At 73.7% G+C, this 51,748-nt stretch carries 39 protein-coding genes and 1 riboswitch; of the genes, 25 read left to right on the top strand and 14 right to left on the bottom strand.

The window, feature by feature from the left end; genetic code table 11:
* Positions 1–275: 275 nt before the first annotated feature.
* Positions 276–1,601: an ATP-binding protein gene (locus AC0ZLC_RS26815; RefSeq protein WP_476754518.1), complete on the top strand. Its 1,326-nt coding sequence runs from the start codon at positions 276–278 to the stop codon at positions 1,599–1,601.
* Positions 1,602–1,606: 5 nt separating this feature from the next.
* Positions 1,607–2,380, top strand: coding sequence for a LuxR C-terminal-related transcriptional regulator (locus tag AC0ZLC_RS26810; protein WP_476754531.1), 774 nt, complete (start codon positions 1,607–1,609; stop codon positions 2,378–2,380).
* 10 nt (positions 2,381–2,390) lie between these two features.
* Here AC0ZLC_RS26810 and AC0ZLC_RS26805 read toward each other — a convergent pair whose 3' ends face one another.
* Both AC0ZLC_RS26805 and AC0ZLC_RS26800 read right to left on the bottom strand, forming a co-directional pair.
* Positions 2,391–3,017 carry a hypothetical protein gene (locus tag AC0ZLC_RS26805; RefSeq protein ID WP_476754517.1) on the bottom strand — a complete coding sequence of 209 codons (627 nt, stop codon included), beginning with the start codon at positions 3,015–3,017 and terminating at the stop codon, positions 2,391–2,393.
* A gap of 151 nt (positions 3,018–3,168) precedes the next feature.
* On the bottom strand, positions 3,169–4,245 hold the full coding sequence (locus AC0ZLC_RS26800; protein WP_476754516.1) for a C40 family peptidase: 1,077 nt from the start codon (positions 4,243–4,245) through the stop codon (positions 3,169–3,171).
* Positions 4,246–4,706: 461 nt separating this feature from the next.
* On the opposite strand from AC0ZLC_RS26800, the gene AC0ZLC_RS26795 reads away from it, so the two are divergent.
* On the top strand, positions 4,707–5,060 hold the full coding sequence (locus tag AC0ZLC_RS26795) for a hypothetical protein (protein ID WP_476754515.1): 354 nt from the start codon (positions 4,707–4,709) through the stop codon (positions 5,058–5,060).
* Between the two features lie 95 nt (positions 5,061–5,155).
* Here the strand turns inward: AC0ZLC_RS26795 and AC0ZLC_RS26790 are convergent, their stop codons facing one another.
* A complete protein-coding gene (locus AC0ZLC_RS26790) occupies positions 5,156–6,388 on the bottom strand; it encodes a C40 family peptidase (protein WP_476754514.1) in 1,233 nt (410 codons plus the stop codon).
* A gap of 38 nt (positions 6,389–6,426) precedes the next feature.
* A riboswitch (cyclic di-AMP (ydaO/yuaA leader) is annotated at positions 6,427–6,598 on the bottom strand.
* Between the two features lie 391 nt (positions 6,599–6,989).
* On the opposite strand from AC0ZLC_RS26790, the gene pcrA reads away from it, so the two are divergent.
* A complete protein-coding gene (gene pcrA, locus AC0ZLC_RS26785; RefSeq protein WP_476754513.1) occupies positions 6,990–9,497 on the top strand; it encodes a DNA helicase PcrA in 2,508 nt (835 codons plus the stop codon).
* Between the two features lie 175 nt (positions 9,498–9,672).
* Here the strand turns inward: pcrA and AC0ZLC_RS26780 are convergent, their stop codons facing one another.
* Together AC0ZLC_RS26780 and AC0ZLC_RS26775 are read right to left on the bottom strand one after the other, a co-directional pair.
* Positions 9,673–11,295 carry a M23 family metallopeptidase gene (locus AC0ZLC_RS26780; RefSeq protein WP_476754512.1) on the bottom strand — a complete coding sequence of 541 codons (1,623 nt, stop codon included), beginning with the start codon at positions 11,293–11,295 and terminating at the stop codon, positions 9,673–9,675.
* A 176-nt stretch (positions 11,296–11,471) separates the two neighbouring features.
* Complete coding sequence (locus AC0ZLC_RS26775) at positions 11,472–12,332, bottom strand: esterase/lipase family protein (RefSeq protein WP_476754511.1); 861 nt, start codon at positions 12,330–12,332, stop codon at positions 11,472–11,474.
* A gap of 367 nt (positions 12,333–12,699) precedes the next feature.
* Here AC0ZLC_RS26775 and AC0ZLC_RS26770 point away from each other — a divergent pair, with 367 nt between their 5' ends.
* Entirely contained in the window at positions 12,700–13,116 is a 417-nt protein-coding gene (locus AC0ZLC_RS26770; RefSeq protein WP_476754510.1) for a cobalamin B12-binding domain-containing protein, read from the top strand.
* Positions 13,117–13,290: 174 nt separating this feature from the next.
* On the opposite strand, the gene AC0ZLC_RS26765 is transcribed toward AC0ZLC_RS26770, so the two are convergent.
* Both AC0ZLC_RS26765 and AC0ZLC_RS26760 read right to left on the bottom strand, forming a co-directional pair.
* Positions 13,291–14,919, bottom strand: coding sequence for a DUF5691 domain-containing protein (locus tag AC0ZLC_RS26765; protein ID WP_476754509.1), 1,629 nt, complete (start codon positions 14,917–14,919; stop codon positions 13,291–13,293).
* Positions 14,920–14,971: 52 nt separating this feature from the next.
* Positions 14,972–16,324 (bottom strand): SWIM zinc finger family protein, encoded by a 1,353-nt coding sequence (locus tag AC0ZLC_RS26760; RefSeq protein WP_476754508.1) that lies wholly within the window; start codon positions 16,322–16,324, stop codon positions 14,972–14,974.
* A gap of 132 nt (positions 16,325–16,456) precedes the next feature.
* On the opposite strand from AC0ZLC_RS26760, the gene AC0ZLC_RS26755 reads away from it, so the two are divergent.
* The 6 genes from AC0ZLC_RS26755 to sucD all read left to right on the top strand — a co-directional run bounded on the left by AC0ZLC_RS26755 (position 16,457) and on the right by sucD (position 25,830).
* Positions 16,457–17,611, top strand: coding sequence for an ATP-binding protein (locus AC0ZLC_RS26755; RefSeq protein ID WP_476754507.1), 1,155 nt, complete (start codon positions 16,457–16,459; stop codon positions 17,609–17,611).
* A gap of 92 nt (positions 17,612–17,703) precedes the next feature.
* A complete protein-coding gene (locus AC0ZLC_RS26750) occupies positions 17,704–20,310 on the top strand; it encodes a DUF5682 family protein (RefSeq protein WP_476754530.1) in 2,607 nt (868 codons plus the stop codon).
* Entirely contained in the window at positions 20,310–21,515 is a 1,206-nt protein-coding gene (locus AC0ZLC_RS26745) for a VWA domain-containing protein (protein ID WP_476754506.1), read from the top strand. The genes AC0ZLC_RS26750 and AC0ZLC_RS26745 overlap by 1 nt, the downstream gene beginning before the upstream one ends.
* 170 nt (positions 21,516–21,685) lie before the next feature.
* Positions 21,686–23,053, top strand: a complete 1,368-nt coding sequence (locus AC0ZLC_RS26740) for a DNA polymerase III subunit gamma/tau domain-containing protein (protein ID WP_476754505.1) — start codon at positions 21,686–21,688, stop codon at positions 23,051–23,053.
* 692 nt (positions 23,054–23,745) lie between these two features.
* Positions 23,746–24,924: an ADP-forming succinate--CoA ligase subunit beta gene (sucC, locus tag AC0ZLC_RS26735; protein ID WP_121405576.1), complete on the top strand. Its 1,179-nt coding sequence runs from the start codon at positions 23,746–23,748 to the stop codon at positions 24,922–24,924.
* A 21-nt stretch (positions 24,925–24,945) separates the two neighbouring features.
* Positions 24,946–25,830, top strand: coding sequence for a succinate--CoA ligase subunit alpha (gene sucD, locus AC0ZLC_RS26730; RefSeq protein ID WP_355794457.1), 885 nt, complete (start codon positions 24,946–24,948; stop codon positions 25,828–25,830).
* Positions 25,831–25,870: 40 nt separating this feature from the next.
* Here sucD and AC0ZLC_RS26725 read toward each other — a convergent pair whose 3' ends face one another.
* A complete protein-coding gene (locus AC0ZLC_RS26725; RefSeq protein WP_476754504.1) occupies positions 25,871–27,112 on the bottom strand; it encodes a helix-turn-helix domain-containing protein in 1,242 nt (413 codons plus the stop codon).
* A gap of 105 nt (positions 27,113–27,217) precedes the next feature.
* Between AC0ZLC_RS26725 and AC0ZLC_RS26720 the strand changes: the two genes are divergently transcribed.
* Positions 27,218–29,629: a cell division protein PerM gene (locus AC0ZLC_RS26720; protein ID WP_476754503.1), complete on the top strand. Its 2,412-nt coding sequence runs from the start codon at positions 27,218–27,220 to the stop codon at positions 29,627–29,629.
* Positions 29,630–29,662: 33 nt separating this feature from the next.
* Here AC0ZLC_RS26720 and AC0ZLC_RS26715 read toward each other — a convergent pair whose 3' ends face one another.
* Positions 29,663–30,535 (bottom strand): hypothetical protein, encoded by an 873-nt coding sequence (locus AC0ZLC_RS26715; protein ID WP_476754502.1) that lies wholly within the window; start codon positions 30,533–30,535, stop codon positions 29,663–29,665.
* Positions 30,536–31,012: 477 nt separating this feature from the next.
* Here AC0ZLC_RS26715 and purN point away from each other — a divergent pair, with 477 nt between their 5' ends.
* Both purN and purH read left to right on the top strand, forming a co-directional pair.
* Positions 31,013–31,633 (top strand): phosphoribosylglycinamide formyltransferase, encoded by a 621-nt coding sequence (gene purN / locus AC0ZLC_RS26710; protein ID WP_476754501.1) that lies wholly within the window; start codon positions 31,013–31,015, stop codon positions 31,631–31,633.
* Positions 31,630–33,192, top strand: coding sequence for a bifunctional phosphoribosylaminoimidazolecarboxamide formyltransferase/IMP cyclohydrolase (gene purH / locus AC0ZLC_RS26705; protein WP_476754500.1), 1,563 nt, complete (start codon positions 31,630–31,632; stop codon positions 33,190–33,192). The genes purN and purH overlap by 4 nt, the downstream gene beginning before the upstream one ends.
* A 120-nt stretch (positions 33,193–33,312) precedes the next feature.
* Here the strand turns inward: purH and AC0ZLC_RS26700 are convergent, their stop codons facing one another.
* On the bottom strand, positions 33,313–33,897 hold the full coding sequence (locus AC0ZLC_RS26700; protein WP_476754499.1) for a hypothetical protein: 585 nt from the start codon (positions 33,895–33,897) through the stop codon (positions 33,313–33,315).
* A gap of 268 nt (positions 33,898–34,165) precedes the next feature.
* Between AC0ZLC_RS26700 and AC0ZLC_RS26695 the strand changes: the two genes are divergently transcribed.
* From AC0ZLC_RS26695 to AC0ZLC_RS26665, 7 genes are all read left to right on the top strand, one after another.
* Entirely contained in the window at positions 34,166–35,020 is an 855-nt protein-coding gene (locus tag AC0ZLC_RS26695; protein ID WP_355781071.1) for a bifunctional methylenetetrahydrofolate dehydrogenase/methenyltetrahydrofolate cyclohydrolase, read from the top strand.
* 232 nt (positions 35,021–35,252) lie between these two features.
* Positions 35,253–35,720 (top strand): DUF3017 domain-containing protein, encoded by a 468-nt coding sequence (locus tag AC0ZLC_RS26690; protein WP_476754529.1) that lies wholly within the window; start codon positions 35,253–35,255, stop codon positions 35,718–35,720.
* A 563-nt stretch (positions 35,721–36,283) separates the two neighbouring features.
* A complete protein-coding gene (locus tag AC0ZLC_RS26685; protein WP_476754498.1) occupies positions 36,284–37,480 on the top strand; it encodes a helix-turn-helix domain-containing protein in 1,197 nt (398 codons plus the stop codon).
* A gap of 441 nt (positions 37,481–37,921) precedes the next feature.
* Positions 37,922–38,911, top strand: coding sequence for a malate dehydrogenase (locus tag AC0ZLC_RS26680; RefSeq protein WP_476754497.1), 990 nt, complete (start codon positions 37,922–37,924; stop codon positions 38,909–38,911).
* Between the two features lie 359 nt (positions 38,912–39,270).
* Positions 39,271–40,875 carry a hypothetical protein gene (locus AC0ZLC_RS26675; protein ID WP_476754496.1) on the top strand — a complete coding sequence of 535 codons (1,605 nt, stop codon included), beginning with the start codon at positions 39,271–39,273 and terminating at the stop codon, positions 40,873–40,875.
* Positions 40,872–41,234, top strand: a complete 363-nt coding sequence (locus AC0ZLC_RS26670) for a hypothetical protein (RefSeq protein ID WP_476754495.1) — start codon at positions 40,872–40,874, stop codon at positions 41,232–41,234. Before AC0ZLC_RS26675 ends, AC0ZLC_RS26670 begins: the two co-directional genes overlap by 4 nt.
* Positions 41,235–41,308: 74 nt before the next feature.
* Positions 41,309–42,397 (top strand): hypothetical protein, encoded by a 1,089-nt coding sequence (locus AC0ZLC_RS26665; RefSeq protein ID WP_476754494.1) that lies wholly within the window; start codon positions 41,309–41,311, stop codon positions 42,395–42,397.
* Positions 42,398–42,424: 27 nt separating this feature from the next.
* Here AC0ZLC_RS26665 and AC0ZLC_RS26660 read toward each other — a convergent pair whose 3' ends face one another.
* Both AC0ZLC_RS26660 and AC0ZLC_RS26655 read right to left on the bottom strand, forming a co-directional pair.
* Complete coding sequence (locus AC0ZLC_RS26660; protein WP_476754493.1) at positions 42,425–43,336, bottom strand: bifunctional helix-turn-helix transcriptional regulator/GNAT family N-acetyltransferase; 912 nt, start codon at positions 43,334–43,336, stop codon at positions 42,425–42,427.
* A gap of 123 nt (positions 43,337–43,459) precedes the next feature.
* Positions 43,460–43,969 (bottom strand): carboxymuconolactone decarboxylase family protein, encoded by a 510-nt coding sequence (locus AC0ZLC_RS26655; protein WP_476754492.1) that lies wholly within the window; start codon positions 43,967–43,969, stop codon positions 43,460–43,462.
* Between the two features lie 47 nt (positions 43,970–44,016).
* Here AC0ZLC_RS26655 and pdxR point away from each other — a divergent pair, with 47 nt between their 5' ends.
* The gene (gene pdxR / locus AC0ZLC_RS26650; protein WP_476754491.1) at positions 44,017–45,447 is read left to right on the top strand and encodes a MocR-like pyridoxine biosynthesis transcription factor PdxR; all 1,431 of its coding nucleotides are present in this window, start codon (positions 44,017–44,019) and stop codon (positions 45,445–45,447) included.
* Between the two features lie 451 nt (positions 45,448–45,898).
* On the opposite strand, the gene AC0ZLC_RS26645 is transcribed toward pdxR, so the two are convergent.
* Both AC0ZLC_RS26645 and rocD read right to left on the bottom strand, forming a co-directional pair.
* Entirely contained in the window at positions 45,899–46,750 is an 852-nt protein-coding gene (locus tag AC0ZLC_RS26645; protein WP_476754528.1) for a DMT family protein, read from the bottom strand.
* 60 nt (positions 46,751–46,810) lie between these two features.
* The gene (rocD, locus tag AC0ZLC_RS26640; RefSeq protein WP_476754490.1) at positions 46,811–48,022 is read right to left on the bottom strand and encodes an ornithine--oxo-acid transaminase; all 1,212 of its coding nucleotides are present in this window, start codon (positions 48,020–48,022) and stop codon (positions 46,811–46,813) included.
* Between the two features lie 271 nt (positions 48,023–48,293).
* On the opposite strand from rocD, the gene AC0ZLC_RS26635 reads away from it, so the two are divergent.
* From AC0ZLC_RS26635 to AC0ZLC_RS26625, 3 genes are all read left to right on the top strand, one after another.
* Positions 48,294–49,739, top strand: coding sequence for a glycine hydroxymethyltransferase (locus AC0ZLC_RS26635; RefSeq protein ID WP_476754489.1), 1,446 nt, complete (start codon positions 48,294–48,296; stop codon positions 49,737–49,739).
* A 207-nt stretch (positions 49,740–49,946) separates the two neighbouring features.
* A complete protein-coding gene (gene trpS / locus AC0ZLC_RS26630) occupies positions 49,947–50,960 on the top strand; it encodes a tryptophan--tRNA ligase (protein WP_476754488.1) in 1,014 nt (337 codons plus the stop codon).
* Positions 50,961–51,125: 165 nt separating this feature from the next.
* On the top strand, positions 51,126–51,707 hold the full coding sequence (locus tag AC0ZLC_RS26625; RefSeq protein WP_476754487.1) for a 2'-5' RNA ligase family protein: 582 nt from the start codon (positions 51,126–51,128) through the stop codon (positions 51,705–51,707).
* Positions 51,708–51,748 lie beyond the last annotated feature (41 nt).

The following is a 51,748-nucleotide window of genomic DNA, read 5'->3' as shown; positions in this document are numbered from 1 at the left end:
CCTCGCCGGCTCCGTGCGCGCGCGGCTCGCCGCCGGCCGGCGGGCCCGCCGCGGCGGCCCGCGGACCGGAACCGGCCGGCCGGGCGCCCGGGCCGGGGTCCGGCTCCGCTGCCGCGTGCTGCTGATCTGTCATGAGTCCATGGTGACGGGCGAGGGGCCGTGAGGGGAGCCGGGATGACCCTGGCCCGACCCTGAGATCGTCCCTGACGAGGCCGGGGGGAACCGTTCGGACACCGGGCTCCCGAAGATCAGGGGAGTCTCGGGGGCCGACCCTGATGCTCCGGCCCGCCGCTCGTGTGAACATCGATGGCATGCCGGAAGCCGCAGCACTGCCCCTCGACGTTCCGTGGCCCCCGCGCAAGCTCTACCGCAGCAGCGACGGCCGCTGGCTCGGGGGCGTGGCGCGGGGGCTCGCCGGGCACCTCGGGCTGCCCGTCGTGTGGGTGCGGCTGGTGTTCGTCGGCCTGTTCATGGCGGACGGGCTGGGCGCGCTGCTGTATGCGGCGTTCTGGTTCTTCGTGCCGCTGGGAGTCGGCGGCGTCGACGCCGGGCGGCCGCCGTCCGTGACCACCGAGTCCGCGCCCGACGGCCGGCGCAGACTCGTGGCCCGCAAGCCCGACCGGGGCCAGATCGTCGCGCTGCTGCTCATGGTCGTCGTGGCCATGGTCTTCGTGGGCAATGTGAATCTCGGCGGGGGAGCCAAGGCCTATCTGTGGCCGACCGTGCTCGTCGGCGCGGGCGTCGCCCTGGTCTGGCGCCAGGCGGACAACGCGCGGCGGGCCCGCTGGATGGAGGTGGGCCGCCGCAGACGCACGCTCACCCTGCTGCGTTCCGCCGCCGGCGTCCTGCTGGTCACCGCGGGCGTGTCGGGCATCTTCGTGCTCCAGGGCTCCGCGGCCCATCTCGGCTCGGTCCTCCAGGCGGCGCTCGCGGTCCTGGTCGGCATAGCGCTCCTCGCCGGCCCCTACCTGGTCCGTATGACCCAGGACCTCTCCGAGGAGCGGCTGATGCGCATCCGCGCACAGGAGCGGGCGGAGGTCGCCGCCCACGTCCACGACTCGGTGCTGCACACCCTGACCCTGATCCAGCGCAACGCGGAGAGCGCGGGCGAGGTCCGGCGCCTGGCCCGCGCCCAGGAGCGCGACCTGCGCGTCTGGCTCTACAAACCGGAGGGCACCGGCAAGGACGAGGCGGAGGAGCCGGACACCCTCGCCGAGGCGGTCCGGCGCAATGCCGCGGAGGTCGAGGACAAGCACGGCGTTCCCATCGAGGTGGTCGTCGTCGGGGACTGCCCGCTCGACGACGGGCTCGGCGCACAGATGCAGGCCGCGCGGGAAGCGATGGTGAACGCCGCCAAGTACGGTGGCGAGGGCGGCGCGGTGCAGGTCTTCGCCGAAGTCGAGGGGCGGACGGTCTTCGTGTCCGTCCGGGACCGCGGTCCCGGCTTCGACCTCGACGCGATACCCGCCGACCGCATGGGCGTCAGAGAATCGATCATCGGCCGCATGGAGCGCAACGGCGGCACGGCGCGGTTGCGCGCGGTGCCGGACGGCGGCACGGAGGTCGAGCTGGAGATGGAGAGGGCGGAGAGTACGTCATGAGTGACGTGAGCGGGCCGGACGAGGCCAAGGGGTCCGCAGGGCCCGGAAGTTCAGCCGAAGCGGGCGCCTCGACGGCCGGCGAGTCCACGGGGGCGGCCGGAGCGGCCGCCACGGACGGGCGCCGGGCGCGGGTCGTCCTCGTCGACGACCACCGCATGTTCCGTACGGGGGTGCAGGCCGAGATCGGGGAGACCGAGCGGACCGGCGTGGAGGTGGTCGGCGAGGCCGCCGACGTCGACCAGGCGGTCACGGTGATCACGGCCACCCGACCCGAGGTGGTGCTCCTCGACGTCCACCTGCCGGGCGGCGGCGGCGTCGAAGTGCTGCGCCGCTGCGCTCCGTTGATGGCCGACCCCGAGCAGCCGGTGCGTTTCCTCGCGCTGTCCGTCTCGGACGCTGCCGAGGACGTGATCGGTGTCATCCGCGGCGGCGCCCGTGGCTATGTCACCAAGACGATCACCGGCAGTGACCTCGTCAACTCCATCTTCCGGGTCCAGGACGGCGACGCGGTCTTCTCGCCCCGCCTGGCCGGGTTCGTCCTCGACGCCTTCGCCTCGACCGACGCCCCGCCCGTCGACGAGGACCTCGACCGGCTCACCCAGCGGGAGCGCGAGGTTCTGCGCCTCATCGCCCGCGGCTATGCGTACAAGGAGATCGCCAAGCAGCTGTTCATCTCCGTCAAGACGGTCGAGTCCCACGTCTCGGCGGTGCTGAGAAAGCTCCAGTTGTCGAACCGCCACGAGCTGACCCGCTGGGCGACGGCGCGCCGGCTGGTGTGAGCCGTCGGGCTCAGCGGGCTGTTCCGGCCGCCGCCGGTCCGAGCATGCGCAGCGCCCACCGGTAGTGGCGTACGGCCTTCGCGATCCCGATCAGGCCGGTCAGCCACAGGATCAGACCGGTGCCCGTCCCGAGGGCGACGTCGCTGTGGGCGTTCGGCTCGGCCCCCGCGACCGCCGCGAGGGACGCCCACAGGCCGATCGCGCACATGCCGGCCGAGGAGAGCAGCCAGAAGAGGCTGAGGCCGGGTGAGCGCAGGCGGGCGTCCGTCGGCGGGTGGCTGTCCAGCACCAGCCAGGCGTCCAGGAGTTGCTGGATCTGGCGGTCGCGGCGCACGCCGACGGCGATCGCGACGACGGGCGGGGCGAGCGAGGCCAGGCCGAGGAGCGCGAAGATCGGCCCGAGGACGAAGCCGGTGGGATCGCCCTGCTCGAACTGCTGGATCGGGAGCACCAGCAGCGCCCACCCGATGATCGCCGCGAGCGACAGCAGCCAGAGCAGCAGCACCCGGTGCACCCCGAGGCTCCGCGCGCGCAGCTCCTCCAGGGCCCGTCCCCGGTCGGCAAGCAGCGCCGACCGGTCCGGCCAGGTCCGCGTGTGCCACGGCGGCGGAAGCGGTGGCAGCAGGGAGTGCGGCATCGGGACCTCTCGAGCGGCGACGGGCGTCGATGATGCGGGGCGACGACGGGCGGCGGTACGCGACTGTCGTCGACGCTACCGCGCGAACGTGCCCATGCCATCAGCGCGTACCCGCGTCCGGCCGGAATCCTTCACTTGCCGTACGGGGTCCTCACACCACCCGCGTAGCCCCCGCGAACGGCATCTGGTCGATCGGGGCCAGCCGCACCGGCGCCGACGGGTTCGGGGCGTGGATCATCCTGCCCTGCCCCACGTAGATGCCCACATGGCTGATTCCGGAGTAGAAGAAGACCAGGTCGCCCGGGCGGAGTTCGGCGCGGGAGACCCGTCGTCCCGTGCCGATCTGCGCGTACGTCGTACGCGGCAGTGCGACGCCCGCGGCGCGGTACGCGGCCTGCGTGAGCCCTGAGCAGTCGAAGGCGTCGGGGCCGGTGGCGCCCCACACATAGGGGCGGCCGATCTTCTGGTAGGCGTACGCGACCGCGGCCCCCGCGCGGGAGTCGGGCGCCGTGGCCGACGCGGCCTCCGCACCGCCGCCGGACGGCAGGACGCCCGGGGCCCGCGCGGACGAACGGGACGGGTGTCCGGTGCCGCCGGCCGCCCCGAACCGCGCCCGCTGCTCGTTCGTGAGCCGGGACAGCAGTTCCCGTGCCTTCCCGAGCTTCTCGTTGATCTTCTTCTTCTGGCGTTTCAGCTCCGCCTGCCGTGACGTGAGGGAGGCGAGCTGGAGGTGGGCGGTGCCGCGCAGCTGCCTGATCTCCCGCAGCTGCTTGCGTACGTCCTTTACGGCCGAGGCCTGCCGGCTCCCGGCGCGTTCGGCGAGCGCGGCCCCGTCCAGATACCGGTCGGGGTCGTCGGAGAGCGCGAGCTGCAGCGCGGGGTCGAGGCCACCGCTGCGGTACTGCGCGGTGGCGATGGAACCCAGCGTGTCGCGGGCCGAGTCGAGGCGGTCCGTCCGGCGTGCCGCCTCGTCCTGCAGCGTCTCCAGCCGCTGCTGCCCGCTGTCGGCCTTCTCCTTCGCCCCGTTGTACTTCTCGGTGGCCGCCTCCGCCTCCTGGTACAGCTTGTCGACCTTGGCCTTGACCTGCGCCGGGGTGAGCTGCGGTTCGGCGTACCCCGTGCCCTCGAACGCCGTTGCCGTCGCCGCGCCCGCGAGGGCGATGGTGGCGGCGGTGCGGGCCGTCCGGCCGCCGAACGAACGGTGTCCGGGCTTGCGGTGCGATGCCACGAGGGCACACGTCCTTTCGCGAAGACTCGGGCCGCACGACCGCCAAAGCGGGAGGCGGTGACGCGTCCGGCGGCGGCCCGCACAGGGGGACGGGGCGCCGCCGGACCTTTCGGCGGAAGTGGCCGGTGCCGCCCCTGGCCGGGCGGCGGTGGAGAGCCGGTCACCTGGGGGAGGACGCTAAACGTGGGCGGGCGGGGGCCGTGACGGCATGTGCGGAAGTGGCGGGAGTGGACCGCCGGGTGACCGTATGCGACCGCGATCCCGGGCCGCGGGTGTCGGCTCGACGCCGAGTACTGACCGATGCGGCGGTTGTCCGGGTGGCAGGGGAGGCCCCGGTGCTATGAGCCCACGCGGTCGCTCAGGTGACTCAGGTGACTCAGGTGGGCAGGGGGGCGGGGCCAGGCCGGTCGGGGGAGGCCGGTGCGGGGAGACGCCGGGGCGCCCGATTAGGCTCCGGCCCCATGGACGTACTCATCCATTTCTTCGTCGGCCTGCACATCATCGGGATCGCCGCGCTGCTCGGCGGCTTCCTCACCCAGCTGAAGGCGATGGGCCGGGGCACCGCCCGGTTCGTCCCAGCGATGCTGCACGGCGCGCTCACCATGCTGGTCACCGGTGTCGTACTGGTCGGCCTCAACCAGGCCGACGACAACCCGCTCGACAACATCAAGCTCGGCGTGAAGCTGGCCCTGCTGATCGTGATCCTCGGTCTCGTCTACGTGAAGCGCGACGAGGAGAAGGTCGAGAAGGGCGCCTTCGCCGCGGTCGGCCTGTTGACCACGGCGAACATCTTCATCGCGGTGCTCTGGACCTGAAGGTCCTGAGCCTTCTCGGACCACCGTCGGCCGGTGTCCGGCGTGACCCGGGGGATCACGCCGGACACCGCGTCACGCCTGACGCGGTCCCGCCCTCACGCCGGGCGTACCACGCTGTGGATCGACGACTCGCCGCCGTGGTGGAGCGGCTCCTCGCGGACGTAGGCGCCCGGCCTCCAGGCGTGGATCATCATCCCGTGGCCGGCGTAGAGCCCGACGTGGCCGCTGTCGTCGTCGAAGAACACCAGGTCACCGGGGGCGATCTCGGAGGGCGGGACGCTGGTGCCCGCGCCGGCCTGGTCCCGGGTGGTGCGGGGCAGAAAGACACCGGCGGCCATCCACGCGGCCCGCGTGAGACCCGAGCCGTCGTACGAGTCCGGGCCCATGGCGCCCCAGACGTACGGCTTGCCGATCTGCGCCCGGGCGTAGGCGAGCACCTTCCCGGCCGTGGTGGCGTAGGACGGACCGTCCGTGGTGAGTACCGTGCCGGCCGTGGTGGCGTAGGACGGACCGTCCGTGGTGAGTACCGTGCCGGCCGTGGTGGCGTAGGACGGGTCGTCCGTGGTGAGTACCGTGCCGGCCGTGGTGGCGTAGGACGGACCGTCCGTGGCGAGCACCGTACCGGGCGTAGGGGCGTACGAGGGGGCGTCCGCCGTGCTGCCCGGGCCGTCGGCCGGGGAGTCCGGGTCCTGCCGGGCGGGCGCCTCCGGGCGAGGCTTCTCCTGGGCGGTCTGCTGCTGGGCCGGCTCCTCGGTCCTGCGCTCCGCGGCTTCCCGCTGCCGCTCCTCGACCGCCGTGAGCCGCGCTTTCTCCGCCGCGGTGAGCTGCGCGAGCAGTCCGCGGGCGTCGGCGAGTTTCCGCTGCACCTGCGCCTTGGCCGACTTCAGCGTCCGCTGCGGCACGGCCGGTTTCTCCGGCCCCCCGGCGGCCTCGGACCCCTTGCGCACCGTCGCCGCCTGCTCGGCGGTGTGGCCGGCCGGCAGGACGGGGGCGGTGTCGGAGACGGCGGCCCCGGTGCGGGACAGGGTGACGGCGTACGGAACCGGTTCCGCGCGCGCGGTGGGGGGCCTCTCGGTGCGGCCGGCCACGTCGTCGCGGGGGGTGTCGTCCCGCGTGCGCTGCTTGGGGCTCTTCTCCCTGGCCGTGTTGTACCGCTGGGTGGCCGTCCCGGCCTGGTGATAGAGGTCGTCCACCTTCTTCTGGACTTCCTCGCGACTGGGCTTCGAATCGGCCGAGGGTGCGGCGTTCGCGGTCTGCGAGAGCAGGGCCACGGAGGTGAGGGCCGCCGTGGCGAGACCCGGGACCCGTGCGCCCGCTACGCGCGTCACTGCGGGACGCGTTGTGCGTTGCGACGCCAAGAGAGGCGACTCCTTCCATGATCCGCCTACCGGGTTAGCTGTCGGGTTCGGGCGGGTGGTTCGGAAGGGTTGCCCTACGGTCCTCGCCCGGACGGGCGGTCGGACCGATTCACCCCGAAGATCGGTGGGTCCCCGGTTCCGGCCGCCGCGTGGGCGCGCCGGATTCGGCGGAGGCCGCGCGGCCCGGCGTCGTTCGCCGGTTGGGTCGGGCGGCCTGACCGGCACGTTAGCCAACTCGTGTGGCTTCTGTGAAGGTTGATGGCCGATATGCCCGATACGTTTTTGTGACCTTCTTTTCGGGGGTCGCTTCGCACCTCCGGCCGACTCGGTGTCCGGACGGTCTCCGCGGTCCGCGTGACGTGGCGTGCGTCTCGTCCGTGCCGGTCACCCGAGGTGACGGTGCGGATCCGGAGGGCGAGGCGGGGTCGGGCGGCGGGCTCCAGGCAGGGGGAACGTGTCCGGCGGGCGGCCTCCCGCGTGGTGCCGGAGGCCGCCCGTCCGCTTCTGGGAGACCCGTGGAGTCCCGACGTGGCCACGGGCTGTCAGTGGGGCGGCCTAGACTCGGAAGGCGATGAGCAGCCTCTTTGACGACAGCTTCCTGGCGGACCTCAAGCCCTCCGGGGCCCACGGGGAAGAGCCCCCGCCGCCGCCCGAGGACGGGACGCCGGAGCAGCTTCCGGACGACCTGTTCGGCGGCCGTTTCGACGTGCCCCCGAGCCGGGACGCGTACTACCGCGACGGTGCGGCACGCCCCGCCGTGGACCCGGCGACGCTGCTGGACGGGCTGAACGAGAACCAGCGCGCGGCCGTGGCGCACGCCGGTTCCCCGCTGCTCATCGTGGCCGGCGCCGGGTCGGGCAAGACCCGCGTGCTCACGCACCGCATCGCGTATCTGCTGGGCGAGCGGCACGTGCACCCCGGCCAGATCCTCGCGATCACCTTCACGAACAAGGCCGCGGGCGAGATGAAGGAGCGCGTCGAGCAGCTCGTCGGCCCGCGCGCGAACGCGATGTGGGTGATGACCTTCCACAGCGCGTGCGTCCGCATCCTGCGCCGCGAGTCGAAGCGGCTCGGCTTCACGTCCTCGTTCTCGATCTACGACGCCGCGGACTCCAAGCGCCTCATGGCCCTGGTCTGCCGCGACCTGGACCTCGACCCGAAGCGCTACCCGCCCAAGTCGTTCAGCGCCAAGGTCTCGAACCTGAAGAACGAGCTGATCGACGAGGAGGACTTCGCCGCCCAGGCCGCCGGGGCCTCCCGGACGGAGTCGGGAGGAGGTTTCGAGGAGACCCTCGCTCAGGCCTACGCGCTCTACCAGTCGCGGCTGCGCGAGGCCAACGCGCTCGACTTCGACGACCTGATCATGACGACGGTCAATCTGCTGCGCGCCTTCCCGGACGTGGCCGAGCACTACCGCCGCCGCTTCCGCCATGTCCTCGTCGACGAGTACCAGGACACCAACCACGCGCAGTACGCCCTCGTCCGCGAGCTCGTCGGCACCGCCGAGCACCCCGTGGACGTGCCGCCGGGCGAGGACGACCTGCCGCCCGCCGAGCTGTGCGTCGTGGGTGACGCCGACCAGTCGATCTACGCCTTCCGCGGCGCGACGATCCGCAACATCCTCCAGTTCGAGGAGGACTACCCGGACGCGACGACGATCCTGCTGGAGCAGAACTACCGCTCCACCCAGACGATCCTGAGCGCCGCGAACGCGGTCATCGAGCGGAACGAGTCCCGCCGCCCCAAGAACCTGTGGACCAACGCGGGCGCGGGCGCGCGGATCACCGGCTACGTCGCCGACACCGAGCACGACGAGGCCCAGTTCGTCGCCGACGAGATAGACCGCCTCACGGACGCGGGCGAGGCCAAGGCGGGGGACATGGCCGTCTTCTACCGGACGAACGCCCAGTCCCGTGTGTTCGAAGAGGTCTTCATCCGCGTCGGCCTGCCGTACAAGGTCGTCGGCGGCGTCCGGTTCTACGAGCGCAAGGAGGTCCGCGACGTCCTCGCGTACCTGCGCGTGCTGTCGAACCCGGAGGACTCGGTCCCGCTGCGCCGCATCATGAACGTGCCCAAGCGCGGCATCGGAGACCGGGCGGAAGCCATGATCGACGCCCTCGCCCAGCGGGAGAAGATCAGCTTCCCGCAGGCACTGCGCCGTGTCGACGAGGCGTACGGCATGGCGGCCCGCTCGACGAACGCCGTCAAGCGGTTCAACACGCTGATGGAGGACCTGCGGACGGTCGTCGAGTCCGGCGCCGGCCCGGCGACGGTCCTGGAGGCCGTCCTCGAACGCACCGGTTATCTCGCCGAGTTGCAGGCCTCGACGGACCCGCAGGACGAGACCCGGATCGAGAACCTCCAGGAACTCGCCGCCGTGGCACTGGAATTCGAGCAGGAGGCCGGAGAGGGCGAGACCGCCGGCACCCTCGCCGAGTTCCTGGAGCGTGTCGCCCTCGTCGCCGACTCCGACCAGATCCCCGACGAGGAGGACGGCAACGGCGTCATCACCCTGATGACCCTGCACACCGCCAAGGGCCTTGAGTTCCCGGTCGTCTTCCTCACCGGCATGGAGGACGGCGTCTTCCCGCACATGCGCGCGCTCGGCCAGACCAAGGAACTGGAGGAGGAGCGGCGCCTCGCGTACGTCGGCATCACGCGCGCGCGGGAGCGGCTGTACCTGACACGTTCCTCCATGCGCAGTGCCTGGGGTCAGCCTTCGTACAACCCGCCGTCCCGCTTCCTGGAGGAGATCCCGGACGCGCATCTGGACTGGAAGCGCACGGGAGGCATGGGCCCGGTGGCCGCGGGCCCCGTCTCGGGTGTGGCGGCCTCGCTCTCCTCGTCGCGCTCGCGGTCCGCCGCCTCCGGCGCGTCCGGCTTCGCGACGCGCCGCGGCGTCGCCGAGAAGCCGGTGGTCTCCCTGGCCGTCGGCGACCGGGTCACCCACGACCAGTTCGGCCTGGGCACGGTCGTCGGAGTGAAGGGCACCGGCGCCAACGCCGAGGCCACGGTCGACTTCGGCGAACCGAAGCCGAAGCGGCTGCTGTTGCGCTACGCGCCTGTCGAGAAGCTGTAGGGAAACCCGGCGCGCCCGGCGTCCACGGGCCCGGCCCGGGCATCACCGCCCGGGCCCGCCGGACGGGGCGCCCGCGCCGGCCGGCACGGGATCGGTGCGGCGCAGAGGGGTGCCCGAAGGGTGCACTCAGCGGACGCGGGACGGTGGGGCTGGGGGGACGCGGAGCGGGTGGGACTCAGGTGGGGTCGATGTCGTGGCTGCGCAGCCACGACAGCGGGTCGATCGCCGAGCCGCCCGCCGGACGGACCTCGAAGTGCAGGTGCGGGCCGGTCGAGTTGCCGGAGTTCCCGGAGAACGCGATCGGGTCACCCGCCTTCACGACGGTCCCCGACGGGACCTTGTACGTGGAGAGGTGGCAGTACCAGGTCTCCGTACCGTCCTTGGCGGTCACGATCGCCATGTTCCCGTACGCGCTGTTCCACTGCGTCCGTACGGTGCCGTCGGTCGCGGCCATCACCGTCGTGCCGTAGGAGACCGGGAAGTCGATGCCCGTGTGCACGGACATCCAGTTGATGCCCGACTGCCCGTAGTAGGCGCTGAGCCCCTTCTGCGCGACCGGCAGCGAGAACTTGGGGCGCAGCCGCTCCTTGCGGGCCGCGTCCTCCGCCGCCTTCTTCCGCTTCGCCTCCTGCTCGGCCTTCAGGTCAATACGTTCCTGCGTCCGGCTCGCCCGGTCGGCGAAGTCGTCGGCGTCGGCGGAGAGGTTCGCGAGCTGGGTGTCCAGCTGGTTGTTCGCGGCGGACGGCTTCACGGACGTCTTCTCCGGAGCGGCGGCCGTCGTCTCGGTGTTGTCGTCCGCGCTCACGCTCACGACGGAGGCGGCGGCGATCCCCGCGACGCCCATCACGCACGCCGAGGGCACGGCCACCGTCAGCAGGGCGGAACGCCTGGCCGGGGCGCGGCGCCGGGAACGGCTCCCGGCGCGCGATGCCGAACGCGAACCGGGAACGGGCCCGGCCGCTTCCGGGGCGGTCTCCTCGACACCGTCGAGAAGCAGCGACTGCGGCTCTTGGTCGTCCTCGCCGTCGTGCGAGTCGAACTCGCCGTCGTGCGAGTCGTCCTCGCCGTCGCTCGCGTCGAACTCGTCGGCAGGGCGGCCGGGTTGGTCGTACGGCACCTGCTCGAAGGTGGCGGTCGCCTGCTGGTCGAAGGGCACGGACTGCGGCTGGTCGTAGGTCTCCGACGACGAAGCGGCCCGGTCGTACGTCTCGTACGCGTCCTGGCCGCCGTCGCTGTTCCATTGGGTGGCGTCGTACGCGCCCGTGTCGAGCGGCTGCGTGCCCCACTGCTGGGTGCGGTCGCCCTGGTCGAGGGGGTTGGCGGGCTCGGCCTGGTTCCAGGCGGCCGCGTCCCACTGGCCGGTGGCGTCCTGGCCCTGTGACTGCGCGGGAATACCGCCGAGTTGCTGGTAGCCGCCGGACCAGTCGGTGGTGGCGTAACCGGCGGTGTCGTACGTGGCCTGGTGCTGCGCCGCGTACGGGTCGAAGCCCGGTGTCGGCTGGTGTGCGCCCGTGAGGGGGGAGGAATCGCCCCCGGCGGACCACTGCGTGGCGTCGTACGAACCGGTGGACGCGCCCGGGGCGGAGCCCGGCATGTCACCGAAGAGCGGGTCGGTCGCGAAACTCGCGGCCTCGTAACTGCCGCAGCCTGATTGAAATCCGGTGGCGGGGTACCCGTCGTACATGGTGAAGTCGCCGTACGGGGCGTCCTGGTGGCCGTACGGCGCATGGTGCGCCTCGGCGGCATCGGGAGCCGGAGCCGGGGGGGTAACGGTCCCCGACGGGTGACGGTCGTTCACCAACTTCTCTTTCGCCTCGACAACAGGGGCTGGCAGAGCAGTGCGGCGACTGTACCCGGCGGTACGCGGGCGCGACAATCTTCGGCAGGTTTCGTGCTGGCGGGAAACGGGCATTCGGCCGTGTTTCGGGGGACTGCAGGCACGACCTTGGCCTGGCGTTCGATGAATGTTCGATATCAGGCGACTGTCAGGCCTTCGGCCCGGCCGGCCGCGGGAGCTTCCGTCTCCTCGATGTCGAGCGCCTGGCGTATCCCGGCCGCGACCGCGGGGTGGACGGGAAGCGCGAGATGTCCGACGCCGCTCACCCGCACGTTCTGCCCGAGCAGGTCCGGATGGTCGACGCAGGCCGTCTCCAGCGGGTCCATCAGCTGGTCGAGATCACTCCAGAAACCCACGAAACGCGTACGGCAGCCCGGCGCGGGCAGCCGCAGTTCACCGATCACGGGCGAGTCGGGGCGCATCTGGCGGACGATCGGGTGGGCGTTCATCAGGGGAGCGACCCGGGTGCCCGAGTGCGGCGTGCCGAGTGTGACGAGTGTGCGCACACGGTGGTCCCCGCCGAGGCGCTGCACGTAGTAGCGCGCGATCAGACCGCCGAGGCTGTGCCCGACGATGTCCACCCGCGCGTGGCCCGTGCGCTCGCAGATCTCCTCCACGTGCCGCCCTAGCAGCTCGGCGGCGGTGCGGATGTCACAGGTGAGCGGGGAGTAGTTGAGCGACTCGACGCGCTGCCTGCCGTGCTGGGCGAGGCTGCGCCGCAGCAGCACGAAGACCGAGCGGTTGTCGATGAACCCGTGCAGCAGCACCACCGGGGGCCTGGCGTCGCCCGGCAGCGTGGCGGTGTCCGGCGGCGGGAGCGGCGGGGCGGCCCGGCGCTCCTGGGCGATGCCGGACGGATAGAGGAGCAGATGCCCGGCGAGGATCGTGATCTCCAGGGCCGTCGCCTTCAGGAGAGCCGTCGAGAGTCCGGCCAGCCTGCCGGGAAGGATGCGCCGGCAGAGAGGAAGAAGGGGTTGCACTGCCCAGGTGGCCTTCATGGCCGACCTCCCGTCGGCACGCCGGAGGACGCCTCTGTCCCCCGTGTGCCCTCGTGGAAAGCCATGGGGCGGCGAGCCGGTGGTGGCCGGTGGCCCCGCCGCGCCCCGCTCGCGGCGCCGTGGTGCGGCGACTCGAGTCGGCTCTCCTGTCGCGCGCACCCCTCCGCGGCGTGTGCCGCAGGTCCCCGCGGCGCGTGTGCCGCGGAAATCAGAGACGAGCGCGGCGAACGTGTCCCACCGTGTGATTTCCCCCTCGGTCTCCACCGTGAAACTGCCGGGTGCGGGATGCTGGCGATAACGTTCGTTCACTTCCCCGGTCCGTGCGGCGCGGGGCACCGGGTTGTGTAGTCGGTTCATGGAGGCAGTGATGGGTGTGGCAGCCGGTCCGATCCGCGTGGTGGTGGCCAAGCCGGGGCTCGACGGCCACGATCGCGGGGCTAAGGTGATCGCGCGTGCGCTGCGCGACGCCGGTATGGAGGTCATCTACACGGGACTGCACCAGACCCCGGAGCAGATCGTGGACACGGCGATCCAGGAGGATGCCGACGCGATCGGTCTCTCCATCCTGTCCGGCGCCCACAACACGCTCTTCGCGGCCGTGATCTCCCTGCTCAAGGAGCGTGAGGCCGAGGACATCAAGGTCTTCGGCGGCGGCATCATCCCCGAGGCGGACATCGCGCCTCTCAAGGAGAAGGGTGTCGCGGAGATCTTCACGCCGGGCGCGACCACGGCGTCGATCGTGGACTGGGTACGGGCGAACGTGCGACAGCCCGCGGGGGCGTAGCGCTTCCAACGGGATGGCGGATGCCCGGTGCAGGTGCCGTCTTCGGAAACCGCGCGAGCCTTGGACGCACCGTCGCGCCCCTTGTGCCGGGCGCGGGACTCCGCTGGGGTGCGCCGGGCGCCGGTGCCGGGTGCCCGGAGCCGGCAGCGGAGTGCCCGGCCGCGGGGTGCCCGGTCACGGGGGCGGCTCCGTGAGCTCGGCCGACATGGTGGCTCGCAGCCGCAAGGTGGTGGTGAGGCGCTGGAAGGCCTCGGCCCAGTAACCGCCTGCCCCCGGGGAGGCGTCCTCCGGCTCGTCCGGGATCGCGGTGAGGCCCTCCAGACGCCCCGCCTCCCCCGGATCCAGGCACCGCTCGGCCAGCCCCATCACCCCGCTGAAACTCCACGGATAGCTGCCCGCGTCCCGCGCGATGTTCAGCGCGTCCACGACGGCCTGTCCGAGCGGCTCGCTCCACGGCACCGCGCACACACCGAGCAGCTGAAACGCCTCGGACAGCCCGTGCGTGGCGATGAACCGCGCCACCCACCCGGCCCGCTCGGCGGCGCCCAGCGTCGCGAGCAGTTTGGCCCGCTCCGCCAGCGACACCGCGCCCGGGCCGCCGGCCTCCGGGGCGGACGGCGCGCCGAGAAGCGCCCGCGACCAGTCGGGGTCCCGCTGCCGCACGGCCGCCCGGCACCACGCCCCGTGCAGCTCCGCCTGCCAGTCGTCCGTCACCGGCAGCGCCACGATCTCCTCCGGCGTACGCCCCCCGAGGCGGCGGGGCCACGTCCCGAGCGGCGCGGCCTCCACCAACTGGCCGAGCCACCAGGACCGTTCCCCCCGGCCCGCCGGCGGCTTGGGCACCACGCCGTCGCGCTCCATGCCCGCGTCGCACTGGTGGGGGGCCTCCACCACGATCGCCGGCACACTCCGCGTACGGTCCAGCGCGACGCAGGAACCGGCGCGGTCCGCCATCCGCGCGGCGAGCGCCGACGCGGGCAGCGCGGACAGCAGCTCCGCCGCCGTGGCCCGCACGTTGCGGCTCCGGTCGGCCAGCGCCCGCTCCAGGAACGGCTCGTCCGCGGCCTCCAGGCCCGTCCGCAGGGAGTCGAGGAACATCAGGCGGTCCTCCGCCCGCTCCGTCGTCCACGTCGTCGCCAGCAGCTCGCGGGCCGTCGCCGCGTCCTGCGCCCGGATCGCCGACAGGAGCGCGACCCGCTCGGCGAACAGCCCCTCCTCCCACAACTCCCGTATCCGCTCCGGCTCCCCGTGGCCCGGCAGTGACGCACCGCCGCCGGGCGCGGCGCGCAGCGCGAACCGCCAGTCCGCGTTGAGCCGCGCCAGCCACAGCGCGCGCGGACCCGCGAAGGCCAGCGCGGCGGGCCGCAGGTCGGTACGGCCCCGGGCGGCGTCCAGCAGCGCGGGCAGCGCCTGCGGCGGCGGGGCGAAACCGCGTGCGTTCGCCAGGGCCAGCCACTGCGGCAGCAGCTCCATCAGGTCGGGCGCAGAACCCCGGCGACCGCCCGACCCCGCGCCGGACCGGTCCGCCAGCAGCATCGCGAGCCGTCGGGCCGCGGCGGGCGGCAGGGGCGGGCGGGGGTCCCGCGCGGCCGGTTCGGGCCGGGCGGCGGCCCGCGCGGGGCGCAGCCCGGCCCGGCGCCGCACGGTCTCCACGGCGGCCGCGTCCAGCAGGGCTGCCGGTGCCTCCCGTCCCGGCGCCCACCCCGGTGGCGTACGCCGGTCGGTCCCGAGCAGCGCGGAGGTGACGAGCTCCTCCCAGGCGTCACCGGCGGGCGCGCCGGCAAAAGCGGCCGTGCTGTTCATGAGCGTCCTTTCGGCGGCCGGTCCGTCACGGCGGACGGGGAGAGATACGTCGTCAGCACAGGGGTACCGCCTCTCCCCGGCCCTCGGGCCAGGCGGTCAGGGGCGTGAAGCCGCGGTGGCCGCACTCGCCGAAGACGGTGACCGGTGCGCCGCCGGAGAGCGCGGCCAGGCGCCACAGCCCCGGGCGGGAAACGGCGGACGGGGCCACCGGCAGCGCCAGATCGCCCTCCGCGTCGGCCAGTTGCCAGGAATCGCCGGCCGGGGTCGGTACGACCCGGCTCAGCGTCACCGGGCAGGAGTCCAGCCAGGGGTCGGACCGCAGGGCCTCGCCGTAACGGGCGGTGGCCTCGGGCGTGGTCATGCCGGGCGGGCGTAGGTCCGTGGGCGCGGGGGCCGTGAACTGCTCGCCCAGCGCCGCCCGCAGCCGGCCGTCACCCGCGTACGCCGAGAGCTCCGCCTCGAAGGCCAGTCCCACCGGCAGCGCCAGCTCGGGTGCGCGGCCCGCCGGCCCGTAGGAGAGGAGCAGCGCGGTGCGGCCGGACCCGGCGCCGTGCAGCCAGATGCGGCGCGTGGTGAGGGTGCTGTCAGCCGTGTCGTACTGGGCGAGGACCAGCCAGTGGTCCCGCACCGGCGGGCCGTCGGCGGAGCCCGGCAGCCCCACCCGGGAACGGACCGTGGCCGCAAGGCCGTCCGGCAGCCGCTCCCGGCGCAACCACCCCTGGTCCAGCAGATGGAGCAGCGCGCACTCCTCCAGCAGCCGCACCGGCCACCCCGGGCCGGACGCCGGGATCGCCCCCAACTCCCGCACCCGCGCCGCCAGCCCGGGCGCCTGCGCGTCGACCATGCGGGCCGCCGTCTCCTCCCACATCCCGTACCCCGCCTGCTCGGTCCGGGCCAGGCCGCCGCGCAGCAGATCGGTCAGCCGCTGCTCCAGTTCCGCCGCCCCCGCGGTGATCCGCTCGGCCCGGCGCTCCGCCCGGCGCCGCGCCGCATCCGGATCCCCCGTGGCCGGGGGACCGGACGTCCGCTCCGCCCGCTTCTCGTCCGCGCGCCTCCTCCTTCCCTCCAGCCACTGCTCCGCCCAGTCCGGTGCCTGCCCCGGCGGCACCGCGCCGTCCTCGGCCGCCCGGAGCAGCAGCAGCCCCAGCGCGTGCTTGCACGGGAACTTCCGGCTCGGGCAACTGCATCTGTACGCGGGCCCGGTGGAGTCCGCGAGGTCGACGACCGTCTGATACGGCCTGCTGCCACTGCCCTTGCACAGTCCCCACACCGCCCCCTCGCCCGACCTGCCCGCCTCCGACCACGGTCCGGCCGTCCCGAGCCTGCTCCCCGCCTTGCGTGACGCGACGTCAGGCGCCAGTGCCAGCACCTGATCCGCCGTCCAGCGCACCCCCTGCTGAGTCATGACAACGACGGTAGATCCCGCCACTGACAATCGATCCAGGCGAGGGTATCCGCGCAGGTCAGAGCGCATTGTCAGTGGCGTGGTGCACGGTGGAGCCAGATCGAACCGGCCGAGCTGGAGGGGGACCGAGCCATGTCCGTGTCCGTTGACCCGTCGTCCATCAATCCGCCCGCGGGAAAGCTCCCGGGGCGGCCCGCGGAGGAGGCGGGCGAGGTGCTGCGGCCGCATGCCGAGACCGCCTTCGCCGCCGAACTCGCCGCGCTGGCCGCGCAGGACGACCGGCCGCGGCCGGCCCGCTGGCGGATGTCACCGTGGGCCGTCGCGACGTATCTGCTGGGCGGCACCCTGCCGGACGGCACGGTCGTCACACCCAAGTACGTGGGCCCGCGCCGCATCGTCGAGGTCGCCGTCACCACGCTCGCCACCGACCGGGCCCTGCTCCTGCTCGGCGTGCCCGGCACCGCCAAGACGTGGGTGTCCGAGCATCTCGCCGCGGCCGTCAGCGGCGACTCGACGCTGCTCGTCCAGGGCACGGCGGGGACCCCGGAAGAAGCCATCCGCTACGGCTGGAACTACGCGCAGCTGCTCGCGCACGGCCCCAGCCGCGACGCACTGGTGCCGAGCCCCGTCATGCGGGCCATGGCCGAGGGCATGACGGCCCGTGTCGAGGAGCTGACCCGGATCCCGGCCGACGTCCAGGACACGCTGATCACGATCCTGTCGGAGAAGATCCTGCCGATACCGGAGCTGGGGCAGGAGGTGCAGGCCGTCCGCGGCTTCAACCTGATCGCCACGGCCAACGACCGGGACCGCGGGGTGAACGAGCTGTCCAGCGCGCTGCGCCGCCGTTTCAACACGGTGGTGCTGCCGCTGCCCGAGAGCGCCGACGCCGAGGTCGACATCGTCTCGCGGCGCGTCGACCAGATCGGCCGCTCCCTCGACCTGCCGGCCGCGCCCGAGGGCGTCGACGAGATCCGCCGCGTCGTCACGGTCTTCCGTGAGCTGCGCGACGGCGTCACGGCCGACGGGCGGACGAAGCTGAAGTCCCCGAGCGGCACGCTGTCCACCGCCGAGGCGATCTCCGTCGTCACCAACGGCCTGGCCCTCGCCGCCCACTTCGGCGACGGCGTCCTGCGCCCGAGCGACGTGGCCGCCGGCATCCTCGGTGCCGTCGTCCGCGATCCGGCCGCCGACCGGGTCATCTGGCAGGAGTACCTGGAAGCGGTCGTCCGTGAGCGGGACGGCTGGAAGGACTTCTACCGGGCGTGCCGGGAGGTGAGCGCGTGAGCGTGCCGGGCGGGCCGCCGAGGGGGGCGGGGGAGGACGAGCCGGACGCGGGCGCCACGGCGGGAGCGGGTGCCTCCGTGGCGCCGGACGCGATGGCCTCCGTGGTCCCGGAGGCAGGTGCCTCCGCAGGAGACGGAGACGGAGACGGAGGCGGGCCGGCGGGCTCGCGGGGCGGCGGGCCGGCGGGGGCGCGAGGTGGTGGGCTCTCGGGCCGGGGGCGGGGGCCGCTGCTGCTGGGGGTGCGGCATCACGGGCCGGGGTCGGCGCGGGCGGTACGGGCCGTGCTGGACGAGGCCCGGCCCCGGACGGTGCTGATCGAGGGGCCGCCGGAGGCCGACGCGCTGATCCCGTTCGCCGCCTACGCGGACCTGCGGCCGCCCGTCGCGCTCCTCGCCCACGCCGTGGACGAGCCCGGACGGTCGGCGTTCTGGCCGCTCGCCGAGTTCTCACCGGAGTGGGTGGCGATCCGCTGGGCCGTGGAGCACGGGGTCCCGGCCCGTTTCATCGACCTCCCGGCGGCACACACGCTGGCGTGGGGGAGGCAGGACACGGAGCCGGACGACGCGGCTGCCGAGGCCGAGGCCGAGGCCGGGTCCGGCACCGACGCCCTGCGCGTCGACCCCCTGGCCGTGCTCGCGGAGACCGCCGGCTACGACGACCCCGAGCGTTGGTGGGAGGACGTGGTCGAGCACCGGGCCGGAGCCGGAACCGACGTGTACGCGCCCTTCGCCGTGCTGGCCGAGGCCATGACCGCACTGCGCGAGGCGTACGGGATCGGCGGTCACGACCGGGACCCGGTGCGGGAGGCGCACATGAGACTCCAGCTGCGGTCCGCGCAGCGGGAGTTCGGGGACGACGTGGCCGTGGTGTGCGGGGCGTGGCACGTGCCGGCCCTGCGTGAGAAGCACACCGTCACGGCCGACCGCGCCCTGCTGAAGGGGCTGCCCAAGGTCAAGGCCGACATGACGTGGGTGCCGTGGACGCACCGCCGGCTGTCCCGGGCCGGTGGGTACGGGGCGGGCATCGACTCGCCCGGCTGGTACGGGCACCTCTTCCGCGTCCGGGACCGCCCGGTCGAGCGCTGGATGACGAAGGTGGCCGGACTGCTGCGCGACGAGGACCGCATGGTGTCCTCCGCGCACGTGATCGAGGCCGTGCGCCTGGCGGACACGCTCGCCGCGATGCGTGGCCGCCCGCTGCCGGGGCTGACCGAGACCACCGACGCCGTGCGCGCCGTGATGTGCGAGGGCTCGGACGTGCCGCTCGCGCTCGTGCACGACCGCCTGGTCGTCGGGGACGTCCTCGGGGAGGTGCCGGAATCCGCGCCCGCGGTGCCGCTGCAGCGCGACCTCACCCGGCTCCAGCGGCGGCTGCGGATCAAGCCGGAGCCGCTGGAGCGGGAGTTGGAGCTCGACCTGCGGAAGGAGACCGACGCCGCGCGCAGCCGGCTGCTGCACCGGCTGCGGCTCCTCGGCGTCCGCTGGGGCGAGCCCGCCGTGTCGCGGGGGAGTACGGGCACCTTCCGGGAGACCTGGCGGCTGCGGTGGGAGCCGGAGCTGTCCGTGCGGGTGGCCGAGGCCGGGGGGTGGGGCACGACCGTCCTGTCCGCGGCGACCGCCAGGGCTGCGTCGGACGCCGTCGCCGCGGGCTCCCTGGCCGACGTCACGGCACTCGCCGAGCGTTGCCTGCTCGCCGAGCTGCCGGACGCGCTGCCCGTGGTGATGCGCGTCCTCGCCGACCGCGCCGCCCTCGACGCGGACGTCGGTCATCTGGCCCAGGCACTCCCCGCCCTGGTCCGTTCCCTGCGCTACGGCGATGTGCGCGGCACGGGCACCCAGGCCCTGACCGAGGTCGCGGCGGGCCTCGCCGAGCGCGTCTTCGTCGGGCTGCCGCCGGCCTGCGCGGCCCTGGACACCGACGCCGCCGAGGAGATGCGGCGCCATGTGGACGCGGTCCAGGGAGCCGTGGGGCTGCTGGCGGAGGCACAGGCCGCGGCGCGCGAGGCGGCGGAACCGGGAGGGACGCGGGACCAGGGCCTCGTCCGGGACCGCTGGCACTCGGTCCTGCGGGTGCTGTCGGGGCGGGACGCCGTGCCGGGGGTGATCCGGGGGCGCGCCGTCCGGCTGCTGCTGGACGGTGGGGAGCTGGAGCAGGACGAGGCCGCCCGGCTCATGGGGCTCGTGCTGTCCCCGGGGACGGCGCCGGGCGACGCGGCGGCGTGGATCGAGGGGTTCGTCGGCGGCGGCTCGGGCGGCGGAATGCTGCTCGTGCACGACGAACGGCTCCTGGGGCTGGTGGACGCGTGGCTGACGGGGGTGCCGGCCGACGCGTTCACGGACGTACTGCCGCTGCTGCGACGCACGTTCTCGGCGTACGAGACCGGCGTGCGCCGGACGCTCGGCGAACTGGTGCGGCGCGGGCCAGGACCGGGGGCGCGGGTCTTGGCGACCGCGTCGGCGGTACCCGGGTTCGCGGCCGGCCTCGACGCGGAGCGCGCGGACGCCGTACTGCCGGTGCTGCGCCTGCTGCTGGGCTTCGGGGAAGCCGACGGTCCGCCGGGCACCGACGGTCCGCCGGGCACCGACGGTCCGCCGGGCACCGACGGTTCCCGTGGCTCCGACGGTTCCTCGGGCACCGGCGGCTCGATCGACACCGGTGGCTCCGGCGGCGATGACGACGACGTCAGGGGGGTGGCCTGATGGCCGCGGGAGTGACGAACGGTGCGGAGGCGGGCGGACGTTCCGGAGTCGGCACGGGGGCCGGCGCCGACGAACGGCTGCGCCGGTGGCGGCTCGTCCTGGGAGGGGACGCCGCGGACGGCACCGGCTGCACGCTCACCGGTCAGGACGCGGCGATGGACCAAGCGCTCGCCGCGCTGTACGGGAAGGGGGACAGCGCGCGGTCGGGACGGGAGCGCGGCGCGGGACTCGGAGCGTCGGCGCCGTCCGTCGCGCGCTGGCTCGGGGACATCCGGACGTACTTCCCCTCCTCCGTCGTCCAGGTCATGCAGCGGGACGCCATCGACCGGCTCGGGCTGGCCACGCTGCTCCTCGAACCGGAGATGCTGGAGGCGGTGGAGGCCGACGTCCACCTCGTGGGCACCCTGCTCTCGCTGAACAAGGCCATGCCCGAGACGACGAAGGAGACGGCGAGAGCCGTCGTACGCAAGGTCGTCGAGGATCTGGAGAAGCGGCTCGCCACCCGCACCCGGGCCACGCTCAGCGGCGCGCTCGACCGCAGCGCCCGGATCAGCAGGCCCCGCCACCACGACATCGACTGGAACCGCACCATCGCGGCCAACCTCAAGCACTACCTGCCCGAGTACCGCACGATCGTGCCCGAGCGGCTGATCGGCTACGGGCGGGCGTCCCAGTCCGTGAAGAAGGAGGTCGTCCTCTGCATCGACCAGTCGGGGTCGATGGCGGCGTCCGTCGTCTACGCGTCCGTGTTCGGGGCCGTCCTCGCGTCCATGCGGTCCATCGCCACCCGGCTCGTCGTGTTCGACACAGCCGTCGTCGACCTCACCGACCAGCTCGACGACCCGGTGGACGTCCTCTTCGGCACCCAGCTCGGCGGTGGTACGGACATCAACAGGGCGCTGGCGTACTGCCAGTCGCAGATCACCCGGCCGGCGGACACGGTGGTCGTGCTGATCAGCGACCTCTACGAGGGAGGCATACGGGACGAGATGCTGAAGCGGGTCGCGGCGATGAAGGCGTCGGGGGTGCAGTTCGTGACGCTGCTGGCGCTGTCCGACGAGGGGGCGCCCGCGTACGACCGGGAGCACGCTGCGGCGCTCGCGGCCCTCGGAGCACCGGCGTTCGCCTGCACGCCCGACCTGTTCCCCGACGTGATGGCGGCGGCGATCGAGAAACGGCCGTTGCCGATACCGGACAACACGTGAGGAGAGCCTGATACCGGTCATGTATACCCATCGGTAACAGGGGGCTTGCGCAACCTCCGCAGTCCCGTGCGAGTATCGGCACCTTCTTCGAATTCAGTGGTGTGTGCTTCATGTCGTGCACAGTGCCGCCGGATTCTGCCCAGTTCCGCCGCACGGGAGCGCTCGCCGTCTTGGCCCTGTCAGTCGCACCGCCCTTCCCCGGTGCCGCTCTGCGCGTGATGCGCACGGTGGCCGGGCGGCGTGCGCTGCAACTGGGCCTGCTGGTGAGCGGGTTGTTCGCGCTGGGGGCGCTCGGCGGGCAGCAGGCGCAGGCGGCGGACGCGGCCTCGCCGGCCCCCGTGGGTGTCGTACGGCCGGTCCACGGAACGGTCGAGTCCCTGCGTGAGGGCGCCGAGTCGGCCGGGAGCCGGGTCGAACACGCCGTCAGGAGCGTGCTGGGGGAGGCGGCCGGGCGCTCGGACCAGGGCGCGCACTCCGGGGCGGCCACCTCCCTCCCGGCCCCGGGAGTCCCGGGCGCCGGCCCCTGGACCGGCCCCCCGCAGCCCGACGCCGCACGCACCGGGCCCGGGACGTCGCCCTCCGCGACCGCCGGTCGGCCTGGGCCCTCGGCACCCATCGGCCAGCCCGGACCCACGGTCACGGACAGGGGCCTCCGCCCCGCGACCGACCCGCTCGCGCACCACGCGACCGACGTACGTGCACGCCACGCGACCGACGTACGTGCACGCCCCGAGACGGACGCACTCGTACGCCCCGTCACGGACCACGTCCTGCGCCCTGTCACCGACACGGCGGTGCGCCGTGTCACCGACACCGCGGTGCGGCCGGTCACGCAGACCGTGCGACCGGTCACGCAGACCGTGCGGCCCGTGACTCACGTCGTGCGGCCCGTGGGTGACCTCGTGGGGACCGTGGTCGGGACGGCCGTCGAGGGGCTGGGCGAGGTTCCGGTGCAGCTCCCGGAGCTGCCCGCGCAGCAGCCGCCCCTCCCCTCCCTCCCCTCCCTCCCCTCCGTGCCCTCTCTCCCGTCCGTGCCCCCTCTGCCGTCGGTACCCGGGGGCCCCGAGACGCCGGAGTCACCGGAGTCGGAGTCGCCCGGGTTGCCGAGCGCGGGCCAGGTCCTGCCGGCCCCCGCCTCCCCGCAGGAGCCGGACACCACCGCCACGCCCCGGCAGGACACGACGGGGCACGGAGCCGGCACCGCGAACGCCGGGCCGGGCCTCGCGTACGGGCCGAGTCCCGCGTGGACCGGGGCGGCGGCCGAGGACGCGCCCGGGCAGCACCGGCAGCACCCGCACGCCGTCGGCGTGCGGACCGCGCAGACGCGGCCCTCGCATCAGGCTCCCGGCGGCGATCCGGCCGACGCACTGGCCGACCGGTCGGCGGCCGACAGCGGTGCGCCGCGCCACGGCGACCCGCACGCCGCCGTCACCCCGGACCACCGGGCCCCGCTGCGGCTCGTGCCCGGCGTCGCCGCGACCGCCACGGCGGCCGGAACCCGGGACAGGCACCGGGACATCCGCGAGTTCCCCGGCTAGGGCGGCACCTCTCTCCGCGGCGGCCGACCGCGCGGGGACGGAACGGACCTGCCCGTCGTCCGGGCGTCCCTCCGTACCCGTACCCGTACGGGGCTACGAGCCCCGCGCCGAGCCCTCCGCGGGACACCCCAAGACGCCCAGGACGTCTTCGGACGCCTCGGCACGCCGGTCCCGCAAGAGGCCGCGCCGGGCCGAACCGAACCCGGAGCGCCATGTCCGACAGCGACGCCCGCCCCGTGGCAGAACGCCGGGGCAGGGCCGTCGTCAGGCGTCCCACCGACTCCGCGGGGGCGTAAAGCCCCGGACGGCCGAAAACCGTCGGTCCGTCCACCGAGACCCCCGCGGCCAGGCCCGCACGGTCCCCATTGGGGTGGGGACCTGCGAGCCGGGCCTCTCGGCACCGTCGAGAGGCCGGGGCCTCCACATCCGGTGGAGACCCCTCCCAGGGACCTCACCGGGCCAACCCCAGCCCGGTGAGGTCCCGCTTTCGAGGGGATCTGTGACAGGTATCACCGCTCAGGTGTGATCTGCGATTTAGGGACCCACGGCGTGCGGCGATAACCTGCGGGACGGACATGCCGCGCGCTCGGACACCGTGTGCGCCACCCTTGTGACAGCGGACGTCACGTTGCCCTTCGCGGCACGCCCACGCAGACAACGAACCGCGAGATCACTGATAGGGACGGACGCGCGTGGACCTGTTCGAGTACCAGGCGAGGGACCTCTTCGCCAAGCACGGTGTACCGGTGCTGGCCGGTGAAGTCATTGACACGCCTGAGGCAGCCCGCGAGGCGACCGAGCGTCTTGGCGGCAAGTCCGTCGTCAAGGCCCAGGTGAAGGTGGGAGGCCGCGGCAAGGCCGGTGGCGTGAAGCTGGCCGCCACCCCGGACGAGGCCGTCGCCCGGGCGACGGACATCCTCGGGATGGACATCAAGGGCCACACGGTCCACAAGGTGATGATCGCCGAGACGGCCCCCGAGATCCTCGAGGAGTACTACGTCTCGTACCTCCTCGACCGCACCAACCGCACCTTCCTGGCCATGGCCTCGGTGCAGGGCGGCATGGACATCGAGGAGGTCGCGGAGAAGACCCCCGAGGCCCTCGCGAAGGTCCCGGTCGACTCCAACGAGGGCGTCTCGATCGAGAAGGCCCGCGAGATCGTCGCCCAGGCCAAGTTCCCGGCCGAGGTCGCCGAGAAGGTCGCCGAGGTCCTCGTGACCCTCTGGGACACCTTCGTCGCCGAGGACGCGCTCCTCGTCGAGGTGAACCCGCTGGCCAAGGTCGCCTCCGGCGACATCCTGGCCCTCGACGGCAAGGTGTCCCTGGACGCCAACGCCGAGTTCCGCCAGCCGGAGCACGAGGCGCTCGAGGACAAGGACGCGGCCGACCCGCTCGAGGCCGCGGCCAAGGCCAAGAACCTCAACTACGTCAAGCTCGACGGTGAGGTCGGCATCATCGGCAACGGCGCGGGTCTGGTCATGTCGACCCTCGACGTCGTCGCGTACGCCGGTGAGGCCCACGGCGGCGTGAAGCCCGCCAACTTCCTCGACATCGGCGGCGGCGCCTCCGCGCAGGTCATGGCGAACGGCCTGGAGATCATCCTCGGCGACCCGGACGTCAAGTCCGTGTTCGTCAACGTCTTCGGCGGCATCACCGCGTGCGACGAGGTCGCCAACGGCATCGTCCAGGCGCTGCAGCTGCTCGCCGACAAGGGCGAGGAAGTCACCAAGCCGCTGGTCGTCCGTCTCGACGGCAACAACGCGGAGCTGGGTCGCAAGATCCTGTCGGACGCCAACCACCCGCTGGTCCAGCGCGTGGACACCATGGACGGCGCGGCCGACAAGGCCGCCGAGCTCGCGGCCGCGAAGTAAGGGATAGAGGACCAGACCACCATGGCTATCTTCCTCAACAAGGACAGCAAGGTCATCGTCCAGGGCATGACCGGTGCCACGGGCATGAAGCACACCAAGCTCATGCTGGCCGACGGCACGAACATCGTCGGCGGCGTGAACCCGCGCAAGGCCGGCACGTCCGTCGACATCGACGGCACCGAGATCCCGGTCTTCGGCACGGTCGCCGAGGCGATGGAGAAGACCGGCGCCAACGTGTCCGTCCTCTTCGTGCCGCCGGCCTTCGCCAAGGCCGCCGTCGTCGAGGCGATCGACGCGGAGATCCCCCTCGCGGTCGTCATCACCGAGGGCATCGCGGTCCACGACTCCGCCGCCTTCTGGGCGTATGCGAAGGCCAAGGGCAACAAGACCCGCATCATCGGCCCGAACTGCCCCGGCCTCATCACGCCGGGCCAGTCCAACGCCGGCATCATCCCGGGCGACATCACGAAGCCGGGCCGCATCGGTCTGGTCTCGAAGTCCGGCACGCTGACGTACCAGATGATGTACGAGCTGCGTGACATCGGCTTCTCGTCCGCCGTCGGCATCGGTGGCGACCCGGTCATCGGTACGACGCACATCGACGCGCTCGCCGCGTTCGAGGCCGACCCCGACACCGACCTGATCGTGATGATCGGTGAGATCGGCGGCGACGCCGAGGAGCGTGCGGCCGACTTCATCAAGGCCAACGTCTCCAAGCCGGTCGTCGGCTACGTCGCGGGCTTCACCGCGCCCGAGGGCAAGACGATGGGCCACGCCGGCGCCATCGTCTCCGGCTCCTCCGGCACGGCCGCCGCGAAGAAGGAGGCCCTCGAGGCCGCCGGCGTCAAGGTCGGCAAGACGCCGACCGAGACGGCGAAGCTGGCGCGCGAGATCCTCGCGGGCTGACCTCCCCACTCGGTGTTCGCGGCCGCGCGCCGGGCTGTCGTCACCTGCCCTCCGGGACGAGCCTTCCCGGACCGTTCTCCGTCTCCGACCTGAGCTTGGAGCGCAGATCTAGTTCGTCCTCGGAGAGGGTGCCGGGAGCGGCGCGCGGCGGTACCCCGCGCACGGTCGTGCCCGGGGACAGCGGGGGCTCGTAGTGGTCCGGGGCGGTGGCCAGCGTCAGCGTCGTGGCGCTGACGAGGAGTGTCGTGACGGCGATGGCCGCGCGGGTCCAGCTGCGGGCGCGGCGCTCGCTGCCGCTGCGCACCGCCTTGGCACCGGGCGCGTGCAGCCGCTCCGAGCCCGCCAGCGCGGCGAGGCGGCGGTGCAGTTCCTCGGGGGCGGAGAGTTCCGGCATGCGCGCTGCGAGGGCCTCGCGTGCGTGCAGCAGCCTGTTCGCGGTCGCCGGCGTGCTCGCCTCCGTCTCGGCCGCGGTGTCGGGCAGGTCGAGCCCGACACCGTCGTACAGCACCAGGGTGCGCCGGTGGACCGGCGGCAGCTTCAGGATGGCGGCGAGCAGGGCGCGGTCGGCCGCGTCGGCGGGCGGCGGCTCCGGACGCCGGTGGCGCAGCCGCAGCCGGAGCCAGGGGGAGAGCGCGTACTCGTACGCCGTCGCCCGCACCCAGCCGGCCGGGTCCCGGTCGACGGCCACCTCCGGCCAGCGCTGCCAGGCCAGTTGGAAGGCCCGCTCCACGGACTCCCGCGCCAGCTCGCGCCGCCCGGTCAGCAGATACGTCTGCCGTACGAGGGCGGGCGCGCAGAACTCGTAGAGCATGTCGAAGGCCTGAGTGGGCGTCAGGGGCTCTGCCCGGGACCTCGGTTCGGTCTTCTGAGGAGCGTCCGGCCCGGTCCCCGCGGGGGCGTCGGCCGGGTCCGGGGTGCCCGGTGAGGGTGTGGACGGCGCTGTCTCCGTCGATCCACCGGGGTCCGTTGCGGGGAGTGCGTCGGCGCCGGCGGGCACGAGGACGAGCTGGGACCGCTGTACGGGCGTCCCGGGCCGGGCGTGTGCGGGCACGGTCTCGGGGCCGCGCCGGGACGCCTGCTCGATCTCCTGTTCGGCCAGCAGTTCGGCGTACGCCTCCCGCTCGCGGCCGTGTGGAGTGGTGCGCCCGCTCTCCCAGGAGCGGACCGTCTCGCGGCTGACACCCACCCGGTCCGCGACCTGAGCCTGGGTCAGCCCGGCGGCCTCGCGCAGGCGCCGGCGCCGCTTGGGGGAGGGCAGCGGGGTGGCGGGGCTCTGCGTCACAGGGTGCCCCTTCGCGCGAAAAAGTACATAAAACGTATATTGAGCGACACATCGGTTGTTTGCCTGTTACGACGAGAAAGCGCGTGTCGTTGGCAGCATGGCGTCGTGACCCATCTGACCGACCGCAGCCCGTCGTTGTCGTCCCTGCGCCTCCGGTGGCGCGACCGATCCCCGGGCCTCGGCACGGGCGCGCTGGGCGGCGCCGTCGCGGCGGGCCTCGGGCTCGGCTGCTTCGCCGTGCTGGTGACGGTGCTGTGGATCAGCTCGCCGTACCCGGACAGCGGGCCTGGCGGAGCCCTGCACGTCGCCGCGGCCCTGTGGCTGCTGGCGCACGGCGTCGAACTCGTCCGCACCGAAACCCTGACCGGCGTCCCCGCCCCCGTCGGAGTCACCCCGCTGCTCCTGGTCGCGCTTCCCGCGTGGCTGCTGTACCGGGCGGCGCGGGACACCGTGGACGCCGTGCCCGTCCCCGGCAGGGCGTGGGCCGGGGTCGTCGGGGGCTACCTCGCGGTCGGCGGCGCGGCCGCGCTGTACGCCTCGGGCGGGGAGCTGCGGCCCTCCTGGCTGTGGACCCTGCTGTGCCTGCCCGTCCTCGTCGTGGTCGCGGCGGGCGCGGGAGTGTGGGCCGCGTACGGGCGTCCGGGCGGGCCGCTGCCCCCGGCCGTGCGTCGCGGGCTCGGCATTCTTCGCCCGGGCGTACGTCGTTTCGTCGTCGCCGCCGCCCTCGTGCCGGACGCCCGCCGCAGGCTGGCGGTCGCGCTGCGGGCGGCCGGGGCCGGGACGGCGGCTCTCATCGGCGCGGGCGCACTGCTGGTCGCGGTCTCCCTGCTCTGGCACGGGGGAGCGGCCCGGAACTCGTTCCTCCAGCTCACGGACGTGTGGTCGGGCCGCTTCGCCGTCCTGCTGCTGTGCCTGGCCCTCGTGCCGAATGCGGCGGTGTGGGCGGCGGCGTACGGGCTGGGACCGGGGTTCGTGCTGGGCGCCGGTCAGGTGGCGGCGCCGCTGTCCGCTGCCGCCGTGGGTCCGACTCTGCCGCCGTTTCCGCTGCTGGCGGCGGTTCCGGAGGCCCCCGGGTCACCGTGGGGCCTGGCGGCCGCGGTGGTGCCCGCGGCGGGCGGCGTGACGGTCGCCTGGTACGTGGCGCGGACGGCCTCGCGGGAGCGGACGGCGGCGTGGTCCGTGCGGCGCACGGCGGGCACGGTCTGTCTCGCCGCGGGGCTGTGCGGCATCGCCCTCGCGCTGCTCGCCGGGGCGGCGGGCGGGCCGCTCGGGGTCTTTGCCCTGGCCCACTTCGGACCGGTGTGGTGGCAGGCCGGGGGCGCGGCCGCGGGGTGGACCGCGGTGCTGGGAACACCGGTGGCGTGGGGCCTGCGGGCGTGGTGGCTCCGGACACCGAGTCCGGCGGCGAAGCAGGAACCGCCGGCACGGACACCGGCACCGGCACGGACACCCGGACGGGCACCGGCACCGGCACCGGCACCGAAGCTGAGCCTGAAGCTGACGTCGGCGCTGAAGAAGAAGCCGAAGCCGAAGCCGAAGCAGGGGTTGACGGAAGGCACGGCGGTACGGGACTCGGGGGTACGTGAGGCGCCGGTGCGGGGCGCGGGGGCCGGCGGGGCGCCGGGGCGGCCAGTGGAGGTACGGGACTCAGGTGCCCGTGAAGCAGGAGGCGGGACCCCGGATGTCCGCGAGGCGGCCGGGCAGGTCGCGCGGTCGCGGGACTCGGGTACCGGTGAGGTGCCGGGCGGGGCCGTGGACGTGCCGGCGCCGGGCGCAGGCGCGCCGGAGACGGCGGACCCGGCGGTACGCGAGCCGACGACGGGAGACACGGAGCGGACCGAACCGGGACCGGGACGGGGCTCGGCCGCATCGAGCCCGGGGAAGCCGAGCCCGGCCGAACCGGGACGGGAGAAGCGGAAGCCGGGGAAGCGGAAGGCGGCCGCATCGAGCCATGCCGCATCGCGCCCGGGGAAGCCGAGCCCGGCCGAACCGGGACGGGAGAAGCGGAAGCCGGGGAAGCCGAGCCCGGCCGCATCAAGCCCGGGGAAGCCGAGCCCGGCCGAACCGGGACGGGAGAAGCGGAAGCCGGGGAAGCCGAGCCCGGCCGCACCGGGCCCGGAGAAGCCGAGCCCTGCCGAACCAAACGCGGTCGAACCGGACGCGACCGAACCGGACGCGACCGAACCGGACGCGACCGAACCGGACGCGGTCGGGCGTGATGCCGGCGCGCGCCGTCCCGGGGCGGCCGCCCCGTCCCCGACGGGCTCCTGGCTCTCCCGGCTGTGGGTCCCCCGTCGCGGCCGGGCGGACGCACAGGACCAGGAGCGCGCGGCACCCCGCCCGACACCCGGCACGGCGGCCGGGCCGCCGGACGACGACCCCGATCTCGCGCCGTACGACCTCCTGCCGTCCGATGCCCCGGGCTGGCACGACGACGCGTCGCGCGCCTCCCGCTGGGCCGCCCTCAAGGACGCCGCGGTCGCTCCCGCGGACCCGGCCGCGGACCCCGAGCCCTGACGGGGACGGTCCCGGCGGTCCCGGCGGTCCGGGTCAGTTCTTGCCCAGCAGGCTCCGCAGCTCCTTGGGGAGCAGATCGTCGCAGGACTGCTTGGCCGCGGTGGTGAGAGCGTCGTTCGTGCAGGTGTAGTAGTCGCTGTAGACCAGTTGGGCGGTGAACGTGAGGGCGACCATGGCGAGCGCGAGGGACGCGGTGACCAGGCCGCTCACGGCGGCGCTCGTCTGCGGGCGGACGCTCGGGTCGGGGGCCTGGGCGCCCGGTTCCGGCGTGCGGGGCTTGGCGCGGACGGAGCTGACGCCCCAGTACATGGCCAGCGCGCCGAGCAGCAGCGCCACGGACGGCCAGCTGAAGAGGGCGAAGAAGAAGGCCCACATGCCGGTGAGCAGCGAGTAGCGGGCGCGGCGCTGGGCCGGGTCGGCCGGGTCCCAGCGCATACCGGAGCCGGGGCCGCCCTTGCCGCCTTCACGGCCGTCGCCGGGGTCGCCCTGGCCACCGGGGCGGTCGCCGAACCCGCCGTTCTGCGAGGGTCCGGGCTGGCGATCGCTCCACTGGCTGCCCCAGGGCGAACGACCGCCCTCGTCGGAACCCTCTCCGCGGCCTCCGTCCGCCGGTCGGCGCGGTTGCCACGGCTGGTCCGGGGTGCCCTCGGGCGGCGGCGCGAACGGGTTGTGGTCCGCGTCGGACCCCGGCGCGGAACCGGCACCCGAGCCGTCACGCCCGTCCGAGGCGTCACGCCCGCCCGAGCTGTCGCGCCCGTCCGAGGAGCCGTCGCCACCGGAGGTGTCGCGTCCGCCGGAGGAGGTGGGCCCGGTTCCGGGCGCGTCCCCGTCCTCCCGCGGCGGCGTGGGCGAAGGGCGCCGCTCGCGCAGCAGGAGCGGAGGGAGTCGGAGACTGCGGTCCGGCATCAGGTGTGCGTCTTCCCCTTGGTGGTTCTGGCGGGCGGTGTGCGCGCGAGCTTCGGTGCTCGCGACACCCGCCCCGAGTGTTCGAGACCGGGGCGCGCGCCCCGGGGTGTTCGGGACCGGGACTCGCGCCCCGGCGTGTACGGAACCGGGACTCGCGCCCCGCTCAACTGCCCGCGGCTCGCGCCCGGGCGTCCGGGTCCCGGGCGGCTCGCGCCCCGACGTACAGGACCCGCGCCCGCGCATGCGTGCCCGTCCAGATCAACGTCCGACGCGCGCGGGGCGTTCCCCCGCGCCGAGCGGCGTTCCCGGACAGGCGCTCACCAGACGCTACCTTCCGGCCACGCCCCCGTCCCGTGGGGGCCGCCCCGTGTGCCGGTATCGTTGCTGCCGGTCGGCCGCTTCGTAGACTTCCCCGTATCCAGGGGCGCGAAGCATTCGTACGACCGTACAAACGCTTCCCCGAGAAAGGGCCCCGCCGTGGCCAAGGCCAAGCGCCTCGTCGTGCTGGTCTCCGGATCAGGCACGAACCTGCAGGCACTGCTCGACGCCGTCGAGTCCCAGGGCACCGAGGCCTACGGAGCCGAGATCGTGGCCGTCGGTGCGGACCGGGACGGCATCGTGGGGCTGGAGCGCGCGCGGCGGGCCGGGATCGAGACCTTCGTCCGGCGGGTCGGGGACTACGGCACCCGTGACGAGTGGGACGCGGCGCTCGCCGAGGCGACCGCCGCGTACGAGCCCGACCTGGTCGTCTCCGCCGGGTTCATGAAGATCGTGGGCAAGGAGTTCCTGGCCCGGTTCGGCGGGCGGTTCGTGAACACCCACCCCGCGCTGCTGCCCAGTTTCCCGGGAGCCCACGGCGTGCGGGACGCGCTCGCGTACGGCGCGAAGGTCACCGGATGCACCGTCCACTTCGTCGACGACGGTGTCGACACCGGCCCGATCATCGCCCAGGGCGTGGTCGAGGTGCGGGACGAGGACGAGGAAACCGCTCTTCACGAGCGCATCAAGGAAGTCGAGCGAAGGCTGCTCGTCGATGTCGTGGGGCGGCTCGCCCGCAACGGCTATCGCATCGAGGGACGAAAGGTAGTTATCCAGTGACCGCCGAGAGCAACAAGCGGCCCCTTCGCCGGGCGCTCGTCAGCGTCTACGACAAGACCGGTCTGGAAGAGCTGGCGCGCGGGCTGCACGAGGCCGGGGTCGAGCTCGTCTCCACCGGCTCCACCGCATCGAGGATCGCCGCGGCCGGTGTCCCGGTCACCAAGGTCGAGGAGCTCACCGGCTTCCCCGAGTGCCTGGACGGCCGGGTCAAGACCCTGCACCCCAAGGTCCACGCCGGCATCCTCGCCGACCTGCGCCTGGCGGACCACCGGGCGCAGCTCGCCGAGCTGGGCGTGGAGCCGTTCGACCTCGTCGTCGTCAACCTGTACCCGTTCCGTGAGACCGTCGCGTCCGGGGCGTCGCCCGACGAGTGCGTCGAGCAGATCGACATCGGCGGCCCCTCCATGGTCCGCGCCGCCGCCAAGAACCACCCGTCCGTGGCCGTCGTCACCAGCCCCGCGCGGTACGGCGACGTCCTGGCCGCGGTCGAGGACGGCGGCTTCGACCTCGCCGCCCGCAAGCGGCTCGCCGCCGAGGCCTTCCGGCACACGGCCGCGTACGACGTGGCCGTCGCCTCCTGGTTCGCCGACGGGTACGCCCCGGCGGACGACAGCGGTTTCCCCGAGTTCCTCGGCCACACCTACGAGCGCAAGAACACCCTCCGCTACGGCGAGAACCCGCACCAGGGCGCCGCGCTGTACGTCGACGGCACGGGAGGCCTCGCCGAGGCGGAGCAGCTGCACGGCAAGGAGATGTCGTACAACAACTTCACGGACACGGACGCCGCGCGCCGTGCCGCGTACGACCACGACGAGCCCTGCGTCGCGATCATCAAGCACGCCAACCCGTGCGGCATCGCCGTCGGCGCGGACGTCGCCGAGGCGCACCGCAAGGCGCACGCCTGCGACCCGCTCTCCGCGTTCGGCGGTGTGATCGCCGTCAACCGTCCGGTGTCGAGGGAGATGGCCGAGCAGGTCGCCGAGATCTTCACCGAGGTCATCGTGGCGCCCGGTTACGAGGACGGCGCGCTCGACGTGCTCACCAAGAAGAAGAACATCCGGGTGCTGCGCGCGAACGGCGCGCCGGCCAACCCGGTCGAGGTCAAGCCGATCGACGGCGGCGCGCTGCTCCAGGTCACCGACCGGCTCCAGGCCGACGGCGACGACCCGGCCGACTGGACCCTCGCGACGGGTGAGGCCCTGAGCGGGGACGAGCTGGCCGAGCTGGCGTTCGCCTGGAGGGCGTGCCGCGCGGTCAAGTCCAACGCGATCCTGCTCGCCAAGGACGGCGGCTCGGTGGGCGTCGGCATGGGCCAGGTCAACCGCGTCGACTCCGCGAAGCTGGCCGTGGAGCGGGCGGGCGCCGAGCGGGCCCGTGGCTCCTACGCCGCCTCGGACGCGTTCTTCCCCTTCCCCGACGGCCTGGAGATCCTCACCGCGGCCGGCGTCAAGGCCGTGGTCCAGCCCGGCGGTTCGGTCCGCGACGAGCTGGTCGTCGAGGCGGCGAAGAAGGCGGGCGTCACGATGTACTTCACGGGGACGCGCCACTTCTTCCACTGAGCCGCGCTCTGCTACCGACGCACCTGACGGCGGCCCCCGGCACCCCTCGGTGGAGGGGGCCGGAGGCCGCCGTCAGATGCGCGTGCCCCGTACCGCGGACGGTTCCGGTGCCGCCGCCGGTCAGTACCGCGGGCGGTTGAACCAGGCTTCGCCGTCCTGCTTGCCGACGAACACCGCGATGAGGATCGCCATGACGGTGTGCGCGAGGCCGATGACGACGAACGGGTAGATGCCGAGGATCGCCGTGAGGATGCCGAAGACCAGGATGGCGACACGGACGCCGTTGCCGCCGCTGCCGGTCTTCACGCCGAGCCAGATGGCGAAGACGCCCCAGGCCAGTACGGCGACGGTGACGGCCCACAGCACGCCGGCCGAGTAGTCGGCGAGCTGCTGGAACTGGACGTCGTCCTTGAGGGTCTCGTCGTTCTTCGCCGCCGAGACGGCCACCGCGGACAGCGCGATCAGGATCGCGCCGAGGACCTGGAGACCGCCGATGACGAAGAGCATCACGCGGGCGGCCTTCACCCCGCCCGGCATCACGGCCGGGCCGCCCGGGTAGCCACCGCCGTACGGCTGCTGCTGGAGCGGCGGGGCCTGCGGGTAGCCGTAACCGGGCTGCTGCGGCGCACCGCCCTGGGGGTAGCCGTAGCCGGGCTGCTGGCCCTGCGGGGGGCCGTAGGGATTGTTCGGGTCGCCGTAGCTCATGGCGGGTTTCCTCCGATGCCTGATGCGGGGACTACGCGCGGCACGGTTCGGAGGAGAGTTCTACAGAGCGGTCCGTCCCCCCGGTACTGCCCGCGGCACTGTGCCGCTCATCGTTCTCAAACACTCGCTCATTTGTCCAGCGGACATCCGTACGTGTTGTGCAAGTGCAACATCCACGATCATGGCGGTCACCAGGTGGCGGGGCCCGCGGGGCGCCGTCGGCGGCCCGGATTGGAACCGGGGCCGGGTCATCCGCGAGGATGGGGGCATGACCGCCCAGATTCTCGATGGCAAGGCCACCGCAGCCGCGATCAAGTCCGACCTGACCGCCCGCGTGGCGGCCCTCAAGGAGAAGGGCGTCACGCCCGGCCTGGGGACCGTCCTGGTCGGCGACGACCCCGGCAGCCAGAAGTACGTCGCGGGCAAGCACCGCGACTGCGCGCAGGTCGGCATCGCCTCCATCCAGCGCGAACTGCCCGCGACCGCCACGCAGGAGGAGATCGAGGCGGTCGTCCGCGAACTGAACGAGGACCCCGCCTGCACCGGCTACATCGTCCAGCTCCCGCTGCCCAAGGGCATCGACGAGAACCGCATCCTGGAGCTGATGGACCCGGACAAGGACGCGGACGGCCTGCACCCGATGAACCTCGGGCGGCTGGTCCTGAACGAGCCGGCGCCGCTGCCCTGCACCCCGAACGGCGTCCTCACCCTCCTCCGCCGGTACGGCGTGGAGATCAAGGGCGCCGAGGTCGTCGTCGTCGGCCGCGGGGTGACCATCGGACGCCCGATGCCCCTGCTGCTCACGCGCCGCTCCGAGAACGCCACGGTCACCCAGTGCCACACCGGCACCCGTGACCTCTCCGCCCACCTGAAGCGGGCGGACATCATCGTCGCCGCGGCCGGTTCCGCGCACCTGATCCGTCCCGAGGACGTGAAGCCGGGCGCCGCCGTCCTCGACGTCGGTGTCTCGCGCAGCGCCGAGGGCAAGATCGTGGGCGACGTCCACCCCGGCGTCGCCGAGGTGGCCGGCTGGATCTCCCCGAACCCGGGCGGCGTCGGTCCGATGACCCGCGCCCAGCTGCTCGTCAACGTGGTCGAGGCGGCGGAGCGCAGTGTCGGCTGACGGCGACGCCAAGGACACGGCCGCGATCGAGGACACCGCGTCCGCCGAGGACACCGCGTCCGCCGAGGACACCGCGTCCGCCGAGAACAGCGCGTCCGCCGAGAACACCGCGGCCCCCCGGGACCCCGCGGCGGAACCGGCGGACGCGGCCGGTACGGACACCCGGGACGCGGCCGGTAGCAGCACCCGCGGCGCGTCGAGTACGAGCATCGACGGCCTGGCCGGCGTGAGCATCGACGACGTGGTCGGCACGAGCGCGGAACCGACCGTGCGGGACGCCGTCAGCGCGCCCGACGCGCAGGGCAGGCCGCGCCGCACCACCCGCCGCTTCCCGCTGTTCACGCGGGACACCGCGCGACCCGAGGGCGGCGGTCGCGCGGCCCCCAGGGACGCTCCCGCGCCCGCCCGCCAGTGGCCGATCCTCGTCGTCCTGGCGGGTGTCGGGCTCGGGCTGCTGCTGACCGCGCTGGACGTCTTCCGCTTCGGCACCGTCCTGATCGGCGTGGCCCTGCTGGCCGGCGGTGTGCTGCGCTGGGCGGTGCCCGACGTCGGCATGCTCGCGGTCCGCTCCCGCTTCACGGACATGGTCACGTACGGCGTGCTGGGCGTGGCCATCGTGCTGCTCGCGCTGATGGCACAGCCCAGGCCGTTGCTGGAGATCCCGTTCCTGGACGACACCCTGCACTTCACGATCCAGTGACCGGACGGTGGCCCGCACTTCCCCCCGGAGAGTGCGGGCCACCGGGCCGGACCTGCACAGGGGGCGGCGAGGTGACCGCGGCCCATCCCCTCCCCCGAGTAAGGACGAGCCGCGGCCGGGCGAGTGTTCCGCCCGGGGTCCACACTCACGCACGGTGAACAGCCTGTTCAACACCTGGCTGTTCGCTGTGGCACGGAAGTGACCATTCCGCTACGGTGTCCGCGCCCCGCAACGGGAACCGCCTCCAGGACCGCGTCCAGGGGACCGCCGACGCCGGTTCCCGCCACGGCCGCCGGCCGGCCGGGACGGTCCGGAGCCTCTGTACGGGAGACGGGGGTTCGGCCGGCCAGGGCCGGGCGTACGAGGGGCTCTGGACCGCGGTCCGGCGGCGTGCGACGGTGCGGGAGCGGGTCGGACACTCCCGTGCGCCCCTTTCCCGGGAACTGAGAGCCTCGCCCGGCGCATCCCTGTGGACAGCCGGATGGGGGACTCGGCAGCGGGCGTCGCGCGCGGGGAAGGTGCGGACGGAATCAGGCACGTACCGGGGAAAGAGGGGGGAAGCGATGCCTCGTTGGAAGGCCTTGCCGGATGAACTCGATCCGCAGGTCGGGGAGTTCGTCGGTCAGCTGCGCCGGCTCGTCGACCGCGGCGGGCTGAGCATCGCCGCGGTGGCGGACCGCACCGGATACAGCAAGACGTCCTGGGAGCGTTATCTGAACGGCCGGCTGCTCGCGCCCAAGGGGGCGGTCGTCGCGCTGGCCGAGGTCACCGGCACCAGCCCCGTGCACGTCATCACCATGTGGGAGCTGGCCGAGCGCGCCTGGAGCCGCGCGGAGATGCGCCACGACATGACGATGGAGGCGCTCCGCATCTCCCGGGCCCGGGCGGCGCTCGGGGAGTTCGGGCCGCCGCCGGCCAACGGCACGGGCGGCAGTCAGGCCGGCGGGGGCGGCAGCGCGACGGCGACGCCGGGGATCGCGGGACCCGCCGGGGTGATGCCCACGGTGCCGCCCCAGCCGTCACCGCATGACGTGGAGGACTCCGCGTACGGTTCCGGGCCGAACGGCACCGCCGCACGCGGCTCCGGCGACGGCGCGGCACCCGGCGGGCCCGCGCGCGGCGGGTGGGGACTCAGCATGCCGTCCCGCCCGTCCGCGCCCGTGACACCACCGGATGCGGGGGTAGCGGGGCCCCCGGTGCCCGGTCAGGACGCGGGGCCGCCGCCGTCCGACGCCCCGCCGCGGGGCGGTGGTTCGGCCGACGGGGCGCGGCGCATGCGGCGGCTCACGATGTTCCTCGCGGGCACGGCCGGCGCGCTCGTGGTGATCGCGGCTGCCGTCCTGCTCACCGACGGCGGCGGGGACGGGAGGAGCGCGGGCACACCGAAGCCGCCCGCCGCCTCCGCGAGCACCGGCCCCGACCTGCCGGCCGGGGTGAAGTGCAGCGGCAGGGGCTGCACCGGCAAGGACCCGGAGGAGATGGGCTGCGGTGACGAACGGGCCAGGACCACCACCAGCGTCACCGTCGGCACGGCCCTCGTGGAGGTCCGCTACAACAAGGCCTGCGGTGCCGCGTGGGCCCGTATCACCGGGGCGGCTCCGGGGGACAAGGTCGTGGTGTCCTCGGCGGCGGCCGCCGGACGGAGCGGCTCGGTCGACGGGGACTTCGACGCGTACACCCCGATGGTGGCCGTGAAGGACGCGGGTGACGCGAAGGCCTGCGCGACCCTCAAGTCGGGCGAGAAGGGCTGCACTCGGTAGGCGGCGCGACCCCGTGCGCGCGCGTGGAGCCTGCTCGCGCGCCGGTGTGCGGAAAACCGCGCCGCACGGGGGCATGGTCCGGGCCGGCCGGGGCAGGCGAACTGTACCCCCACGGGATCCGGTTGTTCCGGGAGGACGAGACCCCCCTTCTCCCGCACACCCCGGTACCCTTCCGGCGGCCGCCGCGTCCCCTCTTGTGGACGGGCGGCCGCTTCTTCTGTGCCCGGAACGGCGGCTGTGGGGCGGGCCACACGAGACCCGGCCGTGCGGGCCCTCGGATGCGCGATAGCCTGACGGGCGGATCTCTCTTGACGCCGAGAGATCGATCATCTGTACGCCTGATCGATCCTCGCGGCGGTCGGCGCCGGCCATCCGGCAGGCGGCGGGATCCTGCACCCGGGGCAGCGACGCCCCACCGCCAGCTGTCATACGGAGAACGCCATGACCCGCACTCCCGTGAACGTCACCGTCACCGGCGCGGCCGGCCAGATCGGCTACGCACTGCTCTTCCGCATCGCCTCCGGCCAGCTGCTCGGCGCGGACGTTCCGGTCAAGCTGCGCCTTCTGGAGATCACCCCGGCGCTCAAGGCCGCCGAGGGCACGGCGATGGAGCTCGACGACTGCGCCTTCCCGCTCCTCCAGGGCATCGACATCACCGACGACCCGAACGTCGCCTTCGACGGCACGAACGTCGGTCTGCTCGTCGGCGCCCGCCCCCGCACCAAGGGCATGGAGCGCGGTGACCTCCTGGAGGCCAACGGCGGCATCTTCAAGCCGCAGGGCAAGGCCATCAACGACCACGCCGCGGACGACGTCAAGATCCTGGTGGTCGGCAACCCGGCCAACACCAACGCCCTGATCGCCCAGGCCGCCGCCCCGGACGTCCCGGCGGAGCGCTTCACCGCGATGACCCGCCTGGACCACAACCGCGCGCTGACGCAGCTCGCCAAGAAGACGGGCTCCACGGTCGCCGACATCAAGCGCCTGACCATCTGGGGCAACCACTCCGCGACCCAGTACCCCGACATCTTCCACGCCACGGTCGCCGGCAAGAACGCCGCCGAGACCGTGAACGACGAGAAGTGGCTCGCCGAGGACTTCATCCCGACCGTCGCCAAGCGCGGTGCCGCGATCATCGAGGCCCGCGGCGCGTCCTCGGCCGCCTCCGCCGCCAACGCCGCCATCGACCACGTCCACACGTGGGTCAACGGCACCGCGGACGGCGACTGGACCTCCATGGGCATCCCGTCGGACGGTTCCTACGGTGTGCCGGAGGGCCTCATCTCCTCCTTCCCGGTCACCACCAAGAACGGCACGTACGAGATCGTCCAGGGCCTGGACATCAACGAGTTCTCCCGCGCCCGCATCGACGCCTCCGTCAAGGAGCTCGAGGAGGAGCGCGAGGCGGTCCGCGGTCTCGGCCTCATCTGAGCCGCCCCAGCCTCCGTCGGCCCCCATCGGAACGTACTCCGGTGGGGGCCGACGCATGCGTACGAAAAGTACGTATCGAACACCCGTGCTTTATCGGCATATGGCAGCTGCAACAGGAGTAACCCTCGCTATCGTCGTGATGTACGGTCCGCCCGGGGTTGCCGGCCGGACCGAGCAGGACATGGCGGGGGTGGTCCCGTTGACGGGATCGAATCGGCGGTACGCGCACAGCGAGTCCACCCGGCTGCTGTGCGCCGGGGCCTATCTGGACACGGGGTTCAGGGCGCGGGTCATAGACGAACTCATCGGGCACGAGGAACGGCCGGCCGCGCCAGTCCCTCGGTGTCGATGTCGTCTCCGTGCTCGCGCATGCCGTGCGGGCACGGCGGCAGGAGGTCTCGACCGCGCTCGCGCTGTGCGGCATCTGGGTGGTCTTCTTCGCCGTGGAGGCGGCCCTGGCGCGGAAAGGGGCGGCCGCCGGAGGTGAGTCGGCGCCGGGGGTCGCGGGACTCGGCGTGCTGGCCGGCGCCTTCCCGGCGCTCTTCTACGCGGGCGTGTGCGTCCTGCTCTGGGCCGCACGGGCGGCATCCGGCGGCGGTACGACCATGTACGCGGTGAGCCGCGCGGAGTGGACCCGGCTCCGGCTGCCCCGGCGCGCGACCGCCTGGGGGCTCACGATCATGGCCCGCGGCCTGGAGCTCGTCTACTGGGGGTACGCACTCCACCGCCTCTCCGACGATCCGTTCCCGCTGCTGTTCCCGCTCGCGCTCACCTTCGCCACCGGGGTCCACCGCTCCCACGTCGCCGAGGTTATGCGCGGGGAACTCGGCCGCGACGTCTTCGAGGGCACGGCGCCGGCGACCCCCGCGGGCAACGAGCGCCAGGTCCGCGTCGCCCGGGCCATCGCCTGGGAGCAGCACGCGGGCGTCGCGCTCTACGACGCCCACCGGCCGTTCGTCGGGGCCGGAAAGCCGTACGAGCCCTGGTCGTTCGCGATGGAGATCACCCCGGCGAGGAAGCACCGGCTGTCCCTGAACGGGGACTCGCCCGACGGCCACCCGAACGGAGACGGCAACGGGCTGCCGGGCGGCAACGCACTCCCGGGCGGCAACGGACTGCCCGACGGGGCCGCGCCTGTCGTGCGGCTGACCAACCGCCAGATCATCGACCTGGTACGCCCGAAGCTGGAGGCGCTGCGCGAGTCGGCCGCCCTGACCAGCCGGGACCGGCTCAAGGACCTGGAGATCGAGGAGTTCGTCTACCTGCCCGCGGGCGTCGGCCGCAGCGAAGGCGTGTACGGCGCCGAGTCCGCCCGGACGCATGCCGAGGGAGCGGTCGACGAGGGCGGCGAGGCGCGCCGCCACTTCCTGCGGGTGCGGATCGGTGCCTGGGACGAGCAGGTGGTGGTCTCGGTGCTGGTCCGCGTCCACACCCAGGGCCGGATGCTGGTCCTGGAGGTCGTGCCGCACGTCCTGGGGCCGATCGCGGCGCAGTACCGGCACGTGGACCTCATCGCGTCCCGCCGCGAGGACGAGGCGCTGCGCGAGGGGGTGCGGACGCTGCTGTCCGGTCCGGCGACGAACGTCGTGGCCGGGATCTCCGCGGTCCGCACCCTCGCGCAGTGCCTGCACACCTGGCTGGCGCACCGCGAACAGGCGCCGCCCGACGCCCCGTTGGCGTCGGTGCGCGAACTGGGCAGTACGGACGGGCTGTCGCTGTTCCAGGAGATGGACGTCAGCCGCTACATCAAGACCGTCGAGGACCGCATCGCGAGCGGGGTGCGCGAGGCGCTGCGCCGCAGCGGCTGCGAGACGGGCAGCTTCGAGCAGAACATCGTCAACGTCTCCGCGGGCGGCCAGTTCATCGGACAGATGAGCGGCGGGACCGTGGTGGGCCGGATCAGCAGGAGCGCCGTCACCACAGGCGTCGGCAACGCCATGTACGGGGAAGGGGACACGGAATGAGCGACGGCACGGGAGGGCGGATCGACCGCATCACGCGCAGCGCGGTGAGCTTCGGCGACCACGGCAGGGCCGAGTACCACGAGGCGCCGCGCGCTGCCGCCGCCGACGAGGCGACCGAGGCGCTGCTGGACGCCGTACGCAGCCTGCGCGACCATCTGCGGCTGCTCACGGAGTCGTCGGGTGCGACCGGCCTGGACGGTGAACTCGCCGTCGTGCAGGGGGAGATCGAGCGGACCGGCGCCGCTGATCCGCAGCGGCTAGGACGGTTGCGGCTGCGGCTGGAGACCGCCGCGGCGGCGGTGGCCGGGCTGGCGTCGACGGCGGCCGTGGTGCAGGCGATCACGCAGCTGGCGGGCTAGGGCCTGTCTGACAATTCCCGTCTGCCTCGCGACACCAGGCACGCGGGAGTGCGGCGTGAGGAGAGGGGGAGGACATGCGGCAACGGTGGGACGCGGACCGCCAGCGGTGGGTCGACGACGACGGAACGGGCGGGCCGGCCGGGTCGCCCGGGCAGGCGGGAGGAGCGGCACCGGGTGCCGCCGACCCGGCGCGGGGCGCCGGGGGAGCGGACGGTCCGGCGCGGGGCGCCGGGGGAACCGATGACGCGGGCGGGAGTTCGGGGGCGGGTCCGCTGGATCCGCAGCAGCAGTGGTGGGCCTCGGCGCAGACCCAGTCGGCCGTGTTCCCGCCACCGCCGCCCCCTCCTCAGCAGCCGGGGCCCCGGCCGCAACAGTCCCCGCCCCCGGCTCCGGACCCGGTGCCGCCGTCCTGGGGTGCCCCGGTGCCGGGCGGCGGTCCGCCGCCGGCCGGGCCGGACGGCTCACGGCGGCTGCTGTTCGTGATCGTCGCCGTGGCGCTGCTGGCGGGCGGTGTGGGCGGCGGGGTGTGGGCGCTGACCCGGGACGGGGCCACGGACCGGGCGGGCTCCGGCGGGCCGCGGTCGTCCGTGACCGTCACCGCCACGCAGGGCGCCCCCTCGGCGCAGGGTTCGGAGGGCGCCACAGGCTCCGAGGAAGGGGATCCTCTCGCGGGTTCCGAGTCGCCCGCGGTCTCCGCGTCGCCGTCCCCCGGCTACAGCCGCTCGGTGGACGGCGTCGGCTACACCGTCGACGTGCCCGAGGGCTGGGACCGTTCGGTGGACCGGCGCACGGGGAAGCCGTCGGTCGTCCACTACACGTCCCCCGACGGCACCGCCGAACTCGAACTGTTCGAGCTCATGGAGGCCAGCCCCGCCGACTCGCTGTCCCAGGCCGAGAACGACCCGTCCTTCGGGTTCGACGCCAAGCTGGCCGGCTACCGGGTCCTGGACCGCCGGTCCGGAACCGACTGGGCCGAGCTCGGCTACCGCTACGACGACGTGCAGGACGGCCCCCTCGAGGTCGTCGACCACCGCTTCGAGGCCCCGGACGGTACGGCGTACGCGATCCGCTCGATCGGCACCGAAGGCACGGACGTGCGCACCCCGTTCCGGGTGGCCCTGAACTCGTTCTGCCCGGCGGGAGCGAACTGCGCGACGGCGTGAGCGCCCGGCCCGCACGCCCGCGCCCCGTCAGCCGGAGGGGCGGCGGGCCGGCGTGCGGCCCAGGCGCTTCTCGAACCAGTGGGCCGCGTGGACGTTGTCGTCGTACGGCGGGATCTCCGTGTAACCGCAGGCTGGGTACATGGCCCGGGCCTCGGTGAGGCCCGCGTGGGTGTCGAGCCGCACGGCGTTGAGTCCGCGCTCGACGGCCTGCCGCTCCAGTTCCTCCAGGATGCGCCGGGCCAGTCCGAGCCGCCGCACGTCGGGGTGGACCCACACGTGCCGGATCTCACCCACGCCCCCTTCGAGCCGGCGCAGCGCCCCGCAGCCCACCGGCTGCCCCTCCTCGTACGCCACGACGAAGGCACCGGCCCGCCCCGACACCTCGCCCGGCCGCACCAGGGGTGCCGGGTCGAAGCCCTCGGGGAACCGCTCGCCGATGTCGGCGGCGTACGCGGCGAGGCAGGTCCGCGCGTCGCGGGAGGCGCCGTCGACGACCTCGACGCCGATCCCGGCGAGCCGCAGCAGCCGCTCGGTGACGGCGACGGCGGCGGTGAGTTCGCCGCGCTGCGCCTCGCTGAGCCCCCGCAGCAGGCCCGCGGCCAGTCCGTCGGCCCTCCGGTTCTGCTCCGTGACCTCGGCGCGTCCGGCGGGCGTGAGCTCCGCGACCCGCAGCCTGCTGTCCTCGGGGTGCACGCTCACCCGGATCAGCCCCTGCACCTGAAGCGTCTTGATCATCCGGCTCAGATACCCGGCGTCGAGCCCGAGCCGGCCTCTGAGGTCACGCAGCGAGGTCCCGTGCCCGACCTCGAACAGCAGCCGGGCCTCGCCGAGCGGGCGCTCCCGGCCGGGGCAGTGCTCGTCGAGCGCGCCCACCCGGCGGGTGAAGTACCGGTTGAAGCGGCGCAGCGCCCGCACGTCGTCCACTGAGACTGGCTCCATATGTCTTTGACCCTAGTCAAAGAAAATGCCGTGTGTCCAGGAAGCCGATCGGGCCGAGGGCATTGAGCCGGTCCTGTCGGTATCTCCGTGGCCCCGCACCCCCGTCGCCGACCGTGCCGCCACCTACTTGTACTGGCCCGCCTTGTAGTGACCGGGCACGAGCCGGCAGGTCACCCCGAACCGGTTCCACGCGTTGATCACCGTGATGGCGGCGACCAGCTGCGCCAGCTCGGTCTCCTCGAAGTGCTCGGCGGCGCTCGCGTAGACCTCGTCCGGCACGAAGCCGTCGGTCAGGACGGTCACCGCCTCCGTCAGCGCGATCGCGGCGAGCTCCTTCTCCGTGTAGAAGTGCCTCGACTCCTCCCACGCGCTCAGCTGCACGAGGCGTTCGACGCTCTCACCCGCGGCCAGCGCGTCCTTGGTGTGCATGTCCAGGCAGAACGCGCAGTGGTTGAGCTGCGACGCGCGGACCTTCACCAGTTCCAGCAGCAGCGGGTCGAGGCCCTGCCGGGCCGCCGCGTCCAGCTTGACCATGGCCTTGTAGACATCGGGCACCAGCTTCGCCCACTCCAGCCGCGGAGCCTCCTCGGCGGCGTACCCGGCGGTCGTCGTGTTGTTCTCGTTCGTCGTCATGCCGTCGACCCTACGAACGGAGCAGCCCAGGAGTATGGTCCATTTCCATGGCAGAACACCGGGCCACTTCCAGGCGGCCCGACCCCGCGCGCGGCTCCGCGCTCGGCGTCGACCTGCACCTGGAACCGGCCGGTTCCGGAGTCCGGCGCGGCCTGACCGACGCCCTGCGGGAGGCGGTCCGCGGCGGCCGGCTGGCCCCGGGCACCCGCCTGCCCTCCTCCCGCTCCCTCGCCGCCGACCTGGGCATCGCCCGCAACACGGTCGCCGACGCCTACGGAGACCTCGTCGCCGAAGGCTGGCTGACCGCCCGTCAGGGCTCGGGCACCCGGGTGGCCGAGCGGACCGTCCCGAGAGCCGCACCACAGTCGGCGCCCGCCGGACAGCGGCCGGGCCGGCCCGGCCACGACCTCGTCCCCGGCACCCCCGACCTCGCCTCCTTCCCGCGCGCCGAGTGGCTGAAGGCCGCCCGCCGCGCCCTGGCCGCCGCGCCGTCCGACGCCCTCGGCTACGGCGACGCCCGCGGCCGGACGGAACTGCGCACCGCCCTCGCCGGCTACCTGTCCCGGGCCCGCGGCGTACGGGCCGACCCGGACCGCATCGTCATCTGCTCCGGGTTCTCCGACGGGCTGACCCTGCTCGGCGCGGTGCTGCGGCAGCGGGGCCTGCGCACGCTCGCGGTGGAGTCCTACGGCCTCGACGTCCACTGGAACCTGCTGCACTACTCCGGTCTGCGCACCGTGCCCCTGCCGTTCGACGGACTCGGCACCCGCCCGGGCGACCTGACGGGCACGCGGGCGGTCCTGATGACGCCCGCGCACCAGTTCCCGATGGGGGTGCCGCTGCATCCGGACCGCCGGGCCGCGCTCGTGGACCGCGCCCGCCGCACCGGCGCACTGATCCTGGAGGACGACTACGACGGCGAGTTCCGCTACGACCGGCAGCCCGTGGGCGCCCTCCAGGGCCTGAGTCCCGAGCAGGTCGTCTACATGGGCACCGCCAGCAAGTCACTGGCCCCCGGCCTGCGGCTGGGCTGGCTGGTGCTGCCCCGGTCGCTGGTCACCGAGGTCACCGCGCTGAAGAGCGGCGGCGGGTGGTCCTCCGGGGTCCTGGACCAGCTGACCCTGGCGGAGTTCATCACCTCGGGCGCCTACGACCGCCATGTCCGCGCGGCCCGCCTGCGCTACCGGCGCCGGCGCGACTCCCTCGTCGCCGCGCTGGCCGCCCGAGCCCCGCAGGTGCACGCCACCGGCATCGCGGCGGGCCTGCACGCGGTCCTGCGGCTGCCGCCGGGCACCGAGGCGTCGGTGGTCCGCGCGGCGGCCTGGCAGGGCCTCGCCGTCCACGGCCTCGCCCGCCACCGCCATCCCGACGCCGCGACCGACCCCCTCGACGCGCTCGTCGTCGGCTACGGCACACCCCCGGACCACGCCTGGACAGGGGCCCTGGACGCCCTGTGCCGGGCCCTGCCGCAGCCATGACCGCGACCGCGCGGGCCGCCGCGCGAGCCGGCCTGCCGGGCGCCGCCCGAACCGGCCTGTCGGGGGCCGCCCGAGCCGTGGCCCTGCCGCAGCGATGACCGCGGCCGCGGAGGCCGTCTGACCCGGGCCCACCGGGGGCCGCGCGAGCCGGGCCGCCTACCGGGCGCCGCCTGAGCCGGACCACAGGGGGACGCGCGAGTCGGCCTACCGGGCGCCGCCTGAGCCGCGGCCCTGCCGCAGCCATGACCAGCCGCGGGCGCCGCCCGAGCCGGCCCACCGGGCGCCGCCCGAGCAGACCCCGAGCAGACCCACCGGGGATGTCCTAGCCGCCCCCCGGGCGCCGCCCGAGCAGACCCCACCCGGGGGACGTCCGAGCCGGCCCCCCGGGGACTTGCGAGCCAGCCCATCGGGCGTCCCCCCGGCCGGCCCACCGCGCGTCGCCCCAGCCGGACTACCGGGGGACGCCGGCCGGCCGCAGTGCCGCCGTTTCCGTCGGGGCCTCACCGAAGCGGGCCAGCGCCAGCGCACCCGTGACCGCCACGGCGAAGCCGAGGACCGCCGGCCAGGCCATCCCCTCCCGGGTCCGGTCACCCAGCCAGATCACACCGACCAGGGCGGGGCCGATCGTCTCGCCGATGATCAGCCCGGCGGTCGCCGTGGTCACCGAGCCGCGCTGCAGGGCGGAGGTGAGCAGCAGGAACGCCGCGCCTCCCCCCAGCAGCAGCGCGTACGCCGCCGGATCGGCGACCAGTGCGCCCGGGGACACGCCGTCGACGAGGCGAACCGCCACCTCGACCACGCCGAAACCGACCCCGGCCCCGAGCCCCAGGGTGAGCGCCCGCCCCCGCTCGGGCAGCCGCCCGGCCGCCGCGCCCGCGAGCAGCACGAGCACCGCGGTGCCGAGCATCACGTAGGAGAGCGCCGTCGAACCGGCCCGTCCGCCCTGCGTCCCGGACGCCAGACCGAGCGCCGCCAGCCCCGCGCACACCACCGCGACGGCGCCCCACTCGACCCGGCTCAGCCGCGCGTTCAGCAGCCGCGCCGCGACCACCGCCGTCACCGCGAGGCTCGCGGCGAGCGCCGCCCCCACCGCGTAGACGGGGATCGAACGCAGCGCCGCGACCTGGAGCCCGAAACCGAGTCCGTCGAGCGCGAGCCCGGCGAGATACCGCCACTGGCGCAAGGCCCGCAGCAGCAGCGCCGCGTCCCCGCCGGGCCCGTCGCCGGCCGCCGCCCGCGCCGCGACCGCCTGCAGCACCGTCGCCGTACCGAAGCAGACCGCCGCACCGAGGGCGCACATCATTCCGAGGAGCACGAAGCGACCTTAGACGGGCACGGGCCGGGCGCGACCGCCGCGCACCGACTACGCGAGCACGTCGCGCAGCTGGGCGAGCCCCCAGTCCAGGTCGTCCTTGCCGATCACCAGGGGCGGGGCGATGCGGATGGTGGCGCCGCGGGTGTCCTTCACCAGGACACCGCGGTCCATCAGCCGCTCGGAGACCTCCCGGCCCGTGCCGTACGCGGGAGCGATGTCGACGCCCGCCCACAGCCCGCGCCCGCGCACCGCCGTCAGCCGCCCCTCGTCCCGCAACACGCCCAGCTCCCGGTGCAGATGGTCCCCGAGCTCCGCCGCCCGCCGCTGGTACTCGCCCGACCGCAGCATGGCGATCACCTCCAGCGCGACCGCGCAGGCCAGCGGATTCCCGCCGAACGTCGACCCGTGCTCACCGGGCCGGAACACCCCGAGCACCTCGCGCCGCGACACCACGGCCGACACGGGGACGACCCCGCCGCCCAGCGCCTTGCCCAGCACGTACACGTCCGGCACGACGCCCTCGTGCTCGCACGCGAAGGTCCGCCCGGTCCGGCCGAGCCCCGACTGGATCTCGTCGGCGACGAACAGCACGTTCCGCTCGCGCGTCAGCTCCCGCACACCCCGCAGGTAGCCGGGCGGCGGCACCACCACCCCCGCCTCGCCCTGGATCGGCTCAAGCAGCACCGCGACCGTGTTCTCGGTGACCGCCGCGCGCAGCGCCGGGAGATCCCCGTACGGCACGATGTCGAACCCCGGGGTGTACGGCCCGAAGTCCGCCCGCGCCCCGGCGTCCGTCGAGAAGCTGACGATCGTCGTCGTACGCCCGTGGAAGTTGTCGCCCGCCACCACGATTGCGGCCCGTCCGTCGGGGACGCCCTTGACCCGGTAGCCCCACTTGCGGGCCGTCTTCACCGCGGTCTCCACCGCCTCCGCCCCCGTGTTCATGGGCAGCACCAGCTCCATGCCGCACAGCTGTGCCAACTCCGCGCAGAACGCGGCGAACCGGTCGTGGTGGAACGCCCGCGACGTCAGCGTCACCCGCTCCAGCTGCGCTCTGGCCGCGTCGATCAGCCGGCGGTTGCCGTGCCCGAAGTTCAGCGCCGAGTAGCCGGCCAGCAGGTCGAGGAAGCGGCGGCCCTCGACATCCGTCATCCAGGCGCCGTCCGCCGTGGCCACGACGACCGGCAGCGGCTGGTAGTTGTGCGCGCTGTGCGCATCGGCCGAGGCGATGAACGCCTGTGTGGTCTCCGCGGCGGTCACGGGATCTCCAAGGGGGAGAAGGGCGGGGCCGTCCGGTCTGCGGCCTCCTTCCTATCGTCGCTCGCATGGTGGACGGGAGACCGCCTCGGTCCGGCGCGCCCGGTAGGCTGGCCGACGGGCCGTGACTGGCGCGCTGGGATGGGACCGACCATCGGGGAGCGGCCCGTGCTGTGATCTCCCGGGGACCGGAGCGTCCGCGCGGGGAGCCACGGGCACCGAGTGCCGTGCGCCTGGGCCGAACCGTGATCGAACGCCACGACCGGAGGCCGTCATGCCAGAGCCCCTCTCCACCGAGTCCACCGCCTTCCGCAGCGCCCTCGAGGTGATCCGGGCCGTGGAGCCCCGGGTCGCCGACGCCATCGGCCAGGAGGTCGCCGACCAGCGCGAGATGCTCAAGCTGATCGCCTCCGAGAACTACGCCTCCCCGGCCACCCTGCTGGCGATGGGCAACTGGTTCAGCGACAAGTACGCAGAAGGCACCGTCGGCCGCCGCTTCTACGCCGGCTGCCGCAACGTCGACACCGTCGAGGCCCTCGCCGCCGAACACGCCCGCGAACTCTTCGGCGCCCGGCACGCCTACGCCCAGCCGCACTCCGGCATCGACGCCAACCTCGTCGCGTTCTGGGCCGTCCTCGCCGACCGCGTCGAGGCTCCGGCCCTCGCGAAGGCCGGCGTCCGCAACGTCAACGACCTCTCCGACGCCGACTGGGCCGAGCTGCGCCAGGCGTTCGGCAACCAGCGGATGCTCGGCATGTCCCTCGACGCGGGCGGCCACCTCACCCACGGCTTCCGCCCGAACATCTCCGGCAAGATGTTCGACCAGCGCTCCTACGGCACCGACCCCGCCACCGGCCTCATCGACTACGAGGCCCTGCGCGCGTCCGCCCGCGAGTTCAAGCCGCTGATCATCGTCGCGGGCTACTCGGCCTACCCCCGCCTGGTGAACTTCCGGATCATGCGGGAGATCGCCGACGAGGTCGGCGCGACCCTGATGGTCGACATGGCGCACTTCGCGGGCCTCGTCGCCGGCAAGGTCCTCACCGGCGACTTCGACCCGGTCCCGCACGCCCAGATCGTCACCACCACCACCCACAAGTCGCTGCGCGGCCCGCGCGGCGGCATGGTGCTGTGCGACGACTCCCTCAAGGACCAGGTCGACCGCGGCTGCCCGATGGTCCTCGGCGGCCCCCTCCCGCACGTCATGGCCGCCAAGGCCGTCGCGCTCGCCGAGGCCCGCCGCCCCGAGTTCCGCGACTACGCCCGGGCGGTCGTCGACAACGCCCGCGCCCTCGCCGAGGGCCTGATGCGCCGGGGCGCCACGCTGGTCACCGGCGGCACCGACAACCACCTGAACCTGATCGACGTCGCCTCCTCCTACGGGCTCACCGGCCGCCAGGCGGAGACCGCCCTGCTCGACTCCGGCATCGTCACCAACCGCAACGCCGTCCCCGCCGACCCGAACGGCGCCTGGTACACCTCCGGCATCCGCATCGGCACGCCCGCGCTGACCACACGGGGTCTCGGTGCGACCGAGATGGACGAGATCGCCGGCCTGATCGACCGCGTCCTCACCGCCGCCGAGCCCGGCACCACGGCCAAGGGCGCCCCCTCCAAGGCGCAGCACGTCCTCGACCCGAAGATCGCCGACGAGATCTCCCGCCGGGCCACCGACCTGCTGACCGGCTTCCCGCTCTACCCGGAGATCGACCTCGGCTGACGCCGACGCCCACCCCGGCCGGCTCACCGGCCGGTCAGCTCCTGTCGTGGTCCCCGCGGCGGTCCGGCCTCGCGCCGGGCCGCCGTCCGCGCCGTGTTCCTCGTCCGGTCGGCGGCGCTCCTCCGTCGCACCGCCGGGGCCGGATCGGTTCCCGGCTGTTCCCGGCCAGTTCCGGACCGGGTCCCGTCACCTGAGAGAATGGTGGGCATGGCCCCTGACAGTCCTCGCGTGCTTTCCGGAATCCAGCCCACCGCAGGCTCGTTCCACCTCGGCAACTACCTCGGCGCCGTCCGCCAGTGGGTGGCCCTGCAGGAGTCCCACGACGCGTTCTACATGGTCGTGGACCTGCACGCGATCACCGTTCCGCAGGACCCCGCGGACCTGCGCGCCAACACCCGGCTCGCCGCGGCCCAGCTGCTCGCCGCCGGGCTCGACCCGGACCGCTGCACGCTGTTCGTCCAGAGTCACGTCCCCGAGCACGCGCAGCTCGCCTGGGTCATGAACTGCCTCACCGGCTTCGGCGAGGCGAGCCGCATGACCCAGTTCAAGGACAAGTCCGCCAGGCAGGGCGCCGAGCGCGCCTCCGTCGGCCTGTTCACGTACCCGGTCCTGCAGGTCGCGGACATCCTGCTGTACCAGGCCAACGAGGTCCCGGTCGGCGAGGACCAGCGCCAGCACATCGAGCTCACGCGCGACCTGGCCGAGCGCTTCAACGGCCGGTTCGGCCAGACGTTCACGGTCCCGAAGCCGTACATCCTCAAGGAGACGGCGAAGATCTTCGATCTCCAGGACCCGGCGATCAAGATGAGCAAGTCGGCCTCCACGCCGAAGGGCCTCATCAACCTGCTCGACGAGCCGAAGGCGACGGCCAAGAAGGTCAAGAGCGCGGTCACCGACACGGACACGGTCATCAGGTACGACCCGGAGCACAAGCCCGGCGTCAGCAACCTGCTGTCCATCTACTCCACGCTGACCGGAACCGGTGTCGCGGATCTGGAGCAGAAGTACGAGGGCAAGGGCTACGGTGCGCTGAAGACGGACCTGGCCGAGATCATGGTCGACTTCGTGACGCCGTTCCGGGAGCGCACCCAGCAGTATCTGGACGACCCGGAGACGCTCGACTCGATCCTGGCCAAGGGCGCCGAGAAGGCCCGCGCCGTCGCCGCGGAGACGCTCTCCCAGGCGTACGACCGGGTCGGTTTCCTGCCCGCCAAGCACTGAGGTCAGGGACCGGGGTCAGGGCACGACGACCCGTCGTCGTCCCGGACGGCCTCCGGTACCGGGCCGCACCGCCGTACAGTCGATAGCTGAAGCAGCGGCCGCCCCCGTCCGGGTGGCCGCGACGGAACGACGAGACAACCGATTCGACCGACGACAGGAGACGACGTGGGGACCGTAACGATCGGCGTGTCGATCGCGGTCCCGGAGCCTCACGGCAGCCTGCTCCAGGAGCGGCGCGTGGGCTTCGGCGACCCCGCGGCTTCCGGCATCCCCACGCACGTCACGCTGCTGCCGCCGACGGTCATCGAGGACGCGGCGCTGCCCGCGGTCGAGACGCATCTCGCGGAGGTCGCCGCCGCCGAGCGGCCCTTCCTGTTGCGGCTGTCGGGCACGGGCACGTTCCGGCCGCTGTCGCCGGTGGTCTTCGTCCGGGTCGCTGAGGGCGCCGAGGCGTGCGACCGGCTGCAGCAGCAGGTCAGGGACGCCTCCGGTCCCGTGGCGCGCGAGCTGCAGTTCCCGTACCACCCGCACGTCACGGTGGCGCACGGCATCGACGAGGCCGCGATGGACCGGGCGTACGAGGAGCTGTCCCCGTACGCGGCCGAGTGGCCGTGCACCGGCTTCGCGCTCTACGAGCAGGGCGCGGACGGCGTCTGGCGCAAGCTGCGGGACTTCCTCTTCGGCGGCGCGGTGGTGCCCCCGCAGGGCGCGCCCGCGGACCGGGACACCACGCTGCCGGCGCACTGACGACGGGCGTCGCGGTCACGGGCATCCACGCGGGACCCCGC

The organism is Streptomyces sp. GLSS-08, from assembly GCF_056387915.1.
This window is presented reverse-complemented; position numbering and strand designations above follow the sequence as displayed.

Excerpts from the sequence above, each read along its gene's own strand:
- AC0ZLC_RS26805 (WP_476754517.1), bottom strand. The coding sequence starts at position 3,017 with ATGCCGCACTCCCTGCTGCCACCGCTTCCGCCGCCGTGGCACACGCGG.
- AC0ZLC_RS26795 (WP_476754515.1), top strand. The coding sequence starts at position 4,707 with ATGGACGTACTCATCCATTTCTTCGTCGGCCTGCACATCATCGGGATC.
- AC0ZLC_RS26815 (WP_476754518.1), top strand. The coding sequence starts at position 276 with ATGCTCCGGCCCGCCGCTCGTGTGAACATCGATGGCATGCCGGAAGCC.
- AC0ZLC_RS26655 (WP_476754492.1), bottom strand. The coding sequence starts at position 43,969 with ATGACGACGAACGAGAACAACACGACGACCGCCGGGTACGCCGCCGAG.
- AC0ZLC_RS26760 (WP_476754508.1), bottom strand. The coding sequence starts at position 16,324 with ATGACTCAGCAGGGGGTGCGCTGGACGGCGGATCAGGTGCTGGCACTG.
- sucD (WP_355794457.1), top strand. The coding sequence starts at position 24,946 with ATGGCTATCTTCCTCAACAAGGACAGCAAGGTCATCGTCCAGGGCATG.
- AC0ZLC_RS26695 (WP_355781071.1), top strand. The coding sequence starts at position 34,166 with ATGACCGCCCAGATTCTCGATGGCAAGGCCACCGCAGCCGCGATCAAG.
- AC0ZLC_RS26670 (WP_476754495.1), top strand. The coding sequence starts at position 40,872 with ATGAGCGACGGCACGGGAGGGCGGATCGACCGCATCACGCGCAGCGCG.
- AC0ZLC_RS26775 (WP_476754511.1), bottom strand. The coding sequence starts at position 12,332 with ATGAAGGCCACCTGGGCAGTGCAACCCCTTCTTCCTCTCTGCCGGCGC.
- AC0ZLC_RS26770 (WP_476754510.1), top strand. The coding sequence starts at position 12,700 with ATGGGTGTGGCAGCCGGTCCGATCCGCGTGGTGGTGGCCAAGCCGGGG.
- AC0ZLC_RS26660 (WP_476754493.1), bottom strand. The coding sequence starts at position 43,336 with ATGGAGCCAGTCTCAGTGGACGACGTGCGGGCGCTGCGCCGCTTCAAC.
- AC0ZLC_RS26665 (WP_476754494.1), top strand. The coding sequence starts at position 41,309 with ATGCGGCAACGGTGGGACGCGGACCGCCAGCGGTGGGTCGACGACGAC.
- pcrA (WP_476754513.1), top strand. The coding sequence starts at position 6,990 with ATGAGCAGCCTCTTTGACGACAGCTTCCTGGCGGACCTCAAGCCCTCC.
- AC0ZLC_RS26700 (WP_476754499.1), bottom strand. The coding sequence starts at position 33,897 with ATGAGCTACGGCGACCCGAACAATCCCTACGGCCCCCCGCAGGGCCAG.
- AC0ZLC_RS26680 (WP_476754497.1), top strand. The coding sequence starts at position 37,922 with ATGACCCGCACTCCCGTGAACGTCACCGTCACCGGCGCGGCCGGCCAG.
- AC0ZLC_RS26745 (WP_476754506.1), top strand. The coding sequence starts at position 20,310 with ATGGCCGCGGGAGTGACGAACGGTGCGGAGGCGGGCGGACGTTCCGGA.
- AC0ZLC_RS26645 (WP_476754528.1), bottom strand. The coding sequence starts at position 46,750 with ATGATGTGCGCCCTCGGTGCGGCGGTCTGCTTCGGTACGGCGACGGTG.
- AC0ZLC_RS26755 (WP_476754507.1), top strand. The coding sequence starts at position 16,457 with ATGTCCGTGTCCGTTGACCCGTCGTCCATCAATCCGCCCGCGGGAAAG.
- AC0ZLC_RS26715 (WP_476754502.1), bottom strand. The coding sequence starts at position 30,535 with ATGCCGGACCGCAGTCTCCGACTCCCTCCGCTCCTGCTGCGCGAGCGG.
- trpS (WP_476754488.1), top strand. The coding sequence starts at position 49,947 with ATGGCCCCTGACAGTCCTCGCGTGCTTTCCGGAATCCAGCCCACCGCA.
- pdxR (WP_476754491.1), top strand. The coding sequence starts at position 44,017 with ATGGCAGAACACCGGGCCACTTCCAGGCGGCCCGACCCCGCGCGCGGC.
- AC0ZLC_RS26765 (WP_476754509.1), bottom strand. The coding sequence starts at position 14,919 with ATGAACAGCACGGCCGCTTTTGCCGGCGCGCCCGCCGGTGACGCCTGG.
- AC0ZLC_RS26685 (WP_476754498.1), top strand. The coding sequence starts at position 36,284 with ATGCCTCGTTGGAAGGCCTTGCCGGATGAACTCGATCCGCAGGTCGGG.
- AC0ZLC_RS26750 (WP_476754530.1), top strand. The coding sequence starts at position 17,704 with ATGGCCTCCGTGGTCCCGGAGGCAGGTGCCTCCGCAGGAGACGGAGAC.
- AC0ZLC_RS26635 (WP_476754489.1), top strand. The coding sequence starts at position 48,294 with ATGCCAGAGCCCCTCTCCACCGAGTCCACCGCCTTCCGCAGCGCCCTC.